The following is a 57,671-nucleotide window of genomic DNA, read 5'->3' as shown; positions in this document are numbered from 1 at the left end:
TGTTGAGCTTGAAAAAGAATTTAAGATGCCCATTCCTCAAGTGTTTAAGGAATTTGGGGAGAAAGCCTTTAGAGAAAGAGAAAAGGAACTGACCGTCAGCTTGGCAAAGCAAAAGCTTCATGTGATTTCTGTTGGCGGCGGTGCTTTTCTACAGGAAGAAATTAGAAAAGCATGCTTAGACTCTTGTATTGTGTTTTTCTTAGACTTATCCTGGGATACGTGGAAGGATCGGATCAACGTACTCATTGATAGCCGTCCGGTACTGCAAGGAAAAACAATTGAAGAAATCGAAGAACTTTTTAATAGTAGACGAGAAATATATGAGGTACATCATTCAAAAGTGAATACCGATAACCATGATATCGAAGAAATAGCCGATTATATTGTAGATTCGTTAAAATTAACCTGGGAGCTTTATAATTAGCATCGGAGGGGTTGAAAATGGTGGTAAAACCAGTAATCATTAATGGCGTTACCATTGGTGACAGTATTCCAAAGGTATGTGTCCCTATGGTTGGTGAAACGGTATCAGCTTTAATCGAAGAAGCAGCATTTCTTAACACGATTGACCTGGACGTAGTAGAATGGCGCGTTGACTTTTTTGAAGATTTGGAAAAAGTAGATGCCGTAAAGGCAGCACTTACTAAGATTCGTACGATTTTAAGAGAAAAACCTCTTATCTTTACGCTTCGCAGTGCAAAAGAGGGTGGAAACAAGCAAGTCAGTGAGGAATATTACCTTGAGTTGAATAAAGCTGTTACCGAAACAGGGCTGGTTGATATCATCGATGTTGAGTTGTTTAGCAATGAAAATGATATTAAAACGCTTATTGAAACGGCACATGCCAATAACACGTTTGTTATTATTTCCAATCATGATTTTGCTAAGACACCACCTAAAGATGAAATTGTTTCCCGGCTTTGTAAAGAGCAGGACTTGGGTGGTGACATCCTTAAAATTGCGGTCATGCCAATTCATTCAGCCGATGTGCTGACCTTATTGGACGCAACAAATACGATGAAAGAACGATTTGCCGAAAGACCAATGATTACGATGGCGATGGGTGGAAAGGGTGTCATCAGTCGGTTGGCTGGAGAAGTTTTTGGATCAGCACTAACCTTTGGCGCAGCTAAAAAAGCCTCCGCACCAGGGCAGATAGCTGCTGCGGAGTTGCGGTCAATTCTAACTGTTTTACATGAAAATCTATGAATTTATTATAGAAAGGCAGATTCATCACTGTGATCAACAGGGGGATATCTGTCTGTTTTTTTTGAAATATAGATATCGTAGTTTACTCGAACAAATGAACCAACAGCATTTTTCAAAAAGAGTGGGAAACCAGCCGTTATTGACAGGGCGTGTCTTTATTTAACACGGGGGAAATCCCAAAGTTTTCCTCGTATAATTTAAAAGGTTTGACCTATGTCTAAAACATATATTATAATTAATTATATACATATTTCTGAAAATTAACAATCATCATAATAAATATACAATTTGGCTTGACTGTCTCTTAAGTGGGAGGAATGGATTATGATTGTTTTTGATAAAGTAAACAAGTTTTTTGGAGACTTTCACGTCTTGAAAGATATTAATCTTACAATCAATCAAGGTGAAGTTGTTGTTGTGATCGGACCTTCCGGGTCTGGTAAGAGCACGCTGCTGCGCTGCATCAATAAGCTTGAAACCATTACGGATGGAACACTATTGGTCAATAATGTAGTCGTTAATGACAAAAAAACAGATATTAATAAAGTAAGAAGAAATATAGGGATGGTTTTTCAGCATTTTAATTTATATCCTCATAAAACCGTTTTAGAGAATATCACCCTTGCCCCGATCAAAGTCCTCGGACAGTCTGAAAAAGAAGCAAAAGAGATTGCACAATATTATCTTCAAAAAGTAGGAATCCCTGAAAAAGCAAATGTATATCCTCAACAGCTATCCGGGGGACAGCAGCAACGTGTAGCGATTGCCCGCAGTCTTGCCATGAAACCTGAAATCATGCTGTTTGATGAACCAACTTCTGCGTTAGACCCCGAAATGATTGGGGAGGTATTAGAGGTAATGAAAAACCTGGCAAGGGAAGGCATGACAATGGTGGTGGTCACACATGAAATGGGATTTGCGAAAGAGGTAGCAGACCGCATTGTCTTTATAGACCAAGGGGAAGTTCTGGAGGAAGCAATTCCGGCTGAATTTTTTGCGAACCCGCGTGAAGAGAGGGCCCGCCTATTTCTTAGCCGTATGTTAAATCATTAATACATAAAAGGGAGGAAACAGAATGAAAAGGTTTTTTAAATTGATGTTCATCTCTATGCTCACACTTTCTTTGCTTGCTGCATGTAGCAGTGGAAAAACAGAGAAAACGAGTACAAGCAATGAAACAAAAGGTGTAATGGACCAAATTAAAGCGAAGGATAAAATCGTCTTTGGGGTAAAAAATGATACTCGCTTGTTTGGTTTGAAAAATCCAAGCACTGGTGAAGTGGAAGGATTCGATATCGATATCGCTAAACAGCTTGCCAAACAAATTCTTGGTGATGAAACAAAGGTAGAGTTTAAGGAAGTAACTTCGAAAACAAGAATCCCAATGCTGAATAACGGTGATGTTGATGCTGTTATTGCAACGATGACAATTTCGGAGGAACGTAAAAAAGAAGTCGATTTTACAGATGTGTATTTTAAAGCTGGACAGTCATTACTTGTTAAAAAAGGCAGTAAAATTAAAGGCCTTCAAGATTTAAAGAGTGGGACAAAAGTATTGGCAGTTAAAGGGTCAACATCTGAAATCAATATTCGCGAAAAGGCGCCACAAGCTCAATTATTGGAATTTGAAAATTATGCAGAAGCTTTTACAGCCTTAAAAGCAGGAAAAGGGGATGCTTTAACAACGGATGATGCCATCCTTTATGGAATGGTTGCTGAAGATCCGTCCTTCCAATTGGTAGGGGGAACATTTACGGAAGAACCGTACGGAATTGCTGTGAAAAAAGGAAATACTGATCTTGTTAACAAGCTAAATGCAGCTTTAAAAGCTATTAAGGACTCTGGTAAATACGACGAAATCAAAAATAAATGGATTAAACAGCAATAATCATCCATTTGCTGTAGCAATCAGGATGGGCAGCAATGCTCATCCTGATTTATTAAGAGGAGTTGGCGTATAATGGATTTTTCAATTTTAACTGATCACCTAAATTTATATTTAGAGGGTTTTAAGAATACAGTCATTGCCAGCCTAATCGCACTAGTTTGCAGTTTTTTTCTCGGAACACTGATTGCGGTCATGAGGATCGCTCCAATAAAACCACTGAACTGGATGGGGGCCATCTATGTTGAGCTTTTTCGGAATATTCCTGTTCTCATTATTACCTTCTTTTTTTATTTCGGACTTGCATCAATTGGGGTTGCGTTTGATGGTTTGACAGCAGGGACGATTGCACTTACTGTTTATACGGCATCATTTATAGCTGAAGCCATACGTGCCGGGATCGTAGCTGTTCCAAAAGGTCAGATGGAGGCCGCACGTTCTTCAGGACTTACATACAATCAAGCAATGAGATTTATTATTCTGCCCCAGGCTATCAAAATTGTTATTCCACCGCTGGGCAACCAATTTATTAATCTAGTAAAGAACTCTTCTATCTTAGGGGTTGTTGCCGGGCTGGATTTAATGTATCAGGCTGATCTTATTTCTACTCGCTCATTTGTTACCTTTGATGTGTACATATTTGTTGCTGTATTTTATCTAATTCTAACTATTCCTTTAAGTCTTGGCGTTAGTTATTTTGAAAAGCGCTTAACGAAGAGTAATTGAAAGGGGTGGCGTAATGGATTTTTCTGGTGCATATACTCCAGATCACCTCAAATTTTTGCTGGAGGGTTTTGGCGTTACATTAAAAGTGGCTGTTATTTCAATCATATTAAGTTTCATTGGCGGCGGAGTAATTGGAATTTTACGATATGCACGTATTCCTATTTTCTCCAAAATACTGGCAGTAATGGTAGAGACGATTCGTAACCTGCCATTACTTCTTATCATTTTCTTTACTTATTTCGCGCTTCCGGAGATTGGTGTTAAATTACCAATTACTGTTGCTGCGATTACCGCTTTGACTTTGTTTGAATCAGCGATGCTGTCAGAAATTATTCGCAGCGGTTTAAATTCGATTGATAAAGGACAAATTGAAGCTGCCCGTTCCTCAGGATTGGACTATGTACAAACCCTGAGATATGTTATTTTACCACAGGCTCTTCGACGGATGGTACCGCCCATCGTCAGCCAATTTATTTCGCTGTTAAAGGACACCTCTTTAGCGGTGGTTATTGCTCTACCGGAATTAACACATAATGCCCAAATTATTTATGGACAAAAAAGCGGGTATGTGATCCCGATGTTGATAATCATTGCATTCATGTATTTTGCAGTTAACTATTGCTTGTCATTGATTGCGAGAAGATTAGAGGTAAAGAGATTCTAACTAGACCTGGCCGTGAAATAGGCCAGGTCTTTTGTGTAGAGGGTTCACCATATTACTTTACTTATTTTTTTGATATGCTACACTTTAAAAGTACTTGCCAATTTAATAATCTTTAATTTCACTAGGGGAGCCGCAGGCTGAGATGGGACGCATGTTCTAAACCCTTTGAACCTGATCTGGATGATGCCAGCGGAGGGAAGATGAAACAACAATTTATCTTTTATGTTGATCTAGGATTTGTTTTCAACCCGCTCATTTCTCCGGAAATTAAGCGGGTTTTTATTTTTTCAAATAGACTTCTTTGGGAGTGAGCATATGAGTCAGACATCTAATGAACTGATCGAAAAAATTTCACATGAAGTTACGGCCAGGAAAGATGAATTATTGCACTTATTAGCTGATTTAATTGCATTTCCTACAATTAGTCCTCCTGCACGGAATACGAATGAGGTGCAGGGATTTATCAGCGGCTATTTAAATGAATTGGGCTTTAAAACAGATATGTGGGAGGTTTACCCTGGTGATTCGAATGTTGTAGGGATATTACCTGGAACATCTCCGGGGCTTTATAAAAGTTTAATTGTAAACGGTCATGTTGATGTGGCAGAGGTTGGGAACGATAATGAATGGGACTCCTCTCCTTTTAAGACATGGATAAAAGATCCCTATGTGTATGGGCGCGGTGTTGCCGATATGAAGGGCGGAATCGCGGCATCGCTAATCGCCATTAAGATTTTAAAGGAACTTGGGATACCTCTTCATGGTGACCTCCAATTTCAGTCAGTTATTGGTGAAGAAGTTGGTGAGGCTGGGACATTGGCATGTACAGAAAGAGGATATACAGCAGACTACGCAGTTGTAGTCGATACAAGTGATTTACATATTCAAGGCCAAGGCGGCGTCATTACAGGTTGGATTATCGTTGAAAGCAAAGAAACCTATCATGATGGTATCCGCTCGAAAATGATTCACGCTGGTGGCGGTGTACAAGGAGCCAGCGCGATTGAAAAAATGATGAAGGTTATTTCTGGTTTGCAGGAGCTTGAACGGCATTGGGCTGTTACCAAGAGCTATGAAGGTTTTGCCCCTGGTGTGAATACAATAAATCCGGCTGTAATTGAAGGAGGCAGACATGCCGCTTTTATTGCCGATCGCTGCGCTTTGTGGATTACTGTTCATTTTTATCCAGATGAAGACTATGAAGAAGTAACAAAGGAAATTGAACAGCATATCCAAGCAGTAGCTAGTGCTGATCCGTGGCTCAAAGATAATCCACCGCAATTTGTTTGGGGCGGAAAGTCAATGATTGAAGACCGCGGCGAAATTTTTCCTTCGTTAGAAATTGATCCCGAGCATCCCGGAACAAGCTGCCTGGCAAACATCTATCAAAGCTTATTATCAGAAAAAACGCAGATTGGCATGTCTTCAACCGTTACGGATGCTGGTTGGTTGGGCCGGGCCGGTATTCCAACCGTTATTTTCGGGCCGGGAAAATTAGAAGATGCCCATGCGGTAAATGAAAAAGTGGAGATTCAGCAATTGTTAGATTTCACGAAAGTCCTTGCTGTCTTTATTGCTGAGTGGTGCAATACTAGAAAGGGGGAATAACGATGAAGTTCTCACAAACTCTTTATGAAAAAGTAAGTGAGGTTTGGGATAAGACCCATCGGCATCCTTTTGTTGTTGGTTTAGGCACAGGGGAGTTACCGGTTGAATCATTTATCCGCTATATGAAGCAGGATTATGTGTTTTTGATTGATTATGCTAAGTTGTTTGCATTCGGAGCAGTGAAGGCAAGAGATATTGAAACGATGGGGTATTTTGCTAAGCTGCTTGATGAAACCTTACATGGAGAAATGGATCTACACCGCCATTATGCTGAGCGGTTTGGGATTACCAATCAGCAGCTTGAGGAAACAAAGCCAACGCCGATCAATCTAGCCTATACCCGCTATATGTTAAATGTTGCCCAAAACGGCTCGTTAGAAGAGCTGATTTCCACCTTGCTGCCGTGTATGTGGAGTTATTGGGAAATCGGCAAGCTGCTGGCTAAAAATTATCCAGACTCAACCGAACATCCTTTATACGGCAATTGGATTAACATGTACGCCTCGAAAGAATTCGGAGCCTTGGCCACTTGGTTGATTAATCTGTTAGATCAATTAGTTGATGGCAAACCACAAAGGGAACTGGACATAATCGAAGAACACTTCCTAACAACATCCCGGTTTGAATACATGTTTTGGGATATGGTTTACCAGGGGGGCGATTGGCCTGTCTGACACAGCAATGTTAGCAATAAAAGAACTAGAATTTTCCTTTCCAATTGAGGATGGCAACAAGCTGATTTTTCAAAATGTATCGATAAATGTTAAGCAAGGAGAGTTTGTGTCCCTTATCGGCGCAAGCGGGTCTGGAAAAAGCACCTTGTTTAGGCTGATTACTGGTTTGCTGGAGCCGAAACAAGGGGAAATATGGATTGCCGGCGAATTGGCCGCTAATCGGTTAGGGAAAGTTGGCTATATGCCGCAAAAGGATTTGCTGTTGCCATGGAGAACAGTAATGGACAACATTTTGCTACCACTGGAGCTTACCAAGGAAAATAAGCATCCAAAAATGGCGGAAATCCGTGAATGGTTATCCCGGTTTGGATTAGCCGCCTATGAAAAAGCATACCCACATGAACTTTCTGGAGGAATGAAACAGCGGGTCGCTTTTTTACGAACCATTATGACTGGCAGGGATCTCTTACTATTAGATGAGCCATTTGGTGCCCTCGATGCATTGACAAAACGGAAAATGCATAGCTGGTTATTGGAATTATGGGGAGATTTACAGAAGACAGTGTTATTTATTACCCATGATTTAGAGGAAGCAATTCTATTGAGTGATCGAATCTATTTGCTGCCAGGTCTCAGCGGTCAGAAGGTTCAAGAGTTGAAAGTTAACTTACCAAGGCCAAGAAGTCCAGAACTTATCTATCAATCGGAGTTTATTACGATGAGAAAAGAACTGGAGAGGCTGATTTCTGATGAAAACTAACTTGAAAAAATGGACAGAAAACTATGGCTTGTTTGTTTTGGTTGTCGTCCTTCTGTTCAGTATCTGGGAATGGGTCGTTCGAAAGGGATGGATCCCATCATTTATTTTACCTTCTCCATCGGCCATTTGGAACTCGTTACTAGATAATCGGCAGCTTTTATTAGGTGTACATTTACCCGTTACGCTTGAGGAGGTCTTAATTGGTTTTGCGCTCTCGGTTATCGGCGGGATTCTCTTAGGTGTCGGCATGCACTTTTGGCGGCCGCTTGAAAAGGTCCTCTATCCGTTTCTCGTTATTTCGCAGACGATACCACTGATCGCTATTTCACCAATTTTTATTATGTGGTTTGGATATTCGATTTGGAGCAAAATCGCGGTGACAATTCTTACTGCCTTCTTCCCGATTGTAGTAAGCACCTATGATGGACTTAAATCTGGAGGTGATGAATACCGGGAATTGCTACTGACAATGGGTGCGAACCGTTGGGATCTTTTTAAGAAAATTCAGGTGCCGCTTGGTTTGCCGATTTTTTTATCGGGCTTGAAAATGTCAGTCGTTTATTGTGTTGTCGGTGCAACGGTTGGGGAATGGCTGGGTGCAAGCGAGGGTCTCGGCTATTTTAGCCGGAGAATGTCAGGAAGTTTGCAGGCTGACGCCGTATTTGCAGCAGTATTTTTACTTTCATTAATGGGAATTGTCTTATTTTTATTCATTAGTTTATTAGAAAAGCAATTATTGAAAAACCGGGTTAGATAAAACCTGGCAGGAATTTGTTATGAGCCATTTCGCAGAGTTATGAGCCATTTTGGGCTTGTTATGACCCATTATATATAGGGTATGAACCATTTTCAGCAGGTTATGAGCATTTTAACAATATATGTAAATAGAGAAGTACGGAAGGAAGAAATTTAGATGAAAAAGATATCTACTTTAATGATTTGTTTGTTATTACTCTTATTGAGTGCTTGCAGTAGCGGAACAAAAAATGACCAAACAGCAACAGAAAAAAACACTGAATCCAATAAAAATTTACAAAAAGTAACGTTAATGTTGGATTGGTATCCAAATGCCGTTCACTCGTTCCTGTACGTTGCCCAGGAAAAAGGGTATTTTAAAGATCAAGGCTTGGATGTAACGATTCAAATGCCGGCGGATACAAACGATCCACTTAAGTTGGTTGCAGCTAACAAGATCGATATGGCTCTAAGCTACCAGCCTCAAATTGTAATTGCGCGTGATCAAAATATTCCTGTTCAATCGTTTGCAGCAATTGTACGTCATCCTTTAAATGTTTTAATGGTTCCAAGTAATGGACCGATTCAATCACCAAAAGATTTAGGGTCAGGAAAAACAATCGGATATCCATCCGTTCCATTAGATGAGGCGATTGTCCAAACAATGGTCAAGACTGACGGCGGCGATCCAACTAAAATCAAAATGGTTGATGTCGGCTGGGACCTAATTCCGGCAATGGCAACGAAAAAAACAGATGCCCTTATCGGTGGTTATCTTAACCATGAAAAATTATTGCTTGATAAAGAGGGACACCCTATGACCGCTTTTAGTCCTGAAAAATATGGGGTGCCAGATTATTATGAATTAGTGATGGTCGCAGGAGAAAAAGCCTTAAAACAAAAACCGGAAGTATTTAAAAAGTTTATGGCTGCTGCTTCGAAGGGACAACAATATGTCCAAAAACACCCAGAAGAAAGCTTAAATATTCTCTTCAAGCATGAAGACAAATCCTCACCGCTTGATAAAGCAGTAGAAACAAAGAGTTTACAAATTCTTCTTCCAATGATGGATGCGAAAGATAAGTCATTCGGCTATCAGGATCCGGCTACATGGGAGAATATTTCTAAGTGGTTATATGATAGTAAGGTCATTAAAACAAACGTAAAAGCAAACGATACATTTATAAATATGTAAAGAACAAAAGCGCCTGTTTAGTGCACGACAGGACTGGAGCCCACTGACTGAGATAAAGGAAACATGGAGAGCGTAAGCACATTCGTGCTTGACTTATCATAGGGAAGTTGGCGAAGTACACTAGTCGCTGGGTGCTGGCCGACTAAAAACGCCGCCGACCTGGCGGCAACGTCGGTACTAGCACTTCCTGTGCGTCGGAGCTAGACGGTTATCTAAGTTGAAAATTTATGCTTTCTTATTCTTTAAAAAAGGACAGCCTTCCATAGCATGGAGGCTGTCCTTTGCGTTTTAAATGTAAAGTTTTGATATCTGTTGATTGCTACCTGTCCCTTGTTAGAAAACCTCTTATTTGCTGGTAGACTTCGAATGGTCGTTCTTCGGGGACTGCATGTCCAGTTTCAGTTAAAACAATAAGCTGCGAATTCGTTAAGTCCTTGCGTAACTGTTTACCAATATGGAGTGGAACAGATTTGTCGTGCTCTCCCCAAATCAGCAAGCAGGGTGTTTGAATGCTGTTAAGTGCATTGACAGGAAGGTCGCCTTCGCGGTGGCGAATCATTCTTCCAAGGGCGACGAAAATTTCATTTCGCAGAAATGGTTCTAGATATCCGTTTATCATTTCATCATTTATTAAAGTATGATTATAGATCGAATCCTGGAGGTTTTTCTTAACACCGGTTCGAGCTAACCAATATTTAATAAATAGGTGGAAAAATGGGATATAGCTTGAAAAAATAAGTGGCAAGGATGACCGCTTTAAATAGGAGGAACTACTAATTAGAACTGCCTTTTCAGCAATATTTGGCATAAAGTGAAGCATATTAAGAGCAATCTGCCCACCCATGGAATGTCCAATTAAAACAATATCTTTTAAACCAAGAAGCTCAATCAGCTGGATGACGGTATTTGCCATATTTTTATAGGAGTACACAAAACGGTTTGATTTTTCACTTTTACCAAATGGCGGTAAATCAACTGATAAAACTTGAAATTCCTGAGTTAATAATGGGATTAAATGACGAAAAGTAAAAGTAGAGGAAAGAAACCCATGCAATAAAACAACTGTTTGTGCCGATTGTTTCGGGTATAGTTCATAATAAACATTAATGTTATTTATTGCTTGATGCTCATTAATTGCTTGTTTCATAACCTTCCTGGTTACAAAAATCTATTAAAAACTACTAAAAGTTTTCAAATAGTAACTATTCGCCCCTGAACCAAGAAAAGGGACCTACCATGACGATTCTCACGTCACTCCGTCAGGAAAGGAATAGAACCCCTGTCATGAACCTTTTGTCCAAGACTGCCTGCGGTGCTCTGTTAGAGCTGGCAATTGCGAAAGACCATTCCTTCTGTTGGTCAGACTTCCGCAAGGCTTTTGTAACCGAGGATTACACCTCCTTTAGTTGTAATTTCTGGTTCTTTATAAGTAATGTTTTGTGTATGACATTCCATAGTTTCCAACTATGGTGTTCTTTAAAGTCATCAATGTTTTTTAACATCATCGCTATAAATTTTCTTCTTTGTTTACCATTGGTTGTTTTTTTCTCGGATTCTTCCATTGATCCGAGAATTTGAATTAACATTGGTTTCACCAAAGAACGAAGTTGGTTTACTAATTCTTTCGGAATTTTTTCCTCAAAATCCAGACCTCTTCTTCCAATCACGAAAGAAGCAGCCTCGTGGACCGAGAGACCATACATTTTGGAATACTTGAATCGGCCAATAACCGACGTATAAGCAGGGTTGATCTTCTTTATTTTGAATCCAAATTTCAAACCTCTTGAAATAAGAGCTTTTTGCAGCTTATTTTTTGAGAAAGAATGGACAAGACGATTAAACCTCTTATCTGTATCATGTTCTTGTTTAAATTTGAGATCTTCTAAAACAAAGGTTCCAACATTCCATTGCGTTAAATAGTCAATTACTTCTTTTGCCGTTTCTCTAGCAACATTGGTTCTTCTGTTTCTTTTTACATACTCCATTTCATGGCAATAAAACGTTCTAGATTCCAAGAAACGGCCTTGCTTTGTTAAAATTGTTACGGCAATTTTGTCAATATTCACATCGATTCCCGCCACAATATCGGTTTGTGTTTTCTCATTCCATTTTAGTTCAGAACCAAAGGTTTCAAGGTTATACGTCATGTGAACATAAAATTTTCCACCTTTTCGTTTGACCTCAATGGAGTAAACTTGATATTCCTCGATTGCTTTTCCCTTCGGAGTTTTTCCATTAACGTTTGGCATAACAATATTGACGATTTCCTCAAAATATTTATCCGGAATAGAGACTCTAAAATGAAGCCTTGGACTATTTTTCTCCCCCTCATTTTTCAGAAGTGGATTAGCAACTTCCAAATAAAATTGGTTTTCTGTCTCATCCAACACCATTCTTATGTTTAGATTTCCTTTTTTTGATTTACCCCCACGGGAGTATAGAGTATTCGCACGAAGTTCTTTCCATTCTTGTTGTGAAATCTTGTTGTCCAAACGATCATAAAATTTTTTCTTTCCTCCGAAAATAACCGTTGGAATAGTTCCCTGTTAACGGTGTTTCAAAAGTACGGATTCCTTTTCTTGAAGTTTATCTAGACGAGCTTGTAGACCAGCTAAACATATATCAAGCGAGACTCTCTTTGGCTTTTTTTTACCCGTTTGATAATCTTCTATTTTTCGAACTGTTTTTTGAATCTTCGCCTGCACTTCCTCAATGTGAATGGGCAGCAATTCTATCTGGCTAGTGATAACAGCTTGAGCTTGCAAAACCGCATCTTCTGCATATCGTTTATTTAAACGAAATTTTTGTTGAATGATTTTAATGACAGTGCTAGGTTTTTCTCCTTCCACTAAACGATTGAAAGAATATCGCATTGCCGAACACCAGGTTCTCATCAATTCAATGAGATGCTCTATCTCTTCGTTTTTATTCACTACTAATAAACAGATTCGAGTGATTTTCATCGTTAAACTCCTCGTACACTCATTTTATCTCATTATACCGAATATACGGTTTAGGCTGATCGGAGTTTTTTTAATGTTTTAGTACAAATTAATAACTTTTTTGAAGCAGTTGTAATAGTAGCAGGTGTGTATTTAATGTTCCCCAAAAAAATTCTTTCACACTCATCTTGAAAAATTAACAAAACAAAAAAGGCCAAAACGTTTTGGCCCCTCAGTTCGCATTGGTTTCGGATTCAGTTTTAAGATTTTTGGCGGTTAAGGTTCCCAAATAACACCGAATTTATCATAGACGTTTCAATTAAGAGTAAAAACATTCAATATCAATGATTATTTTGCTGTTTGTTTGTTTCTCTTCTTTTTCTCCAAAATAGCCTGTATTAAGTCAATATTGTTATCAATAATGTTTAGTCTTTGTCTGCAGACTAATGACCAATCCGATTGTTCCTTCATTCCAAGGACATGCTTAATTGAGAAATCGTAATTATTATATAATTGGTGAATTACATAGCTAATTCTCATATTTCCATTCGCTTTTTTTTCTATTTTATTAATATCTTCCATTAACCAATCCGGTGCATTTGCAATTGCTTTTTCAATCATTCCTACAGTTTCATTATTATTCATACCTATCCTCCATCCAATCTTTCCTATTTTCCTATAAATGATTATTATGCTTATTTCCCTTTAGTTTGAGCTCAATAGGAAAGTATATCCCTTTTCCCATTTCATATAATGAAAAAAATAAATCGGAGTACGGAGGAACTTAGTCAGATTCTTGAGGAGTTAGTTTCTTAAGCCCGTTCTGTTTCGTCTTACTTGATTTTCTTTTCGTTATAAAAGCTACTAAAGCGATCATGCCAACAAATAGTAAACTAACAAAAAAACCAAATCGAATACTTTTTTCGAGAATTGTTCCGCTCACTGCGGCAAGAATGAGCAGCAGTCCGAAATAGGATATAAATGTTTCCAAACCCTTACTTTTTAAAATACGCAAGGAAGAAATAATGATAAAAGACCAATTATACAGTAGCAAAATTCCCGCAGCAGTCGTTATATATTCATAAATTTTCCCGGGTACAAGCAAGGCCGTAACGACAGATGCCAAGAGACCGATCGCCCCAAGACCAAGTGAAGCTAGTGGAAGCTTGTTAAATTTTTTCAGTTTCTTGGCAAAAAAGGATGGTGCATCACCGTCTTCTGCTAGTGTAACCAGGAGAGTGGTTACGCCAAATAATGAGGCAGTCATTGTTGAAAAGCCTGCAATAATGATTGCTCCATTAAAAACATGCGGAAAAAAGGAAAGATGGTAGTCGGCCATTGCTTTAACAAACGGACTTTCTTTTTCATTAAAGGAATCATAATGCTCCATTGTAACTGCTAATCCGAGCGAAACAACGTAAATAATCGTTAATAAAAGCAACATAATCTTTCCGGCCTTTGGGGCATCTTCTTTCTTTTTAAGCCTTATTGCCATGAGGCCAATTACTTCAATCCCACCGAAAGCATAAAAAGCATAGATAAGGGAAGACCAGAAGCCAATATAGCCTTCAGGGAATATTTTCCCCATTGAAGAGGGCAATTGAAAATGCTTTGAACCTCCACCGATCCAGCCGAATAAGGCAACTACAGCTAGGATTATAAACATAACGATTGCAGAAGTCTTAATGATTGCCAGAATATTTTCAACCTTATCAAAGCCTTTTGTACCGAAAAGAACGACAACAATAGCAATGGCTGCATATCCAGCGGCAAAGACCCATAATGGTACCTGATGAAACCAAAACTTAGAAAGAATAGAGAGAGCGGTTAATTGGCTCCCCATTATTAAGATATTTGAACACCAATAATTCCAACCACAGCTGAATCCTGCCCATGGACCAAATGCTTTTTTTGCATAATAGCAAAACGAACCATTCTGAGGATCTTCCGCTGTCATTTTTGCAAGCACATTAAAAACAATATACGTACTGACAGCCGCTAAAAGAAATGAAATCACAATTGAAGGGCCGGTTATGGTTATTCCGATACTTGACCCTAAAAAGTATCCTGTACCAATTGTACAACCAACCCCAATTAATGATAATTGCCACCACTTTAAGGATCCTTTTTTTGAGGTTTTATGATTGCCGGGACTCCCGGGAATACGACTTCCGTGATCCACTATATTTCCTCCCTTCTGCGCTTGTCCCACATTAACGGGCGGTATGACCACTAATAGAAGCTTCACTTTATTAATGTTCCAAATAAGGATTTCATTATGTAATCCTTTGTGAATTATTAGAAGGATGGCTTTCCTATTTACTAACCTAAAAAAATATTTTCAAAATAAATAAATATTTCCGAAAAAAGATATTGAATTATCTGAAAACTATTTGTATAATAGAAAAAAGGTCAAGGAGTTGATTTCCAAATGGAAAAGAATTTAAAGAACCTGCCACAACCATCTGATGAGAATATGGATGCATTATTTGCTGAAATGGTATTAGACAATGCTCTAATTGATTTTCGCAAAGAAAAAATCCGTAAGGAAATCGACCGCTCATTACAAGAGCGTAATAAGGAAGTTTTCCTAAAACTAACAGCTGAACTTAAAGAGATTTCATAAATAGTAATTCGTCAATGTGTTCCTTTAATAAAAGGAAGCCATATTCTAGGCTCCTTTTATTTTTGTGAACATGTTCGTGAAATTTATTACATATAAAAAAGAGGTTGTCCTTTAAATAGGGCAACCTCTTTTGTTCCTATAATAACCACAATACTTAAGGAGTTAAAAGAACGATTTCGCCTTTAAAGTAACCAAAAAGGACCTAAAGAAAATTATTCTTTAAGGTCCTTTCTGGATTGTTATAGAATTGGAAACAATGTTTTGTACAAGAGGATAATTTTCATGATGTCCACCGACTATATGTCGAAGTACCTCGTACCTAAAGATTGAGGAATTTGTACAAAGGATTTTGGAGTTTATTCATAAATTGAGGACATCTTTCATTATGCCCTGTACCCAGTATTGGCCCCACCTACGCCATATACCATGATGGCCACGCGTGCCATCCAACCCAATATTTATTATATACGAAAGCGCTTACACAATCAATAACTTTTATACTACATGGTTCGACAAGGGTTGTTGTGTTTTCTATTAAATTTGCCCTAGAATGAAGGTGCTAATTCCAATAAGTAAAAGCCCAAGGGAAGTCTCCCTTGGGCTTTTGGATATTTTACAGCATAAATAGCCAGTAGTATATAAACAATGAGAGTGCTTCCTTTGCGTTCTTCAATTTCAGGACAAAAGTGTAAAAAAATGATAAAAAGTTCAATTTATGGGGTCTCAGATTAAATCGGATTGCACGACGATTATTTACTTAAATAACGGGATGAGCAATGCGATGACACTGAGTACAATGGCAACCCATGCCAGGGCTTTCTGCGGGCTAGCTAAAGTGATTAAACCAAGGATCACGCCAATAATACCAAGCCAGATAGGGGCATAGAAAAATCCAACCAAAGCTGCAATAATACCCAACCAACCAAGCACATTTCCTGTGACTTCGTTCATCCTTAACATCTCCCTTTACATTCATTTGGAATGTGTACCCAGCCCAGTTAATTTAAAAAAATTTCACCTAGGCATATTATTATACCAAGCTAAAAATAACCAAAAGGTTGCCCAGCAATCTTTGAGAATTGTCTAGCTGCAGCGCCCATCGGCTCGCGCTTCTCCCTACGATAAGTCAACATCTCTCGCTACCGCTCTGTGTGTTTCCTTTATCTTAGTCGAAGCGCTCCAGGCCATACGCCGATAAACGGGTGCCTCCGCTTTTCTATATCACCTCCTTAGATACAGGAGCTTAAACCATACCCATTATCATTTTATGAATGGAAAACGGTTTAATGCCTATTAAACATGTGATTTAAAAGAAAAGGTACAATCGATTACGACTCAGGCATCAGAAAAGTAAACCAAATTAACCGGATTAACGCTTATAACTACTATTGCAAAAGAAAAAATTCATTAGATATTTAATGCTGCCTGCTCCCTGAATCGTGGACATTCATTTTTTATCGTGCTATGTTTTATAGGGAAGGCTTTTAAAGAGGTGAAAATTTTTGAATCGTACATATATTGAACTACCTGTAATGCTGGCAACATTATTACGGTGGTTTTTTTTAGCTGCATTGACGGGTATGATTGTTGGTACTGGAACAAGTATATTTCTGCACGGACTGTACTTTTTTACAGATAGCACGATAAATATCCCTTTATGGCAGCAAATGATCCTTTTACCAATTGGAGGATTCCTTAATGGAATACTGATCCATTATGGATACCGTCATTCAGTAGGAAGGAAAAAGGATTCAGCCATTACCGCTGTTCATGAACAGTCCGGTTTGATGCCATATAAAACATTTCTAATAAAACCGGTCGCAGCCATTATTACGCTTGCTTCCGGGGGATCTGCGGGAAAAGAGGGACCTTGTTCACATATTGGAGGAACTCTTGCCTCTTGTTTTGGGCAACTTATACATTTGAGTCCGGAACTTCAAAAGCGGATTGTCGCATGTGGGGTCAGTGCGGGTTTTGCGAGCGTATTTGGAACACCGATTGCCGGGGCGATTTACGGTGTTGAAGTATTGACAATTGGGCGGCTGCGTTATGACTTTATTTTTCCCGCTGTGATTGCAGGGATTTCTTCATTTGAGGTTAGCAAGCTTTGGGGACTGTCGTATTCCTATTATTCTCTGAAAATTTTCTCTCACTTTTCTGAAACCTTGTTTATAAAAATAATGATTATAGGGCTTATTTGCGGCATTGTCTCATGGCTATTTATCGAATTGTATGCACGAGTGCGATCAGCATTTAAGCTCATCCAGCAGCGTTATCAAATCTGGCCGCCCTTGATGCCGTTTTTTGGGGGGATTCTTTTATCGGCCCTAATTTTAATCATCCCGTCAGATTACCTGGGTTTAAGCCTGCCAATAATGGAACAAGCATTAAGGGGTGAACATGTCCCATATTTAGGATTCGTTTGGAAGGCTTTATTTGTTGCGATAACATTGGGATCAGGGTTTTACGGCGGAATTGTTACACCACAGTTTGTGATTGGGGCAATAGCAGGGAATGTGTTTGCCACCATCATTGGTATCGATCCCGCATTTGGTGCAGCCATTGGAATGGTTTCGGTGGTAGCATCTGCATCAAATACACCGATTTCGGCTATTTTTATGGGCTATGAATTATTTGGGAATTTAACAGGTTTATACGTTGTCGTAGCGTGCATCACTGCATATACCATCATTGGACACAGAAGTGTCTATCCCGACCAGCTTGTGGCATATCCAAAATCATTGTGGATGAGGCTGCAGCCTGGTGTTTCATTGGAAAAGGAAAAGATTCATGTTTCTTACGGTTTATTAAGAAGAATCATTCGGATTCAGAAAAAAGGAAGGCATCACCATTAACATAGCCTAAAAATAAAAAGAGCCTCCAGTTTTTTATGATTGACTTTTTACAAAGTATGTAATTAAGGTATAATAGACTAGTGTTTCTTTGCAGCGATTAATGAAAGCCTTGAAAAATTGTTGATGCAGCAGGGTATTTCATATTACTATTTATATGTAGATTTAAAGAGGAAAGAGAGTGTTCATTAATGGGTCGTAAATGGAATAATATTAAGGAAAAAAAAGCGTCAAAGGATGCAAATACAAGTCGTATCTATGCAAAATTTGGCGTTGAAATTTATGTAGCAGCAAAGCAGGGTGTACCGGACCCAGAAGGTAACCAGGCTCTAAAGTTCGTGCTGGAACGAGCTAAAACCTATAATGTGCCTAAACATATTATTGACCGTGCGATTGAAAAAGCAAAAGGCGGTGCCGAAGAAAGCTATTCAGAACTGCGCTATGAAGGCTTTGGACCAAGCGGCTCGATGGTAATTGTCGATGCCCTGACAAATAACGTGAACCGTACAGCATCTGATGTGCGTGCTGCATTTGGAAAAAATGGCGGCAACATGGGAGTAAGCGGATCAGTAGCCTACATGTTTGATGCAACAGCAGTTATTGGCGTGGAAGGTAAGTCGGCCGATGAAGTGCTTGAATTATTAATGGAAGCAGATGTGGATGTCCGTGACATCCTTGAAGAAGATGATTCTGTTATTGTCTATGCTGATCCTGAACAATTCCATGCGGTACAGGAAGCCTTCAAGAATGCAGGTATAACAGAATTTACAGTTGCTGAACAAACAATGCTTGCACAAAATGAAATTACCCTCTCTGAAGATGCACAAGCACAGTTTGAAAAAATGATTGATGTCCTTGAAGATCTAGATGATGTTCAGCGCGTTTACCACAATGTTGACTTAGGCGAATAAAAAGAAAAGCGTCATCCTTCTTAAATGATGTTTGCACTAGCATGTCCTTTGCGCTGTGCTGGACAATAGCTTATAGTTTAAAATTTTTACAATTTAAAATCTTAAAACAAGCAGATCCTTAGTTTAAACATGGGTCTGCTTTTGTTTTTGATAGGGGTGTTTCTATTCTTTAATAGTAGAAAATGGAAACTAATTAAAATAAAATTGAACAATTTGTTACCGGTTACATTTTCTTGTTGCATTATTTTTTTTCGCATGCTAGGATACTAGTATATTAACTAGAGGAGGGAATCAAATCTTATATCCAAGCAAACTGAAACAAGGGGAGGCCCTGATAAAAGTGGAATTTGGAAGGTGTTTGTTTAGTCATAATGTTGGTAATATTATAGGAAGGAAGAACAAAAGTATTAAATCTATTACTCAAACATTGGACAAGCACTCCAAAATTTGGGTACGAATAGATTTGAAGAGTAATCTTGCAGCTTTGTTACGTTTACTGGATTTTGAATATTCTTGGAAATGAAATCGCTTTAAATTAGTAACTGCAATTATAGTAAGCTATCAAATTTTTGGAGGGGAAACTTATGCGTCCTTTTGGTTTTAGAGACAAACTTGGTTATTTATTCGGTGATTTTGGAAACGATTTCTCCTTTATTCTGGTAATGATGTTCTTAATGGTTTTTTATACAGATATTTTACAAATTAATCCGGCGTTAATCGGTGTGCTCTTCTTAGTCGCAAGATTGTGGGATGCAATTGCAGATGTAACGTGGGGCCGCTTCATTGATTCAAGAAAAGCAGGGAAAAATGGTAAATTCAGGCCCTGGATTTTTAGAATGTCTTTTCCATTAGTTATTTTAAACATATTAATGTTTGTCCACATTCCAGGACTGTCAAATGGGTTTTATGTGGCGTGGGCATTTGTGACGTATATCGTATGGGGAACATTGTATAGTACCGTTAACATTCCTTACGGGTCAATGGCTTCTGTTATATCAGGTGACCCTGTTGAACGTACTTCATTATCCAGTTGGAGAACTCTTGGTTCGACGGCGGCCGTTTTAATTATCGGTGTTTTTGGACCAATGATTTTCTTTGTCAATAATAAAGCAAATGCCAATCACTTTTTAATAGGCACCGTCATTTTTAGTGTTCTTGCTCTTGTTTGTTACATGGCTTGCTATAAATTGACAACTGAACGTATTGTAATTGATGAAGATGCAAAACCAAAAGCTAATTTAGGAAAAAGCTTAAAAGGTCTAATGAAAAATAAACCATTGATTATTTTCCTGATCGCGTCTCTCCTTTTCTTAGTTTGCTTTATGTTGATTGGTACCGTCAATACCTACTTATTTAAAGATTATTTTGGTAACACAAAGGCATTAAGTATGGTAAGTCTAGTTCAATCGATTGCAGTAATTATTGGAATGCCAATGGTTAAGCCATTAGTGAAAAAGTTCGGCAAAAAAGAAGTAGCTTCATCAGGTGTGTTGCTTGCAGCAGTTATCTATGGTGTCTTATATTTGTTACCGAACTTAAACGCAACTCAATTTATTGGAATTTTAGCAATCGGAATGTTTGGTTATGGAATGTTTAACTTAGTGATTTGGGCTTTCGTTACAGATCTAATTGATTACCATGAATATCTAACAGGTTTACGTGAAGATGGAACCGTTTACTCGATCTATTCATTTGCCCGTAAAATTGGCCAGGCTGTTGCCGGCGGTCTTGGAGGTGCAGCGCTTGCAGCTGTTGGCTACAATCCAAAACTTACAGAACAAACACATAGCACACTTCAAGGGATTCATACACTTGGTACTTTAGTGCCAGCGATATTTCTAGTAGTGGTATTCGCAATTGTTGCATTCCTATATCCATTAAACAAAAAACGCACATTGCAATTGGCTACAGATCTAGCAGAAAAAAGACAAGCAATGAATTCAGGTAAAACTGCATAAAGCTCTTTTAAGAAGATAGTTAATTTGATTAACTATCTTCTTTCTATACATTGGGATTGCTTGAATGAAACAACTAATGCTATTATGAGGGAAAAAGCAATTGAATCAATTTCTTATTCATTTGAATGGGTCCGTTATAGGGGGTGTTGCGAAAAATGCTTACAGTAACAGCTAAACTGTCTGCTGAAAATAACAAGGATTATGCTTATCGAGTCATTAAAGAAGGAATTATGTATTTAGAATTGCAGCCAGGTCAAGCGATCAGTGAAATAGAGCTGGCAGAGGCACTAAGCCTCTCTCGGACGCCAATAAGGGAGGTTTTGGCAAAACTGCGAGAAGAGAACTTAGTTGAAGTGATACCTCAAGTAGGCACCTATATTTCTAAAATAAACCTGCAATTAGTAGAAGAAGCTTCCTTTATGCGCTACAACTTAGAAAAGGAAATCCTGAAACTTGCCTGTGAGTCATTTCCTCTAGAAAACTTATTGGAGTTGAAAAAGAACCTTGCACTTCAAAAAGAGCTGCTCGGTCGTAAAGGATTAGAGCGGGAGTTCCATAAGTTGGATACAAAACTTCATTATGTTATCTATCAAGGGAATCAGAAAGAAAATGTATGGGGAGCAATTACTCGTTTAGGAACACATTATAATCGGATCAGGGTACTGTCGGAAATTCAACATAGCTTTAATGATGCAATTGCTCAACATGAAATAATCGTTAGCATTATCGAAAATAAAGAAGAAGATAAAGTGGAAGAAATCGTTAGACAACATATTTTAGAACCAATGAAGCTTTGGAAAAGCTTATTTAGTAAAGATAGTCCCTATTTAAATTATTTTGATTGTGCTGATAAACCAGTATTCCTTTGAAAAAAGGTTCTGGTTTTTTTGCTTTAATCTTTGGTAATAATAGGCAGTTATATAACTGGAATTGTTCTATATTAAACAAAGACAGCATGGAAAATCGAACGAATTGTTACCGTTTACATTTTCCATTGCAAATCTATCTCGTACATGCTAGTATACAAGTATGTTAACGAGGAAGGAACAATGAAACTTCCACCTAATTAATCTTAAATAGCTCTATTAATCGGTGTAAGCGTTTACCCGTCTCAACTATCTTCTTTTCTATAATACTAGTATTGAATGAGTTTATACAGAATGTTATGATAAAAAAAACGGTTTCATAGTTATTTATTTACATACAAGGTTTTGTAATGGGGAGTGCAAATGGAATGCTGACAGTATCCAAAAGGCTAACTGGTGAGAATAATAAGGATTATTCCTATCGAATAATAAAAGAAGCAATTATGTCGTTGGAATTACAACCAGGTAAAGCAATAAGTGAAATAGAATTGGCAGAAGCCCTACACCTTTCTCGGACGCCAATAAGAGAGGTTATGGCAAAACTTAGGGAAGAGTACTTAGTAGAAGTTTTTCCTCAGGTAGGAACGTATGTTTCTAAGATTAAGCCGCAATTGGTAGAAGAAGCTTCCTTTATGCGCTACTATCTTGAAAAGGAAATCTTGAAACTTGCTTGTGAATCCTTTCCCCACGAAAATTTATTGGAGCTGAAAAAAAACCTTGCTCTTCAGAATGAGTTGATCGGCCGCAAAGGATATGAACGGGAATTCCATCTTTTAGATACAAGGTTTCATCACATCATTTATCAAGGAAATAAGAAAGAAAACGTCTGGGCAGCAATAACCCGGTTAAGCACGCATTATAATCGCATCAGGCTGCTTTCAGAAATCCAATCGAGTTTTGACGAAGTTATTGCTCAACATGAAATAATCTTGAAAATTATTGAAAACAGAGAAGTAGAAAAGGTGGAAGGAATCGTAAGAAAGCATATCATGGACCCAATCAAAACTTGGGAAATCTTATTTAAAGAAGACAGTCCATATTTAAATTATTTTGATCAAGTGCCAGTATTCCTATAAAAATAGGATGCTGGCATTTTTGTTTAGTAAAGCACTTTACACTTAGCTGTTAGTATTAAATTAGCGACAACATTATTATACAAAAACACTTCGAGTACATAAAAGGGTGGGTAAACAAAAGGAAACATATAATTCAAGATACCGATTTTAATGAAAAATTTAAGTATGTTTTGCAAAATATTGTACAGTTTAACTTGTGTTAGGACATATTCGATATGCAAAGCATTTGTATTGTACATAAACGAATGATTCATTCTTAAGTCTAAAAATGAATTTTGGGGACTTTGCTTTTAATGAAATAGTAACTGGAAGACTTTGGAGGAAAAATGATGAATACTTTTGGTATGAAAGATAAAATTGGTTATTTATTCGGCGACTTTGGTAACGATTTCTTCTTCATTCTCGTCAGTTCTTTCTTAATGGTTTTCTATACGGACGTGTTCGGAATTAGTCCGGCATTTGTAGGAACACTGTTTTTAATTGCACGGATCTGGGACGCCTTTGCCGATGTTACCTGGGGCCGTTTTATTGATTCAAGAAAAACAGGTAAAAACGGAAAATTCAGACCTTGGATATTTAGGATGTCTTTTCCACTTGTCATTGCAGGAATATTAATGTTTTTACGGATTCCCGGAATGTCGACTGGATTTTATGAAGCATATGCTTTTGTAACGTATATCCTTTGGGGAACATTTTATAGTACTGTTAATATTCCTTACGGATCAATGGCCTCTGTTATTACCAATGATCCTGTCCAACGGACGTCCTTATCGACGTACAGAACGATGGGGTCAATGGCAGCACAATTGATCATTGGCGCTGTAGGACCTTTGATCGTATTTGTAAACAACAAGGCTGACGCAAACCGCTTTTTTATGGCCGCGATCCTCTTTGGTATTTTATCCATCGCATGTTATATGGCCTGTGTGAAAATGTCGACCGAACGGATTGTAGTCTCTGAAACCCAAGAGAAACATGCCGATTTTGGTAAAACATTTAAAGGTCTTATGAAAAACAAACCTTTGATTTGGATTCTAATTGCTTCACTATTATTTATGATCAACATGATGCTCATTGGTACTGTTAACGTGTACTTGTTTAAGGATTATTTTGGCAATGCAAAAATATTAAGCTTTATTGGGATTGTTCAATCGGTGTCAGCGTTTATTGCCGTACCAATAGCAAACCCTTTAGTACGAACGCATGGTAAAAAAGAAATTGCTTCAGCAGGTATGGCACTAGCTGCAATTGTATATCTTTTGTTATTCTTCATGCCAAATATTAGTGCAACTGTATATGTAATCCTTTCAGCTGTCGGTATGTTTGGATTTGCCTTCTTTAATATTGTTGTTTGGGCATTTGTAACAGATGTAATTGATTATCATGAGTTTTTAACTGGGTTGCGTGAAGATGGAACAGTCTACTCCATTTATTCATTTGCCCGCAAGGTCGGACAAGCCATTGCTGGCGGTCTTGGGGGGGCTGTAATTGGAGCAATTGGATACAATGCAGCGCTAAAGGTGCAGCCGCAGCACGTCCTTAATGGAATTCATACGCTGGCTACGTTAATACCTGCAGCAGTCTACATTGTGGTTTTCTTAATTTTGGTATTTCTTTATCCCTTGAATAAAAAGCGTACAAATCAGCTTGCTGCTGATTTAACTGAAAAAAGAAAAACAGGCAATAACCTGTAAGGGTAAGGTATAGTTAAGAGGCTGGTTAAGAAGTTAATCAGGCTCTTTGCCTTTAATGATTTGTTTTAAGTTGTTCTAGTTGCAGAATTTGGCTCTGTTAAAAGTAAGCTTCAAGAAATGATTTAAAAAAAGGCAAAGAAATTTTGAATAAGTGTTATTTTTAATAGCAAAAATAAATTGATTGTGCTAGTATACAAGTATGCAAGATGAAAAAGGGGGATGAGGTTCTAAAGTAGGTGACTATTAAAGCTAGTTGAATTAGATAAGTATATTTTTACAAATAATAAACAACCTAAACGTGTTTGGTTTCTATCACAAATGAGATATGAAATTTTATGTTTATTTACCATGTTTGAAAATAGCAGATAATTTTAATGGAGTTACGTTTTGAAATATATAGATAGGCCAGGTGATAACAAATGTTACAAAAATACGAAGTGTTAAGTGAGATGCATAAAGGCTATTTAGTGGCAGTAATCCGCGGTAAGAATAAAGAAGATGCGGTTGAAATTTCGAAGCAGGCATTTAAGGGTGGTATCCGTTCACTTGAGGTTACTTTCTCGACACCAGGGGCAGAAGATGCTATTGCTGAGCTTTCTCAACACGGAGATAGCCAAATGATCATCGGGGCAGGAACTGTTTTGGATGAAGAAACAGCAAGAATCGCGATTATGAAAGGAGCTCGTTTTGTTGTAAGTCCACACTTTGACGGTGCTATTGCAACGATGTGTAATCGCTATGCTATTCCTTATTTACCAGGCTGCGGATCAGTAACAGAAATAATGCAAGCTTTAACATTTGGTGTAGATGTTTGCAAGCTTTTCCCAGGAAGTTTGCTAGGACCTTCCTTTATTAAAGACGTGAAAGGACCTATTCCTCATGTTCAATTAATGCCATCAGGCGGCGTAAGCTTAGACAATATTGATAAGTGGGTCAATAACGGAGCATTTGCAGTAGGAATTGGCAGTGCATTAACAAAGGGTGTAACAGCTGGTGACTACAGTTCTGTTCAAAAAGTAGCAAGTGAGTTTATGGATAAGCTAGCCTCCATAAAAGCATAAAACTTGTAGAGCACCCAGAAAGTACATAAGTGGATATGATTAACCTTTATTAAATGATGGAATTGGAAAGGGTGTTTTACTTGGGTTCCTTTATTCATGACAACTTTATGTTGAATAATAAAACAGCCGTTGATTTGTACCATAATTATGCCGAAAAAATGCCAATTTATGATTATCACTGCCATCTATCTCCTAAGGAGATTGCTGAAAACCTGAGGTTTAACACGATCACGGAGCTTTGGCTGGCAGGAGACCATTATAAATGGAGAGGTATGAGAGCAAACGGCATCGATGAGCGCTTTATCACAGGAGACGCCAGCGATGAAGAAAAATTCCAGGCATGGGCAAAAACAGTTCCTAACACGATTGGAAATGCGCTCTATCATTGGACACACATCGAATTAAAAAAGTATTTTGGTGTCGATGAGTTACTTAATGAGAATAATTGGAAAAAAGTCTATGATCACTGTAATGAATTATTAAAGCAGGATGATTATTCCGTACAAGGATTAATTAAACGCTCAAATGTGAAAGTAATTTGTACGACAGATGATCCAACGGATGACCTTCAATATCATGACCAAATTAAACAAATCAAAGATTTTGATGTTAAAGTTCTCCCAACCTTTCGTCCAGACAAAGGTTTAGAAATTAACAAAGAAACATTTGTTGATTTTGTTAACAAGCTTGAAAAAGTTACAAATAAAACTTTTTCAACGTTTGCTGAATATTCGCAGGCATTAGAAGAAAGAGTCCAATACTTCCACGATAAGGGCGGCCGTATTTCTGACCATGGCTTAGCTGATATACCTTTTGCAGCTTTCGACGAAGGTGAATTAGATGGAATATTCCAGGCCGGACGAAATGGAGATCAAGTTAGCCTGGAAGATGAAAAGAAATTTAAAACAGCCATTCTTTTGTTCCTAGCTAAATGCTACAAAAAGAGAGATTGGGCAATGCAAATCCATTTTGGGGCTATTCGAAATAATAATCTAAAAATGTTTAAAAGGTTAGGACCAGATGTTGGCTTTGATTCCATTAATGATCAAGGTGAAGTTGCTCCACCATTAAATGCATTGCTTAATGCCTTTGATTTGGAAGATTCACTTCCTAAAATGATTATTTATAATCTTAATCCTGTATACAATGATTTGATTGGAAGCACCATTCAAAACTTTCAGACTGAAGCAGGTGTTCCAGGTAAGATCCAATTTGGTTCCGGCTGGTGGTTTAACGATACGAAACCAGGCATGATTCGCCAATTGTCTTCTTTAGCAGATCAAGCATTACTTGCCCATTTTGTCGGTATGCTGACTGATTCAAGAAGCTTTATTTCGTATAGCCGTCATGAGTATTTCCGTCGGGTTCTATGTAATTTAGTTGGAACATGGGTTGAAGATGGAGAAATCCCTAATGACCAGGCTTTATTGCAAACGCTAATTGAGAATATTTGTTATAACAACGCTAAAAACTACTTTAGTATAGACGTTAATTAAAAAGGAGGAATAACAATATGGAAATGGGTTTTCGTTGGTACGGTCCATCTGACTCCATCTCTTTGGAATATATCCGTCAAATTCCGGGGATGAAAGGGATTGTTACAGCTATTTATGATATCCCTGTTGGCGAGTCTTGGCCGCTAGATAAAATTAACGAATTAAAAAATACGGTGGAAGAAGCTGGTTTACACATTTCAGTTATTGAAAGCGTTCCGGTCCATGAGGATATCAAAATTGGTCTTCCAACCCGTGACAAATATATTGAAAACTATAAGGAAACAATCCGCAACCTAGGGAAGGCTGGAATTCCGGTTATTTGCTATAACTTTATGCCGATTTTCGACTGGACTCGTTCCCAGTTAGATTACCGTTTGCCTGATGGCTCAACAGCACTAATTTTTGAAGAATCTGTTGTTGATAAAATGGATCCGTTAACTGGGGAATTACAACTTCCAGGCTGGGATACAAGCTACAAAAAAGAAGAACTTCAAACATTATTTGATCACTATAAAAATGTTGATCATGAAAAACTATGGGAAAACCTTGAATATTTCTTGAAAGAAATCATCCCTGTTGCTGAGGAAGCAAATGTCAAAATGGCGATCCATCCGGATGATCCACCATGGGATATCTTTGGTCTTCCACGTATTATTACAAATAAAGAAAATCTGGAAAGATTTATTTCTCTTGTTGACAGCCCATATAACGGCTTAACAATGTGCAGTGGTTCGCTTGGCTCTGATCCAAAGAACGATTTCCCTGAAATGCTACGTTATTTTGGTAAGAAGGGCCGTGTACACTTTGTCCATGCCCGTAATGTTAAGCACACAGGCGGAAGATCCTTCCAAGAATCAGGCCATTTATCAGCAGACGGTTCCATTGATATGTATGAAGTGATTCGGGCAATGGCTGATTTTGATTATACTGGACCAATCCGCCCTGACCATGGCCGCATGATTTGGGGAGAAACAGGAAAACCAGGCTATGGTTTATATGACCGGGCATTAGGTGCTACTTATCTGAACGGCTTATGGGAAGCAGAACAAAAAAGTAGAAAACGTTAATAAACAAAAAATAGAAAACGTTACGAAACATGAGGAGGAGATTCTTAAATGGCAGTTCCATTCAAAGTAGATTTAACAAACAAAGTAGCAGTTGTAACCGGCGGTGGCGGTGTATTAGGATCTTATTTTGCTAAAGCTTTAGCAGAATGCGGCGCAAAAGTTGCTATTCTTGATCTTAACCAAGAGCCAGCAGATAAGGTTGCAGGCGAAATTAAAGCAGCAGGCGGACAAGCAATTGGGGTAGCTGCAAATGTTCTTGATCGTGAAGCACTTGAAAAAGCAAGAGAAATCGTCGAAAAAGAGCTTGGTACATGCGATATACTTCTTAATGGTGCAGGGGGAAATAACCCACGCGGTACAACCGATGATGAATTCTACAATGCAGAAGCAGTAAAAAGTAACCCAGAGCTAAAAACATTCTTTGAACTTGATCCTAAAGGTGTTGGGTTCGTATTTGACTTAAACTTCTTAGGTACATTACTTCCATCTCAAGTCTTTGCTAAAGCGATGACTGAGAAAAAAGGAAGCGTCATTATCAATGTATCATCTATGAACGCATTTACACCATTAACGAAAATTCCAGCATACAGCGGTGCTAAAGCTGCAATCAGCAACTTTACCCAATGGCTGGCAGTTTATTTTGCTAAATCAGGCATTCGTGTAAATGCGATTGCACCTGGATTTTTAGTAACAAAGCAAAATGAAAAATTATTATTTAATGAAGACGGAACTCCAACTGCAAGAACAGGGAAAATTCTTGGCAGCACACCAATGGAGAGATTTGGTGAGCCAGAAGAACTAATTGGCGGCTTATTATTCTTAGCCAGCGAACAAGCAGCAAGCTTTGTAACTGGTGTTGTTCTTCCAATTGATGGCGGATTCTCTTCTTACACAGGAGTTTAATTCGTAAAGATATACAAAAATGAAGAAGGTTGTTAGTCCAATGTTTGGATTGGCAGCCTTTCATTTATGTCCAATAAATTAGTCATTTATTGGATTGTCAACTCCTTTTTTCTAAAAATAAGGAGTAGGCACTACATAAGCCAATCAAAGAGGTGGGTAAAGGAATGAAAGATAAAATTTCTGATTTTCAGAAGACGAAAGAGTTCTTAGTTTGTGTAGACTCTGATGGCTGTGCAATGGATACGATGGAAGTGAAACATAGAAAGGCCTTTGGTCCTCAGGCTGTAAATGTCTGGAATCTTCATCATATTAATGATCATTTCCTTGAAGTATGGAACGATATCAATCTTTATACACAAACAAGAGGAATCAATCGTTTTAAAGGCGTAGTACAGACCTTTGCTGCTTTAGAAGCTGAAGGAATCGATATGCCCGATATCTCGTCTTTCAAAAAATGGACAGAAACCACGAAAGAACTGTCAAATCCTGCGTTAAAAAGTGAAATCGAAAAAACAAACGATGAGCAATTAAAGCTGGCTTTGGAATGGAGTCATGCCGTTAATAAAACGATCGAAGAAATGTCCGGTGAGGACAAACCATTTGAAGGAGCAAAAGAAGGCTTGCAGGCTGCAATAGAGGTAGCAAATGTCGCAATTGTTTCTTCTGCCAATGGTGCAGCCGTTTTAGACGAATGGACAAGACATGAACTTTCTGTCCATGTGGATGTTATGCTCGGCCAAGAAGCTGGTACAAAAGCGTATTGTATCGAGCAAATGAAAAAATTCGGTTTCGATAATACCCATGTATTAATGGTTGGCGATGCACCTGGAGATTTAGATGCTGCCGATAAGAACGGCGTTTTCTATTATCCAATCCTGGTTGGCGAAGAAAAATTCTCCTGGGATCGTTTCAGAACTGAAAGCTTAGGTAAATTTATTGATGGAAGCTTTGGCGGAGACTATCAACAACAGTTAATTGATGAATTTAATGCTAACTTAAGCAAGTAAAGTTAAGAGGAGAGAAAAAGTCATGGTACAAAAAATTGCCGAAAATATTGCTATGGCAAAAGTTGATTTAAAAGCTAAGCCATACAATCTTTCTGACGAAGATATTAAATGGGTAAAAGATACGATCTCTGGTATGTCAGATGAAGAAAAAATTGGACAATTATTTATTAACTTATTTTTCTTTGGAAAAGACCAATTTAGTGGGAATGAATTAACAAACAAGCAAATTCTCGAAAAATACCATATCGGCGGTGCCCGCTACCAGGGTGGTACCTCAGAACAAGTACAAGATTTACTTAATGATTTACAAACAAATTCAAAAATTCCTTTATTAGTGGCAGCGAACTGTGATGCCGGCGGTAACGGGGCAATGAATGACGGTACTTATGTAGCAAAGGCAGCAATGTGTGAAGCTTCCGGTGATGAGCAGGTTTCTTACGATGCAGGTTATGTAAGCGGCCGTGAAGAACAAGCAATTGGTGTTAACTGGAACTTTGATCCATGTGTTGATATCCTTTATAACTGGCGTAACACTATCGTTAATACCCGTGCATATGGTACAAACCCTGAAACAGTTATTAAGCATACAAACTCTTATATTAAAGGATTAAGAGAAAGCAATATTGGGGTTTGTATCAAACACTGGCCTGGAGATGGTGTAGAAGAACGTGATCAGCATTTAGTTCTGGGCGTAAATGATTTAAGTGTAGAAGAATGGGAACAATCATATGGTAAAGTCTACCGTAACCATATCGAAAATGGTGTCCATTCCATTATGGCCGGTCATATTGCCTTACCTGAATACCAAAAGAAATTAGCGCCTGAATTAGAAGATAAAGATATCCTTCCAGCTACGTTAGCACCTGAACTAATAAACGGTCTTTTAAAAGGGAAATTAGGCTTCAATGGATTAGTTCTAACAGATGCTACCCATATGTTAGGAATGTCTTCAGCCATGCGCCGTGAGGATTATGTGCCGCAGGCAATTGCTGCCGGATGTGATATGTTCTTATTTTTTAACGATATCGATGAAGATTTTACCTTTATGTTAAATGGATATAAAAATGGCGTTATTACGGAAGAACGTCTTCAGGATGCACTAGAAAGAATCTTAGGTTTAAAAGCAGCTATTGGCTTACACAATGCTCAAAAAGAAGGCAAATTGCTCCGCACAAGAGAAGACTTAAAGGTCGTCGGCTGTGAGGATCATTTCAACCGTGCAAAAGAAGCAGCTGAAAAAGGGATTACATTAGTTAAAAATACATTTGATCAGCTTCCAATTCGCCCGGAAACCCACAAGCGTATTCGTCTTTATTTCTTAGAAGGAGAAAAAGGCGGCATTATGTCAGCCGACTCCAAAACGTTAGATTTTATCGTAGCCGAGTTAGAAAGACGCGGTTTTGAAGTAACTGTTAACGATGGTACAACCCGTATTAAAGGTGCTACCTTAAAATATCGCGAAGAAGTAGATGCTGCACTAGTTTTTGCTGATGTTATCGGCTATGGGGCAGAAAACAACTACCGGATTAAATGGAAAACAGCGATGAGCAATGAAGTACCTTGGTATGTACAAGAGGTGCCAACAGTATTCGTATCATTGAACTTTACAACACACTTAACAGATGTCCCAATGGTAAAATGTTATATCAATGCGTACAACGATGATGAAATCACCATTACGAAAACAATTGATAAAATCATGGGTGAATCTGAATTCAATGGCACACCAAATGAACTTGTTTGGTGCGAAAAATGGCAAACAAGACTGTAATTAAATACTGCATACAGGAAGTTTAAACACATATAAAACAGCGGTTGATGAATCAACCGCTGTTTTTGCCTTTCATATATTGTGATGGTGTTATGGATGTGATCTTTTTAAACACCCTGGTAAAATAATTATGATCATTATATCCGACTAGGAAGGCTACTTCTGTCACCGATGTGTTTCCTCTTTGAAGGTATAACTTTGCTTCATCTATTCTTTTATGATTAATATAATCAATGATATTCGTATTTGTATCTTCTTTAAATTTTCGTGAAAGATGTGAAGGATTCACGTTTAATGCGGCCGCGATATCATTTAGTGTTAATGGTTCTTCCAGATTGAAATGGATATAATCAACTGCTTTTTTCACAATTGGACTATAGTTTTTTGTAGAATATATTTTCACAAGATCACAATATTCATTGATCATTACCATGCATAAACTTTTTAAATGATTTAGATTTGGTGATCTTTCGATTAAAATAGCGAACTTCTCTGAAATATTATGAATGTAAATTGGATGTAAGTTCCCCCTTTCTGCTGCAATCCTACACAATGTATTTAAAACCAATGCGATATTTTTAGCCGATCGGATCGGACTTTCAGGTATTCTGTTGGAAAAGTCCAAAATATTTGTTGACACTTTTGAAAAATGTTCAACAGTCTCTTTGTCACCTTTTGCGATTGCGTCCATTAATTTTTTCTCATTTTCATATCTTATCTCAATGATTTGTTTACTTTCAAACAAACTTTCTTTTAGTTTTTCTTTGTTTATAGTTGGTACGATGATATCTGTGGTGATTATTTCGGACTGGATGTAATTTTGTTTACTTATATTCACCAGTAATTCGCCGATGCAACTATATTCATTCCTGGTAACAACTGACAATGACTTATAAAATCCTTCAAGCTGCTGCCTCTGGCTTACTGGAAGATTGTTCCTGGAAATAATATCACTCACAAACTCCATAACGGTTGGACTGGAGATAAAAGGACCGATGATAATGCAGCCATGAAAATCTGCTTTATTCCATATCCCGGCTGCAATGTATTCCAGACCGTAAGCATTGATGTAGTGATAATAGCTATTTGTTGGATTAGATTTAAGTGTATCATTTATCCTTTTATACTCATTATCAAAGCTTTGTAATACAGACGGACGATAATGGTCTACAATTTGAAGCAGGGCATTTTCGTCCAGATCGATCAATCGAATATCCATTTTCGTCATGGTATTCAGCATATGACAAATTTTATTAAAGTCATTCAATTCAAATAAAGAACTTTCCGACAACCATATCACCCTCTAATAGTTTCCAGTGAAATCAAAAAAGTGTTGAACAGTAAAATATGTGCTAGTTTACTAAAAATAGTGCGATAATTAATGATGATATTATAATATAATTTATTTAAAGTAAATTCAATAAACAAGAGGAACGTCCAGTGGGACATAGTCTTCTTATATTTGCTTATGTAAATGGAAATGATGAACTTGTAAACGCTTCAGTATTGATACTGAAAAATAGGAGGAAGAAGAATTTCATGAGAAAAACAATTAATGTAAATCAAACATGGAAATTTATTCGCCACGATGAAATAAATGCAATGGAACAAACTTATAACGATGAAAACTGGGAAGTTGTCAACGTTCCTCATACTTGGAATGCCATTGATGGAGCAAATGGATTTGATTTTTATAAAGGCGCTTGCTGGTATCGGAAAGAACTTGCTGTTCCTTCTATGGCAGAAGGCAATAAAGTATATATTGAATTCAACGGCTCTAACAGCGTTACTGACGTTTATGTGAATGGTAAGTATCTTGGCCAGCACCGCGGCGGCTATTCTACTTTCCGCTTTGATCTAACAGACGTAATTGAATTTGGAAAAATAAATACGCTTGCCGTCAAAGTAGATAATACGGTTGTCGAGGATGTCTATCCGCAAATGGCCGACTTTACCTTTTACGGCGGAATCTATCGTGATGTTAATATTGTGATTGCCAATCATCTTCATTTTGACTTAATGGATTACGGTTCAAAAGGAATTTACCTTGTTCAAGACAATGTTTCGAATGAACAAGCACAATTAACGATTAAGTCAAGCGTTGTAAATGATCATGCCGAAGAGAAAAAAGTAAGACTTTGGGCGGACATTCTGGATGCGGCTGGAAAAGCAGTTGCTTATGCCGTAAAAGAAGTAAATCTCGCAGCAGGAGAAACGAAGGTAGTAGAGGTTCCAGTAACGATCCAAAACCCAACACTATGGAATGGTTTAAAAAATCCATATATGTATGAAGCAAAGGTTTCGCTTGTAAGCTTCAACGATACTGTTGATGAGCTTTTGATTCCATTTGGAGTCAGATACTTTAAAGTGGATTCCGAAAAAGGGTTCTTTTTAAATGGAGAGCATCTGCCATTACATGGTGTCTCACGCCATCAGGACCGAAAAGATATGGGCTGGGCGATTACCGAAAAAGAACACAAAGAAGATATCGAAATCATCAAAGAGGTTGGTGCTACTTCAATCCGTTTAGCGCATTATCAGCACAGCCAGACTTTCTATGATTTGTGTGATCAAGAAGGTATGGTGGTTTGGGCGGAAATTCCGTTTATTTCGGTTATGTCTAAAACAGAATTGGAAGGAATCAATGCGAAACAGCAAATGACCGAATTAATCAGACAAAACTTTAACCACCCGGCGATCATGTTCTGGGGCATTCAAAACGAAATCCAAATCGGCGGAGACCGGCCGGAAGTTAGAAGACTGGTTAAGGAATTAAATGAGCTAACCAAAAAAGAAGACCCAACAAGATTAACAACGATGGCCAACGTTATGTTTGTTAGTGATAAAGATGAATACAACTATATTACAGATATCGTTGGCTACAATAAGTATTATGGCTGGTATCAAGGGAAAACTGAAGATTTTGCTCCTTGGCTTGATGAATTCCATAAAACAAATCCACAGGTAAAATTAGGAATTTCTGAATACGGTGCGGAGGGGATCTTACAATACCATAATAACGATCCAAAGGTAAAAGACTATTCAGAAGAGTATCATGCCCTTTATCATGAAACCGTTTGGAAAATATTTGGGGCACGTCCATACCTTTGGGCAACTTATGTGTGGAACATGTTTGATTTCGGCGCCAATATTCGCGATGAAGGCGGCGTTAAGGGAAGAAACAATAAAGGGTTAGTAACTTACGACCGCAAGATTAGAAAAGATGCTTTCTATATGTATAAAGCCAATTGGTCTGATGAAAAATTTGTCCATATCACAAGCAAACGTTTTGTTGACCGCGTGGATGATCAGATCACTGTTAAGGTTTATTCAAACTGTGACGAAGTAACTCTTTATGCAAACGGTGCTGAGATCGGCACAAAAACAAGTGATGACCATACCTTTATGTTTGAAAATGTGGCATTGCAGGCTGGCCTAAATGAAATCAAGGCTGTTTCACATCAAGATGGTGCTTCCTTAGAGGATACTGCCAGATTCAATAAAGTGGCTGAGCCGAACCTAAGCTATGTTGCTCCTGAAGCAGAAACAGGCGGATTAGTTTCAAACTGGTTCCAAATGCCAGATTTAGGTGATGTTGAAATAGAAGAAATTGAAATTACCGATGATGTTTATTCAACACGCAGCACTCTCGGGGAGCTTTTGAAAAATCCAGAAACAAGAAAAGTGATGGACAAGTATTTATCCGGCTTTAATGAAGACCATCCGATGTTTGCGATGGCAGAGGGAATGACATTAGAAATTGTCGCTTCAATGGCAGAAGATGTGTTTACCGATAAAGTGATGTATACCCTTAATAAAGAGTTAACTAAAATCAAAAAATAATGAAAAACGAGAGCAGGGGCTGTCTATTTCCGGACAGCCCCGCTTTTAGTTTTGGTGGAATAGTTTATTTTTTTATTGGCGGGACGCCGCTTTCAACATGGAAAGGAAGGTAATTGTTACTTTCTTCATGTTCATAAAACTGTTTTTGAATTTGCTGATTTGCGCTTTCTACTTCGGAACCTGCCGCAGAAAAACTTCCTGTTCGATAATCTTTAAACTTTTCATCCATCATTTGATTGGCCTCAACAGACTCTTTATTGTATTGTTTTTTGTTAGCCGCCACATATATTCCTCCCAGCTGCATTTGCTTTTATTTTTCCCAAAGTCCTAGAAATTTACAATGCGCTCACTTGGCTAAAAATATATAGGAATTAGACACAGATATACATGTTTTTAACACTACTTTTACACTAGGTTTAGAAAAAAATCGAATTTTTCCAATAAAATAAAAGTAATTAATTATTTGGAGGGATTGGATGAAGATTACCGTTGCTGGAGCAGGATATGTAGGATTAGTTACCAGTGCTTGTTTAGCAGAGATAGGGCACCAAGTAACATGCATAGACATTGAAAAAGAAAAAATTGATATGCTTCAAAACGGAAGATCTCCCATTTACGAGCCGGGACTAGAGCCTCTTTTGGGAAAAAATCTTGGTAATGGTCAATTAAATTTCACGATGAATCCTGATCATGCATTTTCTAAAAGTGATATTATTTTCAATACAGTGGGAACGCCCGAAAAACATGACGGGTCTGTAGACTTAACTTACATTCATTCTATTACAAAAACAATTGCTTACCATATCAAAAAGGATGTTATTGTTTGCACCAAAAGCACAGTACCAGTTGGAACAAATAGCTTCATTAAAAAGCTTCTTCAATGCCACAAGCCTCCAAATCTCAATATAGAAGTAGTTGCTAATCCAGAATTTCTTCGCGAAGGCTCGGCGATCCTTGATTTTTTCAATGGAGATAGAATCGTGATTGGCTCGGATAATCCAAACTCAGCAGCGATCATCGAGAAACTATATTTACCACTAGGAATACCTATTATTAAAACGGAACTCAAAAGTGCTGAAATGATTAAATATGCTTCCAATGCTTTTTTAGCGACCAAAATTAGTTTTATCAATGAAATTGCAAACATTTGTGAAAAAGTTGGAGCCAATATAGATGATGTAGCTTATGGAGTCGGCTCTGATAAACGGATTGGACATCATTTTTTAAATGCCGGGATAGGATTTGGAGGATCTTGTTTTCCTAAAGATACAAAAGCACTAGTCCAGCTTGCCGGCAACTTTGAACACAGGTTTGAATTGTTGAATGCCGTTATTAAAGTAAATAACCGCCAGCATTCTTTACCTGTTATGAAGGCAAAGGAGATAATCGGGTCATTAAAAGGCAAAAAAGTAACCTTGCTTGGCTTAGCGTTTAAGCCGGATACTGACGATGTCCGAAACGCAGCCTCTTTAACCATTGTTAAAGATTTACTTGAGGAGGGTGCCATTGTTACTGGATATGATCCAATTGCCATTTCAAATACAGAAAAACTACTAGGAAATACCATAAAGTATGCCTTCAATATTCGCCAGGCGCTAATGGGGGCCGACATTGCAATCATTGCAACCGAATGGGATCAAATTAAGCATATTTCTTTAGAGGTGTATAGCACTTATATGAAAGACCCAATCGTAATAGATGGAAGGAATTGTTATCCCCTTCAAGAGATTAAGAAGTATCCAATTACTTATCGGTCAGTTGGAAGGCCTGACGTTAATCATGCTAACGCAAATAATTGACCTAGTATGATTAAAAAATAATGCTTCAGCTGGGAGGGAAAGTATGAAAATCGCGATTTTCACCGACACTTTTTACCCGGACATTAACGGTGTTGCTCGAACTCTTCACCGATTTACTGATTATTTGGCTGCTCAAAATATCTCTTATAAAATTTTTGCACCTGATTCTCCTACTAACGAATATGCTTCCAACCGTATCCATCGTTTTAAAAGCCTTTCCTTTTTCTTATACCCTGAATGCCGTCTGGCTTTTCCGAATATTTCTAGAATTAAAACTGAATTACAAAGTTTTTCGCCAGATTTAATTCATGTAGCTACCCCGTTTAACATCGGCCTTTGTGGTGTTTATTTTGCAAAAAAATGTAAAATTCCACTTGTTGGTTCCTATCACACTGATTTCGAACATTATTTGCAATACTATGACCTTGAATTTCTTTCGAAGCCACTCTGGAAATATATGAATTGGTTTCATAAACCTTGCAGCAAACTCTTTGTTCCGTCAATGGAGACACTAAATCAGTTAAAACACAATGGCTTTACCAATCTGGAAGTTTGGCCCAGAGGGGTTGACTGTCAGCTTTTTCATCCTTTATATGATAAAAAGAACATCCGTAGGAAATATGGACTTTCCAAAAAATTTCTTTTGACCTATGTGGGCAGATTAGCACCTGAAAAAGATGTAAATACTTTGCTTGAGGTATCCCGTTCCTTGCCTTTAAAGATGAATAACCAGATTGACTGGTTAATGATTGGTGATGGTCCATTGCGGGAGGAACTCCAACGAAAAGCCCCAGCAAACATGAGGTTCACAGGCTATTTAGAAGGCCAACAATTAGCAGAGGTGTATTCTACATCAGATCTTTTCATTTTTCCATCGCCAACTGAAACGTTTGGGAATGTAGTCCTTGAAGCACTTGCTAGTGGTACGCCGGTAATAGGTGCGAATGCGGGAGGTGTTAAAAGTATTATTAAACCAGGAATCACTGGGGACTTATGCAGTCCAGGCAGCATAGAACAGTTTTCTCATTCCATACAACAGCTCCTAGCGAATGAAAGCCGACGCCTGCAAATGGGCTGGGAAGGAAGAAAGTACGCGTTACTGCAAAAGTGGGATAAGATTTTTGATAAAATCCTTTGGGATTATACGGCAGTAATTGAGGAACTTAATGGGCGCAAATATGCATAAATACAGGAGATAAGCAATGCCAGAAAAGAATAGAGCTGAGCTGTTTAATAGAGGAGAAGCCTTGGAAGGTTTCTCTTTATTTATTTATAACTATTTAAGAATAACTGTAATGTTAATATATTGTAAATTTTGTGTAAATAACAAGCGAATAGAATATTAATTGTGAAACACAATAGTATAATAGACTTAGGAAGATTGTCGAATAAAAGGATGGATAGAAATTGATAACAATTAATAAAAATGATGTGAAACTTAATAGTCCGCATTATTACAACAATAGAGAATTAAGCTGGCTTGCCTTTAATGAACGCGTGTTGGAAGAGGCACTTGACAAACGGAATCCATTATTAGAAAGGTTTAAATTTTTAGCAATATTTAGCTCGAACCTTGACGAATTCTTTATGGTGCGCGTGGCTGGATTAAAGGATCAAGTAGAGGCCGGTTTTAATAAACCTGAAAATAAGGCGGGGATGACTCCTAAACAGCAATTACGTCAAATTGCACTTAGAACCCACAGCTTAGTTGAGAAACAATATGAAACCTTAAACAAAGTTCTTTTACCAAAGATTATGGAGGAGAATGTTGAATTTCTTCACATAGATAGGCTAACGGCAGAGCAGCTGAAGGAAATGGAGGATTATTTTGACGAGCAGATTTTTCCTGTCTTGACCCCAATGGCCATTGATGCTTACCGTCCATTTCCAATGCTCCTTAACAAAAGTTTAAATCTCGCGATCGTCATTTCCGACAATCATGAGAAGGAAGAAAGCAGCTCAAAAATTGCCATTGTCCAAGTTCCCGCAGTTTTAGGCCGATTTATACGGCTAAACTCGGACAATCAAGTGCAGCTCATCCTCCTAGAAGAAGTGATCAGTTATTTTATTGATAAATTATTTAAAGGATATAAGGTTGTTTCGGCTTCTGTTTTTAGAATTACGAGGAATGCAGACTTGACGATCCATGAAGAGGGAGCACGTGATTTACTTAAAGAAATTGAAAAGGAGCTGAAAAACCGCAAAAGGGGTGCGGCCGTTAGGCTTGAAATTCAGAAAAAGGGTTTTGATCCTTGCGTCTTACATTATTTAACAGAAGAATTGGAGATTCATCAAAAAGATGTATATGAGATTGATGGTCCATTGGATTTAACAATCTTTTTTTATTTTTATAATAAAATGAAAAATAGTTTAGATCATTTAGTTTATGAAACACTTATTCCTCAACCACCCCATGACCTTTCATCTGATGAAAATATCTTTGATAAAATTTCACAACAGGATATATTATTGCATCATCCCTATGAATCGTTTCAGCCAGTTGTTGATTTTGTTGCTGAAGCAGCAGATGATCCAGATGTCTTAGCGATAAAACAGACTCTTTATCGTGTAAGCGGGGATTCACCAATCATTGAAGCATTAAAGAAAGCAGCGGAAAACGGAAAGCAAGTGACCGTTTTAGTGGAGCTTAGAGCCCGATTTGATGAAGAACATAATGTGCAGTGGGCGAAGGAGCTTGAAATGGCTGGATGTCATGTAATCTATGGAATGGATCATCTAAAAACACATTCTAAAATTACCTTGGTCGTCAGAAGAAAAAACCATCGGATTGAACGATTTGTTCATCTTGGCACTGGAAACTATAATGATCAAACAGCCAAAATGTATACTGATTTGGGTTTATTCACATCAAAAAGGAAGTTTGGAATTGATGCTACTAATTTCTTCAATTATTTAAGCGGGTACTCAGAAAAACCTGATTTTCATCATCTTTCTATGGCACCGTTTGATATTCGGAAAGACTTTATTGCGCTCGTTGATGAAGAAATTAATTTTCAAAAAAGATTTTCTAATGGTCATATAATCGCAAAAATGAATTCATTAACAGATAAAACGATTATAATGAAACTATACGAGGCATCAAATGCTGGGGTTAAAATTGATTTAATTATTCGCGGGATCTGCTGCCTGCGACCAGGAATTAAGGGCGTAAGTGAAAACATCCGGGTTCGCAGCATTGTTGGCAGGTTTTTAGAACATAGTCGGATCTACTATTTCCATCACAATGGCGAAGAAAAAATCTTCCTTTCATCTGCGGATCTGATGACACGAAATATGGATAGACGGGTAGAAATCTTATTTCCAATTTTTGAGGGTGATAGTAAAATTCGTTTGAAGGAAGCATTAGCAAGTGCACTGGCTGACAATGTGAAAGCCAGGGAGCAGGATGTAGACGGTCGTTACCACTATGTGTCAAGGGGTAAAACGGATCCTGAAATCGAAAGCCAAATCGTATTGTTTGATAAGGCCTATCAAGTCATGGAAGATGAAGAATAGCCAAGTGTAATCAGCACATTCTTCTAAACATAATCAAAAGTGAAAAAGTTAAAAATTTTAAGCGGGGTGAATAGGAATGGAAATGGAAAATAATGAACAACAATGCAGCATTTGCAGCAGTAGTGAGTCTTTGCTTCAGGTACATGAAAAATGGATTTGCAGAGAGTGTTTACATATTGGTATTGAGAAGCTTACCTCAACATGGAAAGAGCCGCTTGTAACATTATTTAAGGAATACAGTGAGAAGTGTAATGGATGTACTTCAACAGATCATCCGGAAGTTATCCTTCAAGCCAGAGTAATTGGGCTAAAAATACGGGCTGTCCTTGAATTTTTAGGCTTAGAGAAAAACCATGAATTGTTACTGGCAGTTCGAAAAATGAACCGGGTATTAACTAGCGTTCGACAATCATATGTATTTCTTGATGAAGCAAAGAATAAAAGCAATGAAAATAAAGCCTACGCTGCACTAGTCAAAGCTGGTACAAAAAAACAGCAAAAACTGCAACAACAAATGTTCGAGAAAATCCCTGCAATCTTTAACGATTCATTTGTTAATAAAGTGGAGAAATTCATTACTAATGAACTTGTTTTTTATATTTTGCCACCAGTGAAAGAAAATGTGCTTTCTCAAGATGAAGGATGCTTTAACCAACTTGCCGATAATTTCTATCGATCTGTTGAAGAGAAAGGTCAAACAAATGCTGACACGATTAAAACACTTGATGCCGTTCAGAAAAAATCAGCATCATTATTTTATATTTATAACTATTTAAATGAGATTTTCAATGAAAAATTCCAACAAAAAGAGACTTATTATAAACAATTACAACAAAAGTTCAGCGATATAAATGATACAGAGACATCGCTTTCTCAAATCAAACGATACGAAAAAAAGCTTAATGCTCCAAAAAGCGACATTGACAATATTAAAAAAGCATTTAAAGAAAGATTAGCAGATCTTATCCATAATGATGCCAGTTTAAAAGTATCTGTAAAAGAAATGTGATTACAGCGTTTCGTTCACTGTTCCCACAATAGTTAGTAAGTCAGACAATTCCTTTTGTACAACAGGCATAAATCTTCTCATTAGATTTATTGAAAGATAAAAATGAAAAAAGCTCTGTAGGAAAAGGATTGTTGCCTGCAGGGCTTTTTTATATGGCAATAAATATAGGTGAGCTAAGACATCAAGAGGTAACTCACAAGCATTGTGAGTGTAAATGCAGCTGGTCTCGGACAGCTGACCCATTAAGATTGATAGAAAATTTATTGTATAATGGAAAAAATGATTCACAAAGGAGATACATATGGAACCTTCGAAAAGCAAATGGGCCATCATTGACATAGGGTCGAATACAATCCGGCTTGTGCTTTATCATAAAAATGAATTAGGGAGATATAAAGAAGCAGAAAACATCAAAGCAGCGGCAAGACTTCGTCATTATTTAAATAAAAACGGAATGCTCGAATTAAAAGGGATCACGTTATTAATAAAAATTTTAAAGGGATTTAACGAGGTTTTAGAATTTCACAGTGCGGAACATGTCAAATGTGTGGCAACAGCTGCAATCAGACAAGCAGTTAACAAAGATGAAATTTTAAAAATTGTAAAAGAACAAACTGGCTTTGAAATCAATATCTTGTCTGAAAAGGAAGAAGCTTATTATGGCTACTTTGCGGTAATTCAAACAACTCCGATAGACGAAGGTGTCACGATTGATATTGGCGGCGGAAGCACCGAAATTACCTATTTTCAAAATCGACAATTAATTCACTCACATAGTTTTCCTTTTGGGGTTGTTTCTTTGAAAGAACAGTTTATAAAGGGTGAAAAAATAACAATAGAGGAAAAAGACAGTTTACTCGATTTTATCAGGCAATCTTTTCAAAAATTACCGTGGCTCAAGGATTTGCAAGTACCAATCATTGCAATCGGAGGCAGTGCTAGAAATGTGGCACAGATTGACCAAAACATGAAAAATTATCCACTATCAGGAATCCACCAATATACGATGACCCCAATGGATTTGAATAAAATTCTTTCTATAGTAGAAAGCTTAAAAACCATCCAAGTAGAAAAACTTGAAGGTTTATCGAAAGACCGTTCTGATCTTATTCTGCCGGCGTTAGAAGTTTTTGTTCAATTAAGTGAATATGTTCAATCAGAAAAATTTATGTTTAGCGGGAAAGGATTAAGAGATGGAATCTTCTTAAAAAAATATGAAAACAGAGGCGATCTCTTTGATACAGATGAGATAGTTAAGAGGAGTATCAATGAATTAGTATTTGATTATCGGATTAGTACAAAACATTCGGAGCATGTTGCTTACCTTGCTAAACAAATATCTTCTCAATTAGAAACAAAGTTTGGAATTAGTTTGGATGATAATACAAAGAAAATGATTGATTTTAGTGCACATGTCTATTATTTGGGTCAATATGTTGACCCGGATTTATATAGTCAACATACATTTTATTTATTAGCTAATTCATCGATTAATGGATTAGAGCACAAGGATCGTTTAAAGTTGGCGTTAATCGCCTCATTTAAAAATAAAACATTATTAAAACAATACTGTGGACCATTTGCAAACTGGTTCACGAGAGAAGAGCTCCAAGAAATCAGGATTGCCGGTGCTTTGACAAAGTTAGCGGCTGCCCTCGATGCATCTAAAAGAGGGATTGTAAAGAGCGTCTTCTTGCAAAAAACGAATGAAAATGAAGGCTCCATCACGATAAAATGTATCGGCTATCATTTCATTGAAAAGTATCAAGCGGAAAAACAGATAAAACATTTAGAAAAGGCTATTAATAAAGGCATCAAGTTAATCTTTTTGAAATAATTCAGTTCGCAATAATTTCTAAACAAAACATCTAAACGCTATCGGCCAAAATTCGTGTGGTTTTGTTGAAGATTGAGGTTTCAAGAAGTCAATAGAACAAAATAATTTATTTCTTATTCCAGAATAATGTCTTATAATTAAATCAATTGTTGAGTGGAGGCATCATGATGGAAAGTACTTCGCATTTTCTCATAAATCTACTAGTCATATTAATTGCTCTGCTCTTTCTCCAATATAAGATGAATCAGCTAGAATCCAAGCATTCTCAAACTAAAATAGTCATCTTTTTTTGCTTAACGATAACGATTGCTTTCTGTATGTTGTTTCCATTTAAATATTCTGATGGGATTATTTTTGATTTGCGTTTTGTTCCGTTTGTACTTGGATGTTTATATGCTGGAAGACTAACAAGAATATGGATGGTTCTATTGATTATTGGTTTACGCCTTTCGAATGGAGTAGAACATTCATGGTTTGCGATCATTAACATTCTCATTTTTTATTTCGTGATAATGAAATTTCGGGTTATATATATTCGATTATCTAAGATGGAAAAAAATTTACTAACGGGTTTTTTAATGATGCTTATGTCACTGTGGACATTAGCGGGAGCTAAATATCTTTTCCATTTACCGATCACGTTTCAAATTTGTATTTCCTATATTGGTATCCAAACGGGAGGCATGTTGATCGTTGGCTATATGGTTGAGTTGATGAGAGAGCAGCAGATGCTTCTTCGTAAACTAGTTCGAATGGAAAAAATGGAAGTAGCAGGACAACTTGCTGCAAGTATATCTCATGAAATCCGCAATCCATTGACTTCTACACGTGGATTTTTACAATTGCTGTCAGAGTCAAAGGAAATTACAAATGAAGCAAAAGATTACATATCAATTGCCATAAGTGAATTAGACCATGCAGAAGGCATAATCCGAGATTATCTTACGTTTGCAAAACCAGCACCTGAAAAATTTGAAAATCTAAAGGTACAATCCCAAATTGAAAAGGCTTTGCGGATTATTGACCCTTTAGCCAAAATGAGTCGTGTGGAAATAGTATCTAGTTTATGTTCGTGCTTAATTAAAGGGAATGCTGGGATGTTTCAACAAGTTCTCGTTAACATTATCAAAAATGGAATTGAAGCAATGCCTGCAGGCGGAACACTTACCATTGGTTGCTGCAGGGACCAATCAATGGTAAGCATAACAATATCTGATGAAGGCGTAGGTATGAGTGATCAACAAAAAAGCCGACTTGGTGAGCCTTATTTTTCAACAAAAGGCCCTAAAGGTACGGGACTTGGGATGATGGTCGTCTATCGTATTGTTGAAAGCATGAATGGAAAAATTCAAATTCGTAGTGAACAGGGGATTGGAACAAGGATTACACTTCGTTTTCCGGCATGTTCAGGTGAGTAAAATTTATTAATCTTCGCATTCATTGAATTTCTTTGTTTAATTGGACTTGCAGGTGTATTAATTATAAATATGTTTATATAAAATAAAAAACGAATAGCATTTGATAAAGTGAATGCTATGAAAGGAGTAACCTACTACCTTACACAGGTAAGATAGCAGACATTTGGGTCATTCCCCCGTTACTTTAACGTAACGGGGGAATGACCCTTTTTTTAGGACTAAACAGCTGAACGTTTTTCCGATTTCTGCTAACTACTACTGCAAGGAACACACATTTGTCAAACCCTCTTGAATATTTCCTATAAAATACATTTTTGGATAAATAGTGAGGTTTGACTTATTAAAAATAGAGTGTGCGGGTATAATGGAATGTATTTTAAAATCAAGGAGGTGCAGGATGTGAGAGAGGAATTAAAAATACTTTTTCGTATTTTTACCACAACTAGGGATGCTATTGAAAAATTTATCGATATGCTTGATCCAGTAATCAAAAACGCTAGTGATGAACATGAACGCCTATATTATCACCATATTACAGAAGAGGAAGAGCAGCGGCTGTCCCGTTTAGCTGAACTGATCCCGCTGATCAGCCAGTTTGAACAAGAAAAAGAAGAGACAGATTTTGTACCAACTAACAATGAATTTAATCGCCTTTTGCAGGAATTAAACCTTGAAAAGTTTGGATTACATAATTTCGTTGAGCATCTTGATTTAGCACTTTTTCAATTTACAGATAGCGAGCGAAGTACGCTATTAAAGCAGATGAGAGATGTTTCATATCATGATTATCAATTAGTAAAAGAAATACTGACGGAAATAAATGCAAGGTTTGATCATCAATATGTGGATCCGCATGCACACCATGATGAAGATCATGATCATTTGGCTAAATCCGTTTCTGATTCTTCACAAACCATAAACAAAGCAAAGGGATTTACAGTAGGGAGTTTAATCGGATAAGGGAAAAGGAGGAAAAAAATGTACTATTCATCTTATTCACAGGATTTGCCATTAACAAATCAGGACATGGAGAGATTAGAACAAACTGTCATTGAAGCGGCTAGAAGGCAATTAGTGGGACGACGATTTATTGAATTGTACGGCCCGCTTGGAAGAGGCGTGCAAAGCATTTTTAATGATATTTTTATGGAAAACTATGAAGCTAAAATGGATTTCCAAGGATCATTTGATCCAGAGATCGAAACAAGCAAACGGGTCAATTATACAATCCCCATGCTGTATAAAGATTTCGTTTTATACTGGCGTGATCTCGAGCAGGCGAAAGTTTTAGATATCCCGATCGATTTTTCACCCGCTGCAAATGCGGCCCGTGATGTAGCCATTTTAGAGGATCAGATGATTTTTCACGGATCGAAGGAATTTGATATTCCGGGTCTTATGAACGTAAAAGGCCGGTTAACACATTTAATTGGGGAGTGGTATGAATCAGGGAATGCCTTTCAGGATGTGGTGGAAGCAAGAAGTAAATTGCTTGAAATGAACCAAAATGGACCGTTTGCCCTGGTGTTATCCCCTGAGCTATACTCCTTGCTGCATCGTGTACATAGGGATACAAACGTTCTTGAAATTGAGCATGTCCGTGAGCTTGTGACAGATGGAGTTTTTCAATCACCTGTCTTAAAAGGAAAAACAGGAGTCCTGGTTAATACAGGAAGGAATAATTTAGATCTTGCTATTTCAGAGGATTTTGAAACAGCCTACCTGGGAGATGAAGGAATGAATCATCCATTCCGCGTTTACGAAACAGCCGTACTGCGAATTAAGCGTCCATCTGCTATTTGTACGCTGGAAGACCCTGAGCCTTGATGGTATCAAAATGGATAATAGAGTATGGACAGTTGGATCCCTCATTCCGGGAAGTATAAAACTACATACAGTATTAACACCAAACAGATCCCGTCGGGAATTACCGTATTCAAAGAACATTATCTTGCAGCAAAATGAAAAGAGTTTTGAAATCCGCCCTGCGAAGGGGAAACTGCTGGATGCTGCATTAAATCAGGGAAATGAATTAAGCTACAAATGCCGCAAAGGAACATGTGGATTATGTTCTGTAAAAATCGTTGAGAATGGCACTGGACTTTCCAAGCCAAATGAAAAAGAGAAAGAAAAGTTAAAGGCAGAGATAAATAACGGTTTCCGATTAGCTTGTCAAGCCGAAATTCTTTTGTAAAAAAACGAGGTTCTTATCGGACCTCGTTTTTTTCATCATACAGACTTATTAAGTTGGCAATTAATTTGTAATAATGTCTATTTTTTCAGCATAATTTTTTCAAGGTCATCCAGCATTAAGTTAGCTGCCATAACGCCGCCGGCAGTATTCCAAACTGCGTCACTAACCTCATGGGCATTCCCGCTTTTTACTACATTTAAATTTTTCCAAAGTGGATCATTCGTCCATTCTTTTGCTGTATCCAGTGCTGCTTGATCACCTTTTGGCGCATAAGTGAAGTAGAATAGGACATCTCCATCCATTTTCGGAATAACTTCTTTTCCAACCTCAATTGCAAGGTTGCCTAGCTTATTGTTTGGAGTGAAGAGCTCTTCCTGCTGTTTAGGGTGTTTAAATCCTAATTGGTCGAAAATAATACCGGAAAAAGAATCAGTATAATAAATACGGGACTTTCCTGCCATGAAGCGGACAACGGAAACTTGTTGATTAACCTTATCCCCGAGTTTTTGCTTTAAAGTGTCTACATGTTTATCAAAATCGTTTAATACTTCTTTTCCTTTTTCTTCTTTGTTTAAAGCTTTTGCATATAATTCAAAATTCTCTTTCCAATCTCCTCTTAGTGTTTCTGAAAAAATCGTTGGAGCAATCGCACTTAGTTGATTATAGACAGCTTCTTGACGCAACTTGTTTCCAATAATTAAATCAGGTTTTAGGGCAGCAACTTTCTCCAAATTTACTTCTTGCTCAACACCGACAACTTCTACTCCGTCCATCTTCTTTTTAATATGATCATACCACGGATCTCCAAGCCATGATTGAACAGCACCCACTGGTTTTACGCCTAATGCCAATAATGCTTCTGTACCTTCGTTTGTAAGAACGACAATTCTCTTAGGTTTTTTTTCTAAAGTGGTTGTACCCATTGCATGTTCGACGGTATAACTTGTTTTTTCCGTTTTCTTGTCTGCTTCTTTTGTTGCAGCTGGTTTTTCTTCAGCCGCGTCGTTACCGCAAGCGGCAAGAAGGAAGAGTGCAACGAAAGAAAAAATGGCAAATAATTGTTTAAAACCTTGCATACTATGTAGCCTCCTGTATCATTGTAAATGAGAATCGTTATCACTTGTAATCTATCATAAAATGGATTTATTACCATGTCAACAGCTAATTGAAAATGATTATCAAAATCATTGACGGGTTTCTACTTGTCTACTATACTGATAAACATAATTCAGTAGTGGGAAAGGTATTAAGCTATGTTATTAAAAAATACATCTCAAAAATGGATAGGCTTTGCCGCGGGTATTATTATTCTGTGTTTCTTAATGTGTGCAAGTATCGTGTACGGGTATACAGAAACATCCTGGGGGATGGCCATTGATGCTTTTACAAATTTTAATGGTTCAAATGAACATATTGTCATTCAATCGGTAAGACTACCCCGTGCATTCATTGCCGCTTCAGTTGGTGCGAGTTTAGCAGTTTCGGGTGTGTTAATGCAGACATTAGCAAAAAATCCGCTTGCCTCACCGGATATTTTTGGGGTTAATGCGGGAGCGGGAGCTGCTGTTGTAATAGCTGTAACCATGTTTAGTATGGGGAATCTTCAATACTTCACTTGGGTTGCTTTTACAGGAGCGGCTATTGCAGCAATTAGTGTTTATGCTGTTGGGTCAATAGGCAGGGAAGGGTTAACTTCCATGAAGCTGACCCTTGCCGGAGCCGCAATGACCGCGATGTTCGCCTCCTTTACTCAAGGAATTCTCGTTTTAAATGAAGCTGCTTTAGAACAAGTATTATTTTGGCTGGCGGGTTCAGTATCAGAAAGAAAGCTTGAAAACCTAACGGCAGTTCTTCCTTATTTGGCTTTTGGCTGGATTGCTTCTATTTTGATGGCAGCTAAAATGAATGTGCTGTCAATGGGGGAAGATGTGGCGAAAGGACTTGGATTAAATACTGCTTTCATAAAAATAAGTGTTGGGGTCATTGTTATCCTGCTATCAGGAGGGGCAGTTGCGGTTGCAGGTCCAATCGGATTTATTGGAATCGTTGTTCCGCATCTGACCCGTTCCCTCGTAGGGATTGACCATCGCTGGGTGATCCCGTTTTCCGGGATACTGGGAGGAGTATTACTCGTTGCAGCTGATATTGCATCCAGATACATATTGATGCCGCAGGAAGTTCCAGTTGGTGTTATGACTGCAATGATCGGAACCCCATTTTTCATCTATATTGCCAGAAAGGGGTTCAATGGATGATGAATCAAAACAAAGTCTTTCGAATATTTAAAGGGAAAATTTCATACTTAATCGATAAAAAAGCACTATTTGTTTTCGTTGGATTGCTGATTGGAGCTGCAGCTGTTGTTATTACCAGCACAGGTCTAGGAGAAATGAAAATCAGCCCTATAAAGGTATTGAAGGCGTTTTTCGGCGGTGGGGCAGAAATGGACCGCCTTGTCATCTTTTCCTTTCGATTGCCGAGAATTATCATTGCTTTAATGGCAGGAATGGGCCTTGCAGTTGCGGGGGGGATTTTGCAGGGGATGATTCGAAATCCACTTGCATCTCCTGATATGTTGGGGATTTCCGGTGGGGCCGCCGTTGCGGTTGTCGGTTTTTTAGCCATTTTTAGTGATGAAAAAACACATGTATTAACGGTAAGCATCAACTGGCTGCCGGTGGCCGCTTTTGTCGGAGCAACAATCGCCGTGTTCCTTATTTATTTTTTATCCTGGAAAAATGGTATCTCGCCAATCAGACTTATTCTGATTGGAATTGGGATCATGACCTTAATGAAGGCTCTCACTACATTGATGATGGTTTTAGGGCCCATTTATCAAACTAGCCAGGCAAACATTTGGATTACCGGAACAGTATACGGCTCAACATGGAAAAATGTAGCTGTTCTAATGCCTTGGACGATCATTCTTTTAATAATAGCATTCTTTTACGCAAGGAATGTAAATATTCAAGAACTTGGCGAAGAGATAGCGACAGGTCTGGGAGGCCGGGTACAAATGCAGCGTTTTACGTTATTAATGCTCAGCACGGGCCTCGTTGGCGGCGCGGTTGCTTTCGCCGGCGGAATCGGTTTTGTTGGTTTAATGGCACCTCATATGGCACGAAGACTGGTGGGTTCTGCATTTGGAGCGTTATTGCCTGTTTCGGCCCTGCTGGGTGGAATATTAGTGATGCTGGCGGATTTAGCAGGGCGAACATTATTTTCACCATTGGAAATACCTGCAGGTGTTTTTACGGCGGGAATTGGGGCGCCATACTTTATATACTTATTATTTAAGACGAGAAACGCATAGATTTTTCAAAAATAAGTTGAAAGGAGCGTTAAAATGAGGCAGGAAATTGAAACAAAAAAATTAACACTTTCATATGGAGATACGATTATCATCAATGAACTCAATCTTAAGATTCCAAAAGGAGAGATTACTGTTTTTATCGGAGGAAATGGCTGCGGGAAATCAACACTTTTGCATTCTATTGCCCGGCTTCTAAAACCAAAATCAGGCGCCGTATTACTTAAAGGGGAGGAGATTGCTAAGCTTTCTACAAAAGATGTGGCTAAAAAAATGGCGATTCTTCCCCAATCTCCAGAGGCACCAGAAGGCCTTACGATTCTTCAGTTGGTAAAGCAGGGCCGTTACCCGTATCAATCCTGGTTAAAACAATGGTCAATAGAAGATGAAAAGAAAGTACAGGATGCATTAAAAGCAACAGGGATTGAGCATTTAAAAGATCGGACCGTAGATTCTTTATCGGGAGGGCAGCGCCAGCGTGCCTGGATTGCAATGACGCTTGCACAGGATACGGATATTATTTTACTGGATGAGCCGACTACTTATTTAGATATGACCCACCAGATCGAAATTCTTAATTTGCTTTTTGAACTGAACGAGAAAGAACATCGAACGATTGTGATGGTACTGCATGATATAAATCTCTCTTGTCGTTATGCACATAATATTGTTGCGATCAAGGACCAAAAGATTTTTGCACAAGGTAAGCCCGAGTATGTAATCAATAGTAATCTTGTTAAGAACGTGTTTGGAATGGATTGTAAAATAATGATTGATCCTTTATTTGGAACTCCGATGTGTATTCCATACGGAAAGGGAAGAAACATCTTAAAAAAGGAGAGAAAGGAAGCATAAAAATAATCCCTATCCTGAAGGTAGGGATTATTTTACGCTTTCTTTTCTTCTATAATAAGGCATTGAATAAAAAACTTTAAATTCTGCCTTTTGGTTACAAATTGAACATGTACATATAACTTGAGTTAACTTTGAAACATGGGGGACGTCAAACTTTTTAAGGGCATCCTTTACATGTCTTTTACACACTAACAACCTAACAACCTCACTTTCAATAGATTTCTATTCAATTTATGTATATGAAACGCTAGATTTTAAGAGACAAATAATCAAGTCTGTCATTCAGACCTGAAGGCGCTGTCAAAACGAATAAACAAGAGTATACAAAACCTAATTAAGTTAAGCTTGCCGGGCAGGGATTTTTTTAGGAAAACGAGGCTCCTCCGGGAACCTCGTTTTTATGCATAGATCCGGTCATTTATAGGGATAATTTTTTCTTCAAGAGGGAACGGAAGAGACACATTGTGGTTTTTAAGTTCAATTACACTGATATCTTTCACAAGTTTTAGTGATTCCTTCTTAAAGGAATTTGTTATAAACCCAGAATTTACCTGGCATAATTTTTGTAAGTATCGGATGGTATCCTGAAGTAATATTTGTTTTACATGAAGATTATTTAGCTGACAAATTAATTTATGTTTTAATCCTTTGATAACACCGATTTGATCAACATGAAACATAATATTTGTTCCATTTTCATCAATAAAGCAAAGGGAAACATATTGACCTTTCGACATGTCAACATTCGTAAACACCGGGTTATGATAGGTTTCACCTGAAGATAAACGAATGATGTCTGCTTCAACAGCCCCGCCAAGTTTTCGGTGGTTCGATATAACAGTATGAATGTCTTTTAATCCATATAGCATATTCAACATGGTGTTACCCCCTTGAATTTTCTGAATATCATATACATAATTTTATAGATAATGAGAATCATTGTCAATTGGATTTGATGTTAAAAATTGTTGATAAAATTTTCCATTCACTGGTTTCCACGATATTTTATGGAAGCATTTTTGGTACAGCCGGTGCTATTATTATTTATTTCATAAAAAAATATGTTGTTCGATTAGAGTTGCTGGATGTAGCGGAAAAAGGCCTCTTATTTTTGCTGATAGGTTTATGCCTGATTTGGGTTATTTCAAATTATCGCAACCAACTGAATAAGTATGGAAAAGCGGTTCTATTTAGTTTTTCATTTGTTTTTGCACTTGTACAATCCGAGCTTATTATTCTTGCTTCCATCCCGCAATTTTCGATGGCAAATGGGATAAACACCGAATGGATTGGAAAAATGGCGCTTACTGCACTTGCCGTCCTCTTGCTTTTTTTTATGGCGCTGGGAATGAACCGGCTCGGGCTCAAAATGAATAGAAAATTTGTATTCATTTTGTTTATTTCTCAATCGCTAATTCTTTTGGCAAAAGAATTAACTGAGTTGCTGCAAATGCTCTTTAGTTTGCAGATTCTGCCTTTAACCATGTGGGCATTAGAAGTTCTTGCTCCACTAGTAAACCATAAAGATTACTTTTTCTATATTATAGCCATTACAATCGTCTCGTTTTTATTCGTTTCTTCAATATCTATTTACCGCTTTATAAAGGAGAAAAAAGTTACCTTTGCCAATCCGGCTGAAAAAAGGAAACTATTTGCACAATCAGTAAGAACCCGCAGATGGCTTTATAGTTTTGCTGCCATTCAGATGATCTTTTTTTCTTTCTTAGCTGGTGCGAAAGTCATCCAAGCAAAGGCGGTAACTTCAAATCCGCCGGTTGAAGTAACATCCCGTGATGGGCATATCCATATCCATGATGACATGCTAAAAGAAAAAGGATTAAATGTCTTTTCGTATCGTTTTCCTGATCACACAGAAGCCCGCTTTATCGTTGCTGGAAAATCAGTTAAAAAAATTTTTTGGGCAAATAATATCCTTAATTTTGTCCCTTATCTTGAGGCAACAGGCAAGATTAGCTCTAAACAAAAATCAGTTCGTTTGATCGGTACCTGGTTTAACAAGCGAATTCAACAAAATGGCAACAATGCTTCAGCAGTGGGGCTTTCGACGATGAAATCCTGGTGGAAGATGAACGGAAAATGGCCTGAAGAGGGAAACGACAGTAAAGAAATCGTTGTTGGAAAACAATTGGCTACGGAACTAAACCTTGAACAAGGAAACAATATAGAAGTAGAAACACATTCATTAAAAGGGCCAAAAAAAGTTTCTTTTAAAATTGTTGGTATTATCGACGCTGATGGAGTGGAAGATGAATCCATCTTTGTTCCATTAAATACGATGCAGACCGCTTTAGAACTTCCAGGGAAGATCAGAAGGGCGGAGGTAAGTGCTTTAACCGTTCCTGAAAATGAACTGGCGAAAAAAGCTGGTGACAATCCTTCTTATTTAAGCGAAAAGGAATATGAAACATGGTATTGTACAGTATATGCCAGTGCCATCGCTTATCAGATTGAGGAAGTAATAAAAGGATCTGAAGCAAAACCCATTCGTCAGATCGCACAATCAGAAGGTGTCATCCTAAATAAAATTAAAGGTATGATGTTTATTATTTCTGTTGAGCAACCATTTGTTCTGCCTTAGGGATCGCAAGTTTAATGAATAGTAAAATTTCCGAACGAGGGAAGGAAATTGCACTGATGAAAGCAATCGGAGCAACAGAAAGTTCAGTTGTCCTGCTGTTTATTAGTGAAGCAATGATAAGCGGTTTAATTGGAGGAATTGCAGGATATGGAATCGGCATCTTTATTACGCAATTTATGGGCCAGAGTATTTTTGGAACAGAAATAACAATTAAACTGATTGGATTTCCACTTATTCTTTTACTTTCAATCGTTATGACTTGCGTAGGAAGTTATCCTGCTATTCGAAAAATTATTCGCTTAGATCCCGTCGGTGTACTCCAGGGGAGGTGAGGACAAAGGTGGAAAAGTATAAATTGTTTTCTAAGTTAGTGCTGCGGGCACTGTTGTATAGAAAAGTACCTACAATTGTTTCGTTACTTGTAATTGTTTTAGGAACGAGTATAATTGGCGGTTTAGTAAATCTTTATTACGATATAAATGAAAAAATGAGTAAAGAGTTTCGGGCATATGGAGCGAATATATTAATCTATCCATCTAAACAAACTTCAAAGATAGAGATGGATAAAGTAAACCAAATTACTGATAAAATCCCAAAATCCAAAATAGTTGGTATAAGCCAATGCAGTATTCAGTTGTTCAAATGAACGAGAAACCAGTGGTTCTGGCAGGAACATGGTTGGATCAAATGAAGAAGGTAAGTCCCTATTGGCGTGTGGATGGCAGTTGGATTAACGACCGGAAAAATATAAAGGAAGCAATGGTAGGCGTCAATATAGCAAAAAAATACGATATCAAACCAGGTTCAGACATTGAACTTTTTGACCAGAACAAACGCGGTATGACGATTTCAGTGAGAGGAGTTGTTACCTCGGGCGGGAAGGAGGACAATCAAATTTTTGTCAGTACAGACCTGGCTGAAAAACTTTCACAAAAGAAATCAACCGATATCATTTTGTTAAGTTTACTAGAAAAGGGTTCTAATTTAGAGAAAAAAGCGGGAACATTACAAGTGTCCATCCATTGAATAAATGTGAAACCAATTAAACAAATGGGACAATCAGAAGAAAAAATGCTAGGAAAGATTCAGAATTTAATTCGCTTAATTGGAATGATTATTTTTGTCATTACAATTCTAACTGTTTCCATTACGATGATCAGTATGATCAATGAAAGGCGAAAAGAAGTGGGATTAAAAAAAGCACTTGGGGCTTCTAATAAATTATTATTTCTTGAATTCCTGACTGAAGGTGTGATCATCAGTATCATTGGAAGTACCTTTGGTATAACCGCTGCATTTTATATTGCTCAATTAATTGGAAACAGCGTTTTCCATGCAGATATTGCTTTTTAATTTATGCTCATTCCCTGGACCTATATACTGGCACTGTTAATTGTTGCTATTTCTTTCTTTTTTCCGGTTAGAAGAATTATGGAGGTTCAGCCAGCCATTGTGTTAAAGGGAAATTAAAGGAGGAAGAAAGATGTCGATTTTAGAAATTGAAGGATTTCAAAAAGTTATGGAAATCTTCAAGTTTTAAAGAAGATGGACCTAAGTGTTAAAGAAGGGGAATGGGTTGCGATAATGGGCCCTTCCGGCTCTGGGAAAAGCACGTTATTAAATATCATAGGTTGTATGGATACTCCATCAACAGGGTTTGTAAAATTAATGGGGTTGAGACCTCTCAGTTAAATAAGAAGCAATTGACTGAGTTACGCAGGGAAACAATCGGTCTCGTTTTTCAACAGTTTCATCTTATCCTGCATTTAACTGCCTTGGAAAACGTTATGTTAGCACAGTATTAGCACAGTATGCCTGATGAAAAGGAAGCAATTGCTGCCTTATCTCGTGTGGGGCTTAAAGATCGTCTTCATCATCATCCGGGGCAGCTTTCAGGTGGAGAACAGCAAAGAGTGTGTATTGCTAGAGCACTCATAAATTATCCTTCTTTAATTCTTGCGGATGAACCTACTGGAAATTTGGATGATGAGAATGAACAAATCATAATGGATGTCTTTGATCAATTACATCAAGAGGGGCACACGATCATTATGGTAACTCACGATAAAGAAGTGGTAGAAAATGCTCAAAGAGTAATTATGTTTGAATATGGAAGAATTACAGAAATTATAGAGAATAGAATCAATGCTTAAAGGGAAACCAACAGGTATGGGAATTACCTGTTGGTCTTCTATCTTTTGGTGATAAGAAAGCATAAAGTTTCATTTGGTAAACTTCTCTGCTAGATTAGGAAAGAGGGAAAACTAACTATTATTTATCCCAGCAGTTTTAATAGAATAATTATTTTCTGCAATTAATTTTTAATGAGAATTAAATCATATTGTAAAACTGTAAAGTTCTATGTATGATACATTGAATTTAGTATTGAAATTACCGCAAGAGAATAATAAAGCATTATACCATTATTACGATTTTCATATAGCAACGCTTGAACGGGTAGCTACATCGTCCATTTCATGTGAATGAGGGATTAATATGTTGATACGTTACAAAAAAATGTTTGAAAAAATAGCAATGGGCTTATTATCGTTTATGCCGAACGAAAAAGAACTACAAAAGCTTCAGATGACGATGAATCAATATAAAACAGAACAAGATCGCCAACTCTTTTTGTGGAAAGAGGAGGAAGGCATCATTGGACTGATCGGTGTTTTATTTGTAGATAAGCACCTAATCCAAATACAGCACATTTCAGTAAACCCTTCCCATCGTGGTCAAGGAATCGGCAAAAGGATGCTTAAGGCCATAAAAGAGCTTTATTCAGATACTCCGTTTGTTCCCGATGAAAATACAGTTGCATTTTGTGGTAAATGCGGCATAAATGAATCTTTGCCAACCAGATGGTCGAAAGAACCTGCATAAAACTTCAACTACTACTTTTTGCTTTGTGTGTCAATTTATCGAGCGTATTTAAAAGGAGGGGGTTATCTCTCCCCTGTTTCTTGCTTGGTTAAATTTTTGTTTAGAATCCGCTACCTTTATATAATATAAAATAGATTAAAAAGGAGAAAAAGTATGACAACAGAAGAGCATGACCTTCCTGAAGAGTGGGGTGAGTTAGCAAAAGAAGCGATGAAATCCAATATAACGAAAGAGGATTTCAAGCAATTTTTAAAAAAGGAAAAAGAGAAAAGGGATAAAGGCTTAAGGTGATCTAACCTCTAAGCCTTTTTTTATTATTCAATTTTAAATTTAATATAAAGTTTGATCATTTAAAATGCTTGATCAAAAATCCTGTAATAAAGTGTTAAAATGATATTTTGTTTTATTCTTTTTCTTCGAAAGGGAGTATTAGTTGTACGATTAATATACTTTGTATTGAACATAATTATAGGTGAATACCAACCAATTGGAAAAAGTCTCCTATTGTAAGGTGACACGGAAGGTGTTATTCTAGGAAAGCTGATTCATTAAAAGCTTCAAGAAAGCGAATTTTTTAAAACCAAATAATTTTCGCGGAAGTTGACAAAAATGAATTAGAATGATATAATTTTTTTGTAGCTGATGAAAAGTTAATTATAAAAAAGTGGTTGACAAAGTATTCAGTTGAGAATATAATAATGAAGTTGCCTTTTAGAAATTGT

At 37.6% G+C, this 57,671-nt stretch carries 56 protein-coding genes and 1 riboswitch (1 of these 57 running past the window's edge); of the genes, 46 read left to right on the top strand and 10 right to left on the bottom strand.

Annotation, left to right across the window (positions count from 1 at the left end):
- The 11 genes from JN080_RS06145 to JN080_RS06095 form a co-directional block, all read left to right on the top strand.
- Positions 1–424: the 3' portion of a shikimate kinase gene (locus JN080_RS06145; protein ID WP_256235045.1), read on the top strand. Its footprint begins 125 nt before the window's first position; the window shows 424 of its 549 coding nt (coding positions 126–549); its start codon lies beyond the left edge, outside the window; it ends in the stop codon at positions 422–424.
- 20 nt (positions 425–444) lie between these two features.
- Entirely contained in the window at positions 445–1,209 is a 765-nt protein-coding gene (gene aroD, locus JN080_RS06140; RefSeq protein WP_375141597.1) for a type I 3-dehydroquinate dehydratase, read from the top strand.
- Positions 1,210–1,533: 324 nt separating this feature from the next.
- Positions 1,534–2,262: an amino acid ABC transporter ATP-binding protein gene (locus JN080_RS06135; RefSeq protein WP_256235043.1), complete on the top strand. Its 729-nt coding sequence runs from the start codon at positions 1,534–1,536 to the stop codon at positions 2,260–2,262.
- Between the two features lie 22 nt (positions 2,263–2,284).
- Complete coding sequence (locus JN080_RS06130) at positions 2,285–3,097, top strand: transporter substrate-binding domain-containing protein (protein WP_256235042.1); 813 nt, start codon at positions 2,285–2,287, stop codon at positions 3,095–3,097.
- 69 nt (positions 3,098–3,166) lie between these two features.
- Complete coding sequence (locus tag JN080_RS06125) at positions 3,167–3,820, top strand: amino acid ABC transporter permease (RefSeq protein WP_256235259.1); 654 nt, start codon at positions 3,167–3,169, stop codon at positions 3,818–3,820.
- A gap of 13 nt (positions 3,821–3,833) precedes the next feature.
- Positions 3,834–4,484: an amino acid ABC transporter permease gene (locus tag JN080_RS06120; protein WP_256235041.1), complete on the top strand. Its 651-nt coding sequence runs from the start codon at positions 3,834–3,836 to the stop codon at positions 4,482–4,484.
- A 113-nt stretch (positions 4,485–4,597) separates the two neighbouring features.
- A riboswitch (TPP riboswitch) is annotated at positions 4,598–4,700 on the top strand.
- A 99-nt stretch (positions 4,701–4,799) separates the two neighbouring features.
- Positions 4,800–6,092: an acetylornithine deacetylase gene (locus JN080_RS06115; RefSeq protein WP_256235040.1), complete on the top strand. Its 1,293-nt coding sequence runs from the start codon at positions 4,800–4,802 to the stop codon at positions 6,090–6,092.
- Positions 6,093–6,094: 2 nt separating this feature from the next.
- On the top strand, positions 6,095–6,766 hold the full coding sequence (gene tenA, locus JN080_RS06110; RefSeq protein ID WP_256235039.1) for a thiaminase II: 672 nt from the start codon (positions 6,095–6,097) through the stop codon (positions 6,764–6,766).
- Between the two features lie 7 nt (positions 6,767–6,773).
- Positions 6,774–7,526, top strand: a complete 753-nt coding sequence (locus JN080_RS06105; protein ID WP_256235038.1) for an ABC transporter ATP-binding protein — start codon at positions 6,774–6,776, stop codon at positions 7,524–7,526.
- Positions 7,516–8,283 carry an ABC transporter permease gene (locus JN080_RS06100; protein WP_256235037.1) on the top strand — a complete coding sequence of 256 codons (768 nt, stop codon included), beginning with the start codon at positions 7,516–7,518 and terminating at the stop codon, positions 8,281–8,283. The genes JN080_RS06105 and JN080_RS06100 overlap by 11 nt, the downstream gene beginning before the upstream one ends.
- A 156-nt stretch (positions 8,284–8,439) precedes the next feature.
- Positions 8,440–9,456: an ABC transporter substrate-binding protein gene (locus JN080_RS06095; protein WP_256235036.1), complete on the top strand. Its 1,017-nt coding sequence runs from the start codon at positions 8,440–8,442 to the stop codon at positions 9,454–9,456.
- 319 nt (positions 9,457–9,775) lie between these two features.
- Here JN080_RS06095 and JN080_RS06090 read toward each other — a convergent pair whose 3' ends face one another.
- From JN080_RS06090 to JN080_RS06070, 5 genes are all read right to left on the bottom strand, one after another.
- On the bottom strand, positions 9,776–10,603 hold the full coding sequence (locus tag JN080_RS06090; protein WP_256235035.1) for an alpha/beta fold hydrolase: 828 nt from the start codon (positions 10,601–10,603) through the stop codon (positions 9,776–9,778).
- 244 nt (positions 10,604–10,847) lie between these two features.
- Entirely contained in the window at positions 10,848–11,849 is a 1,002-nt protein-coding gene (locus JN080_RS06085; protein WP_256235034.1) for an IS200/IS605 family accessory protein TnpB-related protein, read from the bottom strand.
- A 153-nt stretch (positions 11,850–12,002) separates the two neighbouring features.
- Positions 12,003–12,419, bottom strand: coding sequence for a transposase (locus JN080_RS06080; RefSeq protein WP_256235033.1), 417 nt, complete (start codon positions 12,417–12,419; stop codon positions 12,003–12,005).
- 327 nt (positions 12,420–12,746) lie between these two features.
- Positions 12,747–13,043, bottom strand: coding sequence for a hypothetical protein (locus tag JN080_RS06075; RefSeq protein ID WP_256235032.1), 297 nt, complete (start codon positions 13,041–13,043; stop codon positions 12,747–12,749).
- Between the two features lie 139 nt (positions 13,044–13,182).
- A complete protein-coding gene (locus JN080_RS06070; protein WP_375141591.1) occupies positions 13,183–14,580 on the bottom strand; it encodes an amino acid permease in 1,398 nt (465 codons plus the stop codon).
- A 249-nt stretch (positions 14,581–14,829) separates the two neighbouring features.
- Here JN080_RS06070 and JN080_RS06065 point away from each other — a divergent pair, with 249 nt between their 5' ends.
- Complete coding sequence (locus JN080_RS06065; RefSeq protein ID WP_256235031.1) at positions 14,830–15,024, top strand: IDEAL domain-containing protein; 195 nt, start codon at positions 14,830–14,832, stop codon at positions 15,022–15,024.
- A 753-nt stretch (positions 15,025–15,777) separates the two neighbouring features.
- Here JN080_RS06065 and JN080_RS06060 read toward each other — a convergent pair.
- Positions 15,778–15,975, bottom strand: coding sequence for a hypothetical protein (locus JN080_RS06060; protein ID WP_256235030.1), 198 nt, complete (start codon positions 15,973–15,975; stop codon positions 15,778–15,780).
- Between the two features lie 551 nt (positions 15,976–16,526).
- On the opposite strand from JN080_RS06060, the gene JN080_RS06055 reads away from it, so the two are divergent.
- The 12 genes from JN080_RS06055 (at position 16,527) to JN080_RS06000 (ending at position 31,686) form a co-directional block, all read left to right on the top strand.
- A complete protein-coding gene (locus JN080_RS06055; protein ID WP_256235029.1) occupies positions 16,527–17,879 on the top strand; it encodes a chloride channel protein in 1,353 nt (450 codons plus the stop codon).
- Between the two features lie 188 nt (positions 17,880–18,067).
- A complete protein-coding gene (locus tag JN080_RS06050) occupies positions 18,068–18,787 on the top strand; it encodes a YebC/PmpR family DNA-binding transcriptional regulator (protein ID WP_256235028.1) in 720 nt (239 codons plus the stop codon).
- A 584-nt stretch (positions 18,788–19,371) separates the two neighbouring features.
- Positions 19,372–20,745 carry an MFS transporter gene (locus tag JN080_RS06045; RefSeq protein ID WP_256235027.1) on the top strand — a complete coding sequence of 458 codons (1,374 nt, stop codon included), beginning with the start codon at positions 19,372–19,374 and terminating at the stop codon, positions 20,743–20,745.
- A 155-nt stretch (positions 20,746–20,900) separates the two neighbouring features.
- Complete coding sequence (locus JN080_RS06040; protein ID WP_256235026.1) at positions 20,901–21,614, top strand: GntR family transcriptional regulator; 714 nt, start codon at positions 20,901–20,903, stop codon at positions 21,612–21,614.
- Positions 21,615–21,979: 365 nt separating this feature from the next.
- Complete coding sequence (locus JN080_RS06035; RefSeq protein ID WP_256235025.1) at positions 21,980–22,687, top strand: GntR family transcriptional regulator; 708 nt, start codon at positions 21,980–21,982, stop codon at positions 22,685–22,687.
- Positions 22,688–23,016: 329 nt separating this feature from the next.
- The gene (locus JN080_RS06030; protein WP_256235024.1) at positions 23,017–24,381 is read left to right on the top strand and encodes an MFS transporter; all 1,365 of its coding nucleotides are present in this window, start codon (positions 23,017–23,019) and stop codon (positions 24,379–24,381) included.
- A 419-nt stretch (positions 24,382–24,800) separates the two neighbouring features.
- Entirely contained in the window at positions 24,801–25,442 is a 642-nt protein-coding gene (locus JN080_RS06025) for a bifunctional 2-keto-4-hydroxyglutarate aldolase/2-keto-3-deoxy-6-phosphogluconate aldolase (protein ID WP_256235023.1), read from the top strand.
- An 80-nt stretch (positions 25,443–25,522) separates the two neighbouring features.
- Positions 25,523–26,938 carry a glucuronate isomerase gene (gene uxaC / locus JN080_RS06020; protein WP_256235022.1) on the top strand — a complete coding sequence of 472 codons (1,416 nt, stop codon included), beginning with the start codon at positions 25,523–25,525 and terminating at the stop codon, positions 26,936–26,938.
- A 17-nt stretch (positions 26,939–26,955) separates the two neighbouring features.
- Positions 26,956–28,005: a mannonate dehydratase gene (uxuA, locus tag JN080_RS06015; protein ID WP_256235021.1), complete on the top strand. Its 1,050-nt coding sequence runs from the start codon at positions 26,956–26,958 to the stop codon at positions 28,003–28,005.
- A 48-nt stretch (positions 28,006–28,053) separates the two neighbouring features.
- Positions 28,054–28,908, top strand: a complete 855-nt coding sequence (locus JN080_RS06010; RefSeq protein WP_256235020.1) for an SDR family oxidoreductase — start codon at positions 28,054–28,056, stop codon at positions 28,906–28,908.
- 164 nt (positions 28,909–29,072) lie between these two features.
- Positions 29,073–29,915: an HAD family hydrolase gene (locus JN080_RS06005; RefSeq protein ID WP_256235019.1), complete on the top strand. Its 843-nt coding sequence runs from the start codon at positions 29,073–29,075 to the stop codon at positions 29,913–29,915.
- A 22-nt stretch (positions 29,916–29,937) separates the two neighbouring features.
- Positions 29,938–31,686, top strand: coding sequence for a glycoside hydrolase family 3 protein (locus JN080_RS06000; protein WP_256235018.1), 1,749 nt, complete (start codon positions 29,938–29,940; stop codon positions 31,684–31,686).
- A gap of 52 nt (positions 31,687–31,738) precedes the next feature.
- On the opposite strand, the gene JN080_RS05995 is transcribed toward JN080_RS06000, so the two are convergent.
- Entirely contained in the window at positions 31,739–32,977 is a 1,239-nt protein-coding gene (locus JN080_RS05995) for a helix-turn-helix transcriptional regulator (protein ID WP_256235017.1), read from the bottom strand.
- A gap of 248 nt (positions 32,978–33,225) precedes the next feature.
- On the opposite strand from JN080_RS05995, the gene JN080_RS05990 reads away from it, so the two are divergent.
- Positions 33,226–35,529 carry a glycoside hydrolase family 2 protein gene (locus JN080_RS05990; protein ID WP_256235016.1) on the top strand — a complete coding sequence of 768 codons (2,304 nt, stop codon included), beginning with the start codon at positions 33,226–33,228 and terminating at the stop codon, positions 35,527–35,529.
- Positions 35,530–35,593: 64 nt separating this feature from the next.
- Here the strand turns inward: JN080_RS05990 and JN080_RS05985 are convergent, their stop codons facing one another.
- Entirely contained in the window at positions 35,594–35,812 is a 219-nt protein-coding gene (locus JN080_RS05985) for a hypothetical protein (protein WP_256235015.1), read from the bottom strand.
- A gap of 193 nt (positions 35,813–36,005) precedes the next feature.
- Here JN080_RS05985 and JN080_RS05980 point away from each other — a divergent pair, with 193 nt between their 5' ends.
- The 9 genes from JN080_RS05980 to JN080_RS05940 all read left to right on the top strand — a co-directional run bounded on the left by JN080_RS05980 (position 36,006) and on the right by JN080_RS05940 (position 47,302).
- Entirely contained in the window at positions 36,006–37,328 is a 1,323-nt protein-coding gene (locus JN080_RS05980; RefSeq protein ID WP_256235014.1) for a UDP-glucose dehydrogenase family protein, read from the top strand.
- A 43-nt stretch (positions 37,329–37,371) separates the two neighbouring features.
- Positions 37,372–38,514 (top strand): glycosyltransferase family 4 protein, encoded by a 1,143-nt coding sequence (locus JN080_RS05975; protein ID WP_256235013.1) that lies wholly within the window; start codon positions 37,372–37,374, stop codon positions 38,512–38,514.
- Between the two features lie 245 nt (positions 38,515–38,759).
- On the top strand, positions 38,760–40,844 hold the full coding sequence (locus tag JN080_RS05970; RefSeq protein WP_375141596.1) for an RNA degradosome polyphosphate kinase: 2,085 nt from the start codon (positions 38,760–38,762) through the stop codon (positions 40,842–40,844).
- A 76-nt stretch (positions 40,845–40,920) separates the two neighbouring features.
- Entirely contained in the window at positions 40,921–41,853 is a 933-nt protein-coding gene (locus tag JN080_RS05965; RefSeq protein ID WP_256235011.1) for a CHAD domain-containing protein, read from the top strand.
- 301 nt (positions 41,854–42,154) lie between these two features.
- Positions 42,155–43,690 carry an exopolyphosphatase gene (gene ppx / locus JN080_RS05960; protein WP_256235010.1) on the top strand — a complete coding sequence of 512 codons (1,536 nt, stop codon included), beginning with the start codon at positions 42,155–42,157 and terminating at the stop codon, positions 43,688–43,690.
- Positions 43,691–43,857: 167 nt separating this feature from the next.
- Complete coding sequence (locus tag JN080_RS05955) at positions 43,858–45,108, top strand: ATP-binding protein (protein ID WP_256235009.1); 1,251 nt, start codon at positions 43,858–43,860, stop codon at positions 45,106–45,108.
- A gap of 399 nt (positions 45,109–45,507) precedes the next feature.
- Positions 45,508–46,068 carry an IMEF encapsulin system ferritin-like cargo protein gene (locus tag JN080_RS05950; RefSeq protein ID WP_256235008.1) on the top strand — a complete coding sequence of 187 codons (561 nt, stop codon included), beginning with the start codon at positions 45,508–45,510 and terminating at the stop codon, positions 46,066–46,068.
- An 18-nt stretch (positions 46,069–46,086) separates the two neighbouring features.
- On the top strand, positions 46,087–46,935 hold the full coding sequence (locus tag JN080_RS05945) for a family 1 encapsulin nanocompartment shell protein (protein WP_256235007.1): 849 nt from the start codon (positions 46,087–46,089) through the stop codon (positions 46,933–46,935).
- 10 nt (positions 46,936–46,945) lie between these two features.
- Positions 46,946–47,302 (top strand): 2Fe-2S iron-sulfur cluster-binding protein, encoded by a 357-nt coding sequence (locus JN080_RS05940; RefSeq protein ID WP_256235006.1) that lies wholly within the window; start codon positions 46,946–46,948, stop codon positions 47,300–47,302.
- A 77-nt stretch (positions 47,303–47,379) separates the two neighbouring features.
- Here JN080_RS05940 and JN080_RS05935 read toward each other — a convergent pair whose 3' ends face one another.
- Complete coding sequence (locus tag JN080_RS05935) at positions 47,380–48,378, bottom strand: ABC transporter substrate-binding protein (protein ID WP_256235005.1); 999 nt, start codon at positions 48,376–48,378, stop codon at positions 47,380–47,382.
- A 177-nt stretch (positions 48,379–48,555) separates the two neighbouring features.
- Between JN080_RS05935 and JN080_RS05930 the strand changes: the two genes are divergently transcribed.
- From JN080_RS05930 to JN080_RS05920, 3 genes are read left to right on the top strand one after another with little or no spacing between them, the layout of a single operon-like run.
- A complete protein-coding gene (locus JN080_RS05930) occupies positions 48,556–49,557 on the top strand; it encodes a FecCD family ABC transporter permease (protein ID WP_256235004.1) in 1,002 nt (333 codons plus the stop codon).
- A complete protein-coding gene (locus JN080_RS05925; protein ID WP_256235257.1) occupies positions 49,557–50,615 on the top strand; it encodes a FecCD family ABC transporter permease in 1,059 nt (352 codons plus the stop codon). Before JN080_RS05930 ends, JN080_RS05925 begins: the two co-directional genes overlap by 1 nt.
- A 33-nt stretch (positions 50,616–50,648) precedes the next feature.
- Positions 50,649–51,467, top strand: a complete 819-nt coding sequence (locus tag JN080_RS05920) for an ABC transporter ATP-binding protein (RefSeq protein WP_256235003.1) — start codon at positions 50,649–50,651, stop codon at positions 51,465–51,467.
- 398 nt (positions 51,468–51,865) lie between these two features.
- Here JN080_RS05920 and JN080_RS05915 read toward each other — a convergent pair whose 3' ends face one another.
- On the bottom strand, positions 51,866–52,345 hold the full coding sequence (locus JN080_RS05915) for a hypothetical protein (RefSeq protein ID WP_256235002.1): 480 nt from the start codon (positions 52,343–52,345) through the stop codon (positions 51,866–51,868).
- 77 nt (positions 52,346–52,422) lie between these two features.
- Between JN080_RS05915 and JN080_RS05910 the strand changes: the two genes are divergently transcribed.
- The 9 genes from JN080_RS05910 to JN080_RS05870 all read left to right on the top strand — a co-directional run bounded on the left by JN080_RS05910 (position 52,423) and on the right by JN080_RS05870 (position 57,240).
- Positions 52,423–54,066: an ABC transporter permease gene (locus tag JN080_RS05910; protein ID WP_375141595.1), complete on the top strand. Its 1,644-nt coding sequence runs from the start codon at positions 52,423–52,425 to the stop codon at positions 54,064–54,066.
- A gap of 14 nt (positions 54,067–54,080) precedes the next feature.
- Positions 54,081–54,398, top strand: coding sequence for an FtsX-like permease family protein (locus JN080_RS05905; RefSeq protein ID WP_256235000.1), 318 nt, complete (start codon positions 54,081–54,083; stop codon positions 54,396–54,398).
- 8 nt (positions 54,399–54,406) lie between these two features.
- On the top strand, positions 54,407–54,712 hold the full coding sequence (locus tag JN080_RS05900; protein WP_256234999.1) for a hypothetical protein: 306 nt from the start codon (positions 54,407–54,409) through the stop codon (positions 54,710–54,712).
- Positions 54,688–55,092: an ABC transporter permease family protein gene (locus JN080_RS05895; protein WP_256234998.1), complete on the top strand. Its 405-nt coding sequence runs from the start codon at positions 54,688–54,690 to the stop codon at positions 55,090–55,092. Before JN080_RS05900 ends, JN080_RS05895 begins: the two co-directional genes overlap by 25 nt.
- 45 nt (positions 55,093–55,137) lie before the next feature.
- Positions 55,138–55,419, top strand: coding sequence for an FtsX-like permease family protein (locus JN080_RS05890; RefSeq protein WP_256234997.1), 282 nt, complete (start codon positions 55,138–55,140; stop codon positions 55,417–55,419).
- A 192-nt stretch (positions 55,420–55,611) separates the two neighbouring features.
- Positions 55,612–55,758, top strand: a complete 147-nt coding sequence (locus JN080_RS05885; protein WP_309144660.1) for an ATP-binding cassette domain-containing protein — start codon at positions 55,612–55,614, stop codon at positions 55,756–55,758.
- Between the two features lie 119 nt (positions 55,759–55,877).
- Positions 55,878–56,219 (top strand): ABC transporter ATP-binding protein, encoded by a 342-nt coding sequence (locus tag JN080_RS05880; RefSeq protein ID WP_256234996.1) that lies wholly within the window; start codon positions 55,878–55,880, stop codon positions 56,217–56,219.
- Between the two features lie 343 nt (positions 56,220–56,562).
- Positions 56,563–56,949 (top strand): GNAT family N-acetyltransferase, encoded by a 387-nt coding sequence (locus tag JN080_RS05875; protein ID WP_256234995.1) that lies wholly within the window; start codon positions 56,563–56,565, stop codon positions 56,947–56,949.
- 153 nt (positions 56,950–57,102) lie between these two features.
- Positions 57,103–57,240, top strand: a complete 138-nt coding sequence (locus tag JN080_RS05870; protein ID WP_256234994.1) for an anti-repressor SinI family protein — start codon at positions 57,103–57,105, stop codon at positions 57,238–57,240.
- Positions 57,241–57,671 lie beyond the last annotated feature (431 nt).

It is taken from the genome of Bacillus sp. EB600 (assembly GCF_024494385.1).
In the GTDB taxonomy this organism is placed as follows: Bacteria; Bacillota; Bacilli; order Bacillales; family Cytobacillaceae; genus JAEVLT01.
Note: the sequence above shows the minus strand (reverse complement) of the source record. Positions and strands in the feature narration are given on the sequence as shown.

Excerpts from the sequence above, each read along its gene's own strand:
- JN080_RS05935 (WP_256235005.1), bottom strand. The coding sequence starts at position 48,378 with ATGCAAGGTTTTAAACAATTATTTGCCATTTTTTCTTTCGTTGCACTC.
- JN080_RS05875 (WP_256234995.1), top strand. The coding sequence starts at position 56,563 with ATGTTGATACGTTACAAAAAAATGTTTGAAAAAATAGCAATGGGCTTA.
- JN080_RS06010 (WP_256235020.1), top strand. The coding sequence starts at position 28,054 with ATGGCAGTTCCATTCAAAGTAGATTTAACAAACAAAGTAGCAGTTGTA.
- JN080_RS05955 (WP_256235009.1), top strand. The coding sequence starts at position 43,858 with ATGGAAAGTACTTCGCATTTTCTCATAAATCTACTAGTCATATTAATT.
- tenA (WP_256235039.1), top strand. The coding sequence starts at position 6,095 with ATGAAGTTCTCACAAACTCTTTATGAAAAAGTAAGTGAGGTTTGGGAT.
- JN080_RS05965 (WP_256235011.1), top strand. The coding sequence starts at position 40,921 with ATGGAAATGGAAAATAATGAACAACAATGCAGCATTTGCAGCAGTAGT.
- JN080_RS06030 (WP_256235024.1), top strand. The coding sequence starts at position 23,017 with ATGAATACTTTTGGTATGAAAGATAAAATTGGTTATTTATTCGGCGAC.
- JN080_RS06085 (WP_256235034.1), bottom strand. The coding sequence starts at position 11,849 with ATGGTGTTGGATGAGACAGAAAACCAATTTTATTTGGAAGTTGCTAAT.
- JN080_RS05870 (WP_256234994.1), top strand. The coding sequence starts at position 57,103 with ATGACAACAGAAGAGCATGACCTTCCTGAAGAGTGGGGTGAGTTAGCA.
- JN080_RS06105 (WP_256235038.1), top strand. The coding sequence starts at position 6,774 with ATGTTAGCAATAAAAGAACTAGAATTTTCCTTTCCAATTGAGGATGGC.
- JN080_RS06005 (WP_256235019.1), top strand. The coding sequence starts at position 29,073 with ATGAAAGATAAAATTTCTGATTTTCAGAAGACGAAAGAGTTCTTAGTT.
- JN080_RS05990 (WP_256235016.1), top strand. The coding sequence starts at position 33,226 with ATGAGAAAAACAATTAATGTAAATCAAACATGGAAATTTATTCGCCAC.
- JN080_RS05880 (WP_256234996.1), top strand. The coding sequence starts at position 55,878 with ATGCCTGATGAAAAGGAAGCAATTGCTGCCTTATCTCGTGTGGGGCTT.
- JN080_RS06120 (WP_256235041.1), top strand. The coding sequence starts at position 3,834 with ATGGATTTTTCTGGTGCATATACTCCAGATCACCTCAAATTTTTGCTG.
- JN080_RS05890 (WP_256234997.1), top strand. The coding sequence starts at position 55,138 with ATGCTAGGAAAGATTCAGAATTTAATTCGCTTAATTGGAATGATTATT.
- JN080_RS06025 (WP_256235023.1), top strand. The coding sequence starts at position 24,801 with ATGTTACAAAAATACGAAGTGTTAAGTGAGATGCATAAAGGCTATTTA.
- JN080_RS05980 (WP_256235014.1), top strand. The coding sequence starts at position 36,006 with ATGAAGATTACCGTTGCTGGAGCAGGATATGTAGGATTAGTTACCAGT.
- JN080_RS05910 (WP_375141595.1), top strand. The coding sequence starts at position 52,423 with ATGTTAAAAATTGTTGATAAAATTTTCCATTCACTGGTTTCCACGATA.
- JN080_RS05895 (WP_256234998.1), top strand. The coding sequence starts at position 54,688 with ATGCAGTATTCAGTTGTTCAAATGAACGAGAAACCAGTGGTTCTGGCA.
- JN080_RS05915 (WP_256235002.1), bottom strand. The coding sequence starts at position 52,345 with ATGTTGAATATGCTATATGGATTAAAAGACATTCATACTGTTATATCG.
- JN080_RS06080 (WP_256235033.1), bottom strand. The coding sequence starts at position 12,419 with ATGAAAATCACTCGAATCTGTTTATTAGTAGTGAATAAAAACGAAGAG.
- JN080_RS05885 (WP_309144660.1), top strand. The coding sequence starts at position 55,612 with ATGGACCTAAGTGTTAAAGAAGGGGAATGGGTTGCGATAATGGGCCCT.
- JN080_RS06040 (WP_256235026.1), top strand. The coding sequence starts at position 20,901 with ATGCTTACAGTAACAGCTAAACTGTCTGCTGAAAATAACAAGGATTAT.
- JN080_RS05930 (WP_256235004.1), top strand. The coding sequence starts at position 48,556 with ATGTTATTAAAAAATACATCTCAAAAATGGATAGGCTTTGCCGCGGGT.
- JN080_RS05975 (WP_256235013.1), top strand. The coding sequence starts at position 37,372 with ATGAAAATCGCGATTTTCACCGACACTTTTTACCCGGACATTAACGGT.
- JN080_RS06060 (WP_256235030.1), bottom strand. The coding sequence starts at position 15,975 with ATGAACGAAGTCACAGGAAATGTGCTTGGTTGGTTGGGTATTATTGCA.
- uxuA (WP_256235021.1), top strand. The coding sequence starts at position 26,956 with ATGGAAATGGGTTTTCGTTGGTACGGTCCATCTGACTCCATCTCTTTG.
- JN080_RS06075 (WP_256235032.1), bottom strand. The coding sequence starts at position 13,043 with ATGAATAATAATGAAACTGTAGGAATGATTGAAAAAGCAATTGCAAAT.
- JN080_RS06115 (WP_256235040.1), top strand. The coding sequence starts at position 4,800 with ATGAGTCAGACATCTAATGAACTGATCGAAAAAATTTCACATGAAGTT.
- JN080_RS05905 (WP_256235000.1), top strand. The coding sequence starts at position 54,081 with ATGAATAGTAAAATTTCCGAACGAGGGAAGGAAATTGCACTGATGAAA.
- JN080_RS05945 (WP_256235007.1), top strand. The coding sequence starts at position 46,087 with ATGTACTATTCATCTTATTCACAGGATTTGCCATTAACAAATCAGGAC.
- JN080_RS06000 (WP_256235018.1), top strand. The coding sequence starts at position 29,938 with ATGGTACAAAAAATTGCCGAAAATATTGCTATGGCAAAAGTTGATTTA.
- JN080_RS06090 (WP_256235035.1), bottom strand. The coding sequence starts at position 10,603 with ATGAAACAAGCAATTAATGAGCATCAAGCAATAAATAACATTAATGTT.
- JN080_RS06130 (WP_256235042.1), top strand. The coding sequence starts at position 2,285 with ATGAAAAGGTTTTTTAAATTGATGTTCATCTCTATGCTCACACTTTCT.
- JN080_RS06100 (WP_256235037.1), top strand. The coding sequence starts at position 7,516 with ATGAAAACTAACTTGAAAAAATGGACAGAAAACTATGGCTTGTTTGTT.
- ppx (WP_256235010.1), top strand. The coding sequence starts at position 42,155 with ATGGAACCTTCGAAAAGCAAATGGGCCATCATTGACATAGGGTCGAAT.
- JN080_RS06135 (WP_256235043.1), top strand. The coding sequence starts at position 1,534 with ATGATTGTTTTTGATAAAGTAAACAAGTTTTTTGGAGACTTTCACGTC.
- JN080_RS06065 (WP_256235031.1), top strand. The coding sequence starts at position 14,830 with ATGGAAAAGAATTTAAAGAACCTGCCACAACCATCTGATGAGAATATG.
- JN080_RS06095 (WP_256235036.1), top strand. The coding sequence starts at position 8,440 with ATGAAAAAGATATCTACTTTAATGATTTGTTTGTTATTACTCTTATTG.
- JN080_RS05925 (WP_256235257.1), top strand. The coding sequence starts at position 49,557 with ATGAATCAAAACAAAGTCTTTCGAATATTTAAAGGGAAAATTTCATAC.
- JN080_RS05940 (WP_256235006.1), top strand. The coding sequence starts at position 46,946 with ATGGATAATAGAGTATGGACAGTTGGATCCCTCATTCCGGGAAGTATA.
- JN080_RS06050 (WP_256235028.1), top strand. The coding sequence starts at position 18,068 with ATGGGTCGTAAATGGAATAATATTAAGGAAAAAAAAGCGTCAAAGGAT.
- JN080_RS05920 (WP_256235003.1), top strand. The coding sequence starts at position 50,649 with ATGAGGCAGGAAATTGAAACAAAAAAATTAACACTTTCATATGGAGAT.
- JN080_RS06035 (WP_256235025.1), top strand. The coding sequence starts at position 21,980 with ATGCTGACAGTATCCAAAAGGCTAACTGGTGAGAATAATAAGGATTAT.
- JN080_RS06045 (WP_256235027.1), top strand. The coding sequence starts at position 19,372 with ATGCGTCCTTTTGGTTTTAGAGACAAACTTGGTTATTTATTCGGTGAT.